The organism is Azospirillum sp. TSO5, assembly GCF_003116065.1.
Classification (GTDB): Bacteria; Pseudomonadota; Alphaproteobacteria; order Azospirillales; family Azospirillaceae; genus Azospirillum.
The window spans coordinates 1-43174 of the sequence record NZ_LGQY01000036.1 but is presented as its reverse complement, the minus strand read 5'-3'; the positions used below and the strand labels follow the sequence as shown (position 1 = coordinate 43174).

At 67.7% G+C, this 43174-nt stretch carries 42 protein-coding genes, 1 tRNA gene and 1 riboswitch; of the genes, 23 read left to right on the top strand and 20 right to left on the bottom strand.

The genetic code is table 11. The features are described from left to right. The 8 genes from meaB to hisN all read right to left on the bottom strand — a co-directional run. Positions 1-705: methylmalonyl Co-A mutase-associated GTPase MeaB (gene meaB / locus TSO5_RS11305; protein WP_109151683.1), on the bottom strand; the 705-nt coding region annotated here is incomplete at its 3' end. 80 nt (positions 706-785) lie between these two features. After that, positions 786-2426, bottom strand: coding sequence for an ABC transporter ATP-binding protein (locus TSO5_RS11300; RefSeq protein ID WP_109151678.1), 1641 nt, complete (start codon positions 2424-2426; stop codon positions 786-788). A 25-nt stretch (positions 2427-2451) separates the two neighbouring features. Beyond that, positions 2452-3537 (bottom strand): ABC transporter permease, encoded by a 1086-nt coding sequence (locus tag TSO5_RS11295; RefSeq protein ID WP_109151677.1) that lies wholly within the window; start codon positions 3535-3537, stop codon positions 2452-2454. Then, positions 3537-4646 carry a microcin C ABC transporter permease YejB gene (locus tag TSO5_RS11290; RefSeq protein ID WP_109151676.1) on the bottom strand — a complete coding sequence of 370 codons (1110 nt, stop codon included), beginning with the start codon at positions 4644-4646 and terminating at the stop codon, positions 3537-3539. The genes TSO5_RS11295 and TSO5_RS11290 overlap by 1 nt, the downstream gene beginning before the upstream one ends. 74 nt (positions 4647-4720) lie before the next feature. Continuing rightward, positions 4721-6571, bottom strand: a complete 1851-nt coding sequence (locus TSO5_RS11285; RefSeq protein WP_109151675.1) for an extracellular solute-binding protein — start codon at positions 6569-6571, stop codon at positions 4721-4723. A 74-nt stretch (positions 6572-6645) separates the two neighbouring features. Next, entirely contained in the window at positions 6646-8496 is a 1851-nt protein-coding gene (locus tag TSO5_RS11280; protein ID WP_109151674.1) for an extracellular solute-binding protein, read from the bottom strand. 81 nt (positions 8497-8577) lie between these two features. After that, complete coding sequence (locus TSO5_RS11275) at positions 8578-9093, bottom strand: hypothetical protein (protein ID WP_247870703.1); 516 nt, start codon at positions 9091-9093, stop codon at positions 8578-8580. A gap of 10 nt (positions 9094-9103) precedes the next feature. After that, positions 9104-9886 (bottom strand): histidinol-phosphatase, encoded by a 783-nt coding sequence (gene hisN, locus TSO5_RS11270; RefSeq protein ID WP_109151673.1) that lies wholly within the window; start codon positions 9884-9886, stop codon positions 9104-9106. A 202-nt stretch (positions 9887-10088) separates the two neighbouring features. Between hisN and nudC the strand changes: the two genes are divergently transcribed. Continuing rightward, positions 10089-10997, top strand: coding sequence for an NAD(+) diphosphatase (gene nudC, locus TSO5_RS11265; protein WP_109151672.1), 909 nt, complete (start codon positions 10089-10091; stop codon positions 10995-10997). A 157-nt stretch (positions 10998-11154) separates the two neighbouring features. On the opposite strand, the gene TSO5_RS11260 is transcribed toward nudC, so the two are convergent. The 4 genes from TSO5_RS11260 to TSO5_RS11245 all read right to left on the bottom strand — a co-directional run bounded on the left by TSO5_RS11260 (position 11155) and on the right by TSO5_RS11245 (position 14023). After that, positions 11155-11712, bottom strand: coding sequence for a DUF29 domain-containing protein (locus TSO5_RS11260; protein ID WP_247870702.1), 558 nt, complete (start codon positions 11710-11712; stop codon positions 11155-11157). Between the two features lie 76 nt (positions 11713-11788). Then, positions 11789-12097 carry a hypothetical protein gene (locus TSO5_RS11255; protein ID WP_109151671.1) on the bottom strand — a complete coding sequence of 103 codons (309 nt, stop codon included), beginning with the start codon at positions 12095-12097 and terminating at the stop codon, positions 11789-11791. A gap of 240 nt (positions 12098-12337) precedes the next feature. Continuing rightward, on the bottom strand, positions 12338-13204 hold the full coding sequence (locus TSO5_RS11250) for a prephenate dehydratase (RefSeq protein ID WP_109151670.1): 867 nt from the start codon (positions 13202-13204) through the stop codon (positions 12338-12340). A 45-nt stretch (positions 13205-13249) separates the two neighbouring features. After that, positions 13250-14023, bottom strand: a complete 774-nt coding sequence (locus TSO5_RS11245) for a 3-deoxy-manno-octulosonate cytidylyltransferase (RefSeq protein WP_109151669.1) — start codon at positions 14021-14023, stop codon at positions 13250-13252. A gap of 311 nt (positions 14024-14334) precedes the next feature. On the opposite strand from TSO5_RS11245, the gene TSO5_RS11240 reads away from it, so the two are divergent. Beyond that, complete coding sequence (locus tag TSO5_RS11240; protein WP_109151668.1) at positions 14335-14874, top strand: cytochrome c family protein; 540 nt, start codon at positions 14335-14337, stop codon at positions 14872-14874. Positions 14875-15002: 128 nt separating this feature from the next. Here TSO5_RS11240 and TSO5_RS11235 read toward each other — a convergent pair whose 3' ends face one another. Further along, complete coding sequence (locus TSO5_RS11235; RefSeq protein ID WP_109151680.1) at positions 15003-15869, bottom strand: DUF4743 domain-containing protein; 867 nt, start codon at positions 15867-15869, stop codon at positions 15003-15005. A 175-nt stretch (positions 15870-16044) separates the two neighbouring features. Between TSO5_RS11235 and TSO5_RS11230 the strand changes: the two genes are divergently transcribed. The 5 genes from TSO5_RS11230 to TSO5_RS11210 all read left to right on the top strand — a co-directional run bounded on the left by TSO5_RS11230 (position 16045) and on the right by TSO5_RS11210 (position 23353). After that, a complete protein-coding gene (locus TSO5_RS11230) occupies positions 16045-16488 on the top strand; it encodes a response regulator (RefSeq protein ID WP_247870701.1) in 444 nt (147 codons plus the stop codon). Positions 16489-17423: 935 nt separating this feature from the next. Further along, the gene (locus TSO5_RS11225; RefSeq protein ID WP_109151666.1) at positions 17424-19370 is read left to right on the top strand and encodes a PrkA family serine protein kinase; all 1947 of its coding nucleotides are present in this window, start codon (positions 17424-17426) and stop codon (positions 19368-19370) included. A gap of 133 nt (positions 19371-19503) precedes the next feature. Continuing rightward, the gene (locus TSO5_RS11220; protein WP_109151665.1) at positions 19504-20796 is read left to right on the top strand and encodes a YeaH/YhbH family protein; all 1293 of its coding nucleotides are present in this window, start codon (positions 19504-19506) and stop codon (positions 20794-20796) included. A 63-nt stretch (positions 20797-20859) separates the two neighbouring features. Beyond that, positions 20860-22413 carry a SpoVR family protein gene (locus TSO5_RS11215; RefSeq protein ID WP_109151664.1) on the top strand — a complete coding sequence of 518 codons (1554 nt, stop codon included), beginning with the start codon at positions 20860-20862 and terminating at the stop codon, positions 22411-22413. 52 nt (positions 22414-22465) lie between these two features. Continuing rightward, a complete protein-coding gene (locus tag TSO5_RS11210) occupies positions 22466-23353 on the top strand; it encodes an FkbM family methyltransferase (RefSeq protein ID WP_247870700.1) in 888 nt (295 codons plus the stop codon). 32 nt (positions 23354-23385) lie between these two features. Here TSO5_RS11210 and TSO5_RS11205 read toward each other — a convergent pair whose 3' ends face one another. Further along, complete coding sequence (locus tag TSO5_RS11205; protein ID WP_109151662.1) at positions 23386-24237, bottom strand: PilZ domain-containing protein; 852 nt, start codon at positions 24235-24237, stop codon at positions 23386-23388. 187 nt (positions 24238-24424) lie between these two features. Between TSO5_RS11205 and TSO5_RS11200 the strand changes: the two genes are divergently transcribed. From TSO5_RS11200 to TSO5_RS11180, 5 genes are all read left to right on the top strand, one after another. Beyond that, complete coding sequence (locus tag TSO5_RS11200) at positions 24425-25516, top strand: serine hydrolase domain-containing protein (RefSeq protein ID WP_109151661.1); 1092 nt, start codon at positions 24425-24427, stop codon at positions 25514-25516. A 156-nt stretch (positions 25517-25672) separates the two neighbouring features. Continuing rightward, positions 25673-27418, top strand: coding sequence for a long-chain fatty acid--CoA ligase (locus tag TSO5_RS11195; RefSeq protein ID WP_109151660.1), 1746 nt, complete (start codon positions 25673-25675; stop codon positions 27416-27418). Next, positions 27415-27705 (top strand): acylphosphatase, encoded by a 291-nt coding sequence (locus TSO5_RS11190; RefSeq protein ID WP_109151659.1) that lies wholly within the window; start codon positions 27415-27417, stop codon positions 27703-27705. The genes TSO5_RS11195 and TSO5_RS11190 overlap by 4 nt, the downstream gene beginning before the upstream one ends. Positions 27706-27778: 73 nt before the next feature. Continuing rightward, positions 27779-28654, top strand: coding sequence for a hypothetical protein (locus TSO5_RS11185; protein WP_109151658.1), 876 nt, complete (start codon positions 27779-27781; stop codon positions 28652-28654). Further along, positions 28641-29153, top strand: a complete 513-nt coding sequence (locus TSO5_RS11180) for a hypothetical protein (RefSeq protein ID WP_109151657.1) — start codon at positions 28641-28643, stop codon at positions 29151-29153. Before TSO5_RS11185 ends, TSO5_RS11180 begins: the two co-directional genes overlap by 14 nt. Here TSO5_RS11180 and lipB read toward each other — a convergent pair. Then, a complete protein-coding gene (gene lipB / locus TSO5_RS11175; RefSeq protein ID WP_109151656.1) occupies positions 29150-29881 on the bottom strand; it encodes a lipoyl(octanoyl) transferase LipB in 732 nt (243 codons plus the stop codon). The genes TSO5_RS11180 and lipB overlap by 4 nt on opposite strands. A gap of 175 nt (positions 29882-30056) precedes the next feature. Here lipB and TSO5_RS11170 point away from each other — a divergent pair. Continuing rightward, a tRNA-Leu gene (locus TSO5_RS11170) sits at positions 30057-30141 on the top strand. A gap of 106 nt (positions 30142-30247) precedes the next feature. On the opposite strand, the gene TSO5_RS11165 is transcribed toward TSO5_RS11170, so the two are convergent. Then, positions 30248-30961: a phosphatase PAP2 family protein gene (locus TSO5_RS11165; protein ID WP_158282401.1), complete on the bottom strand. Its 714-nt coding sequence runs from the start codon at positions 30959-30961 to the stop codon at positions 30248-30250. 159 nt (positions 30962-31120) lie between these two features. Continuing rightward, entirely contained in the window at positions 31121-31423 is a 303-nt protein-coding gene (locus tag TSO5_RS11160; protein ID WP_109151654.1) for an STAS domain-containing protein, read from the bottom strand. 382 nt (positions 31424-31805) lie between these two features. On the opposite strand from TSO5_RS11160, the gene mgtE reads away from it, so the two are divergent. From mgtE to TSO5_RS11125, 6 genes are all read left to right on the top strand, one after another. Further along, entirely contained in the window at positions 31806-33254 is a 1449-nt protein-coding gene (mgtE, locus tag TSO5_RS11155) for a magnesium transporter (protein WP_109151653.1), read from the top strand. Between the two features lie 86 nt (positions 33255-33340). After that, positions 33341-33440, top strand: a riboswitch (TPP riboswitch). Then, complete coding sequence (gene thiO / locus TSO5_RS11150) at positions 33432-34613, top strand: glycine oxidase ThiO (protein ID WP_109151679.1); 1182 nt, start codon at positions 33432-33434, stop codon at positions 34611-34613. (Overlaps the previous riboswitch by 9 nt.) Next, entirely contained in the window at positions 34610-34819 is a 210-nt protein-coding gene (gene thiS / locus TSO5_RS11145) for a sulfur carrier protein ThiS (protein ID WP_109151652.1), read from the top strand. Before thiO ends, thiS begins: the two co-directional genes overlap by 4 nt. Positions 34820-35026: 207 nt before the next feature. Next, the gene (locus tag TSO5_RS11135; RefSeq protein ID WP_109151650.1) at positions 35027-35827 is read left to right on the top strand and encodes a thiazole synthase; all 801 of its coding nucleotides are present in this window, start codon (positions 35027-35029) and stop codon (positions 35825-35827) included. A 93-nt stretch (positions 35828-35920) separates the two neighbouring features. Further along, positions 35921-36364, top strand: coding sequence for a PaaI family thioesterase (locus TSO5_RS11130; protein WP_109151649.1), 444 nt, complete (start codon positions 35921-35923; stop codon positions 36362-36364). A 29-nt stretch (positions 36365-36393) separates the two neighbouring features. Further along, the gene (locus tag TSO5_RS11125; protein WP_247870699.1) at positions 36394-36858 is read left to right on the top strand and encodes a hypothetical protein; all 465 of its coding nucleotides are present in this window, start codon (positions 36394-36396) and stop codon (positions 36856-36858) included. A 73-nt stretch (positions 36859-36931) separates the two neighbouring features. Here TSO5_RS11125 and TSO5_RS11120 read toward each other — a convergent pair whose 3' ends face one another. From TSO5_RS11120 to TSO5_RS11115, 3 genes are all read right to left on the bottom strand, one after another. After that, the gene (locus tag TSO5_RS11120) at positions 36932-39094 is read right to left on the bottom strand and encodes a hypothetical protein (protein WP_109151647.1); all 2163 of its coding nucleotides are present in this window, start codon (positions 39092-39094) and stop codon (positions 36932-36934) included. A 103-nt stretch (positions 39095-39197) separates the two neighbouring features. Further along, a complete protein-coding gene (locus TSO5_RS32185) occupies positions 39198-39419 on the bottom strand; it encodes a hypothetical protein (RefSeq protein ID WP_146203725.1) in 222 nt (73 codons plus the stop codon). A gap of 23 nt (positions 39420-39442) precedes the next feature. Next, entirely contained in the window at positions 39443-39628 is a 186-nt protein-coding gene (locus tag TSO5_RS11115) for a hypothetical protein (protein WP_109151646.1), read from the bottom strand. Positions 39629-39878: 250 nt separating this feature from the next. Here TSO5_RS11115 and TSO5_RS11110 point away from each other — a divergent pair, with 250 nt between their 5' ends. The 4 genes from TSO5_RS11110 (at position 39879) to TSO5_RS11095 (ending at position 43047) form a co-directional block, all read left to right on the top strand. Further along, positions 39879-40592, top strand: coding sequence for a response regulator transcription factor (locus TSO5_RS11110; RefSeq protein ID WP_085087905.1), 714 nt, complete (start codon positions 39879-39881; stop codon positions 40590-40592). 119 nt (positions 40593-40711) lie between these two features. Further along, positions 40712-41326, top strand: coding sequence for a 2-hydroxychromene-2-carboxylate isomerase (locus TSO5_RS11105; RefSeq protein ID WP_109151645.1), 615 nt, complete (start codon positions 40712-40714; stop codon positions 41324-41326). Between the two features lie 135 nt (positions 41327-41461). Next, positions 41462-42502 (top strand): potassium channel family protein, encoded by a 1041-nt coding sequence (locus TSO5_RS11100; protein WP_109151644.1) that lies wholly within the window; start codon positions 41462-41464, stop codon positions 42500-42502. 116 nt (positions 42503-42618) lie between these two features. Further along, complete coding sequence (locus TSO5_RS11095; RefSeq protein WP_109151643.1) at positions 42619-43047, top strand: DUF1489 domain-containing protein; 429 nt, start codon at positions 42619-42621, stop codon at positions 43045-43047. Positions 43048-43174 lie beyond the last annotated feature (127 nt).

Here is a 43174-nt window from a genome sequence, read left to right as displayed (position 1 = left end):
CCCCGCCCCCCGCCAGTCGCCATGGCGCAGCAGGGCCAGCGCGTGGCGATAGTCGGCGACGGTGTGGCGGGCGGTGGCGGCGAGGTCACCGTCGGCTTTGTTGACGACCACGAGGTCGGCCAGCTCGACGATGCCCTTCTTGATGCCCTGCAGCTCGTCGCCGCCGGCCGGCAGCAGCAGCAGCATGAACAGGTCGACCATGTCGGCGACCGCGGTCTCCGACTGGCCGACGCCGACCGTCTCCACCACGATGACATCGAAGCCGGCGGCCTCGCAGATCAGCATCGCCTCCCGGGTGCGCCGCGCCACGCCGCCCAGCGTCGTCCCGGCCGGGGAGGGGCGGATGAAGGCGTTGGCCTCGCGCGACAGATCCACCATGCGGGTCTTGTCGCCCAGGATCGACCCGCCGGTGCGCTGCGACGACGGATCGACCGCCAGCACCGCGACCTTGTGTCCCAGCCCGATGACATGAAGCCCGAACGCCTCGATGAAGGTCGACTTGCCCACTCCCGGCACGCCGGAGATGCCGAGTCGCACCGAGTTGCCGGTATAGGGCAGCAGCGCCGCCAGCAGCGCGTCGGCGGTGGCGCGATGGTCGGCGCGCGTCGATTCGATCAGCGTGATCGCCCGCGCCAGCGCCCGCCGGTCCCCCGACCGGACAGCTTCGGCGAGGCGGGCGGCGTCTTGCAGGGCGGTGTCGGTCATGGCGGCGATCATGATGGCGGCGTCGGTCTGTGCGAGGGGAGCGGTACCCTACCCGCGGAGCGGTTCGGGATAAAGCCCACTCACGTCCTTACCGCCAGCGACTCCACAGCTTCCAGGTTCAGCGCGGCGGCGAGCAGGGCGCGGGTGTACTCCTCGCGCGGGTCTTCGAAGATGCGCTGGGTCGGGCCCTGCTCGACCACCTTGCCGTCTTTCATCACCATGACGTGGCTGGACAGCGCCCGCACCACCCGCAGGTCGTGGCTGATGAACAGGTAGGCAAGGTTGTGGCGGGCCTGGATGTCGCGCAGCAGGTCGACGATCTGCGCCTGCACCGACATGTCCAACGCCGAGGTCGGCTCGTCCAGCACGACGAATTTCGGCTTCAGCACCAGGGCGCGGGCGATGGCGATGCGCTGGCGCTGGCCGCCGGAGAACTCGTGCGGGTAGCGGTTGCGCGCCTCCGGCGGCAAGCCGACCTCCTCCAGCGCGCGGGCGACCATTGCCTCGCGCTCCTTGCTGTCGCCGATGCCGTGGATGCCCAGCCCCTCGCCGATGATCTGGCCAACCGACAGGCGGGGGGACAGGCTGCCATAGGGGTCCTGGAAGACGATCTGCATCTCGCGGCGCAGGCCGCGCAGGCGCTTCGGCTGCCAGCCCTGGATGTCGGTGCCGTCGAAGCGGATCGCGCCCTCGCTGGCGTGCAGGCGCAGCAGGGCGAGGCCCAGCGTCGTCTTGCCCGATCCCGATTCGCCGACGACGCCGACGGTATGGCCCCGGCGGACCGCGACGTCGACGCCGTCCACTGCCTTGATATGGCCGACGGTGCGGCGCAGCAGCCCCTTCTTGATCGGGAAATAGACTTTCAGCCGGTCGGCGGCCATCACCTCCGCCGCGTCGTCGGGCGGGTTCAGCGGGTTGCCGCGCGGCTCGGCCGACAGCAGCCTCTGCGTGTAGGGGTGGCGCGGGCGGATGAACAGGTCGTCGACCTTGGCCTGCTCGACGATCTCGCCCTGGTTCATCACGCAAACGCGGTCCGCCATCTTGCGCACCACGCCCAGGTCGTGGGTGATCAGCAGCAGCGCCATGCCGAAGCGGCTCTGGAGATCCTTCAGCAGCGCCAGGATCTGCGCCTGGATGGTGACGTCCAGCGCCGTGGTCGGCTCGTCGGCGATCAGCAGGTCGGGCTCGTTGGCCAGCGCCATGGCGATCATCACGCGCTGGCGCTGGCCGCCCGACAGCTCGTGCGGGTAGGCGTTCAGCCGCTTTTCCGGGTCGGGCAGGCCGACGAGGCGCAGCAGCTCCAGCGTGCGGGCGCGGGCGGCGCTGGTCGACAGGCGCTTGTGCAGGAACAGGGTCTCGTTGATCTGCCGCTCGATGCTGTGCAGCGGGTTCAGCGAGGTCATCGGCTCCTGAAAGATCATGGCGATGCGGTTGCCGCGCACCTGCCGCAGGGTGCGCTCGTCGGCGCCCAGCAGTTCGGTGTCGCGGAAGCGGATCGAGCCGGCGGGGTGGTGCGCCATCGGATAGGGCAGCAGCTGCAGGATCGACAGAGCCGTGACCGACTTGCCGGAGCCCGATTCGCCGACGAGCGCCAGCGTCTCGCCCTTCTGGATGTCGAAGGACACGCCCTTCACGGCCTGCGTCGCGCCGGCGCCCGACCGGAAATCGACACGCAGGCCCCGCACGGACAGCAGGTCGGGGTTGGGGGGCATGATGGTCATGTCGGGCTCTTCACAGTCGTCATCATCACTCCGCCGCCTCCTTGCGCGCAGCCGTCGCCGCGCTGGCCTCGCCCGGCATCGCGGTGGACATCTGGGCGATGGTCTTGCGCGGGTCGAAGGCGTCGCGCACCGCCTCGCCGATGAAGATCAGCAGGCTCAGCATGATCGCCAGCACGAAGAAGGCGGTCAGGCCCAGCCAGGGCGCCTGGAGGTTGGCCTTGCCCTGGGCCAGCAGCTCGCCCAGCGACGGCGAGCCGGGCGGCAGGCCGAATCCCAGGAAGTCCAGCGCGGTCAGGGTGGTGATGGAGCCGTTCAGGATGAAGGGCATGAAGGTCAGCGTCGCCACCATCGCGTTGGGCAGCACATGGCGCACCATGATGGTGACGTCGCCCGCCCCCAGCGCCTTGGCGGCGCGCACGTAATCCAGGTTGCGCGCCCGCAGGAACTCCGCCCGCACCACATGGACAAGCGCGGTCCAGGAGAACAGCAGCAGAAGGCCCAGCAGCCACCAGAAGGTCGGCGTCACCACGCTGGCCAGGATGATCAGCAGGAACAGGGTGGGCAGCCCCTGCCAGATCTCGATGAAGCGCTGGAACAGCAGGTCGGTCAGGCCGCCGAAATAGCCCTGGACCGCGCCGGCCGCGACGCCGATGACCGAGGAGAAGGCGGTCAGCACCAGACCGAACAGCACCGAGATGCGGAAGCCGTAGATCAGTCGCGCCACCACATCGCGCCCCTGGTCGTCGGTGCCCAGCCAGTTGTCGGCGGACGGCGGCGCCGGGGCGGGGACCGGCAGGTTGTAGTTGATGGTGCGGTAGCTGTAGGGGATCAGCGGCCAGACCATCCAGCCCTTGGAATTGATCAGGTCGCGGACATAGGGGTCGCGGTAATCGGTCTCCGTCTCGAACTCGCCGCCGAAGGTGGTCTCGGGGTAGGCGTTGAAGACGGGCCAGTAGTAGTGATTCTCGTATTCGATCAGCAGCGGCTTGTCATTGGCGATGAACTCCGCCCCCAGCGAGACGAGGAACAGAACCAGGAAGATCCAGAAGGACCAGAAGCCGCGGCGGTTCGCCTTGAAATTGGCCAGCCGGCGCCGGGTCAGCGGAGTCATCACACCCTCCGCGATTCGAAGTCGATGCGGGGATCGACCATCACATAGGTGATGTCGCCGACCAGATTCATGATCAGCCCCAGCAGCGTGAAGAAGTACAGCGTGCCGAACATCACCGGATAGTCGCGGTTGATCGCGGCCTCGAAGCCCAGCAACCCCAGCCCGTCGAGCGAGAAGATCACCTCGATCAGCATGGCGCCGGTGAACAGGATGCCGATGAAGGCGCCGGGGAAGCCGGCGATGACGATCAGCATGGCATTGCGGAAGACATGGCCGTACAGCACGCGGTTTTCCGTCAGGCCCTTGGCGCGGGCGGTGATGACGTACTGCTTGCCGATCTCCTCCATGAAGGAGTTCTTGGTCAGCATGGTCAGGCCGGCGAAGCCGCCGATCACCATCGACAGCACCGGCAGCGCCATGTGCCAGAAATAGTCGAGTATCTGCTTGTACCAGGGCAGGTCGCCCCAATTGTCCGACACCAGCCCGCGCAAGGGGAACCAGTCGAGATAACGCCCGCCGGCGAACAGCACGATCAGCAGCACGGCGAACAGGAAGCTGGGAATCGCATAGCCGACGATGACGACGCCGGAGGTCCAGACATCGAAGGGCTGTCCGTCGCGCACCGCCTTGGCGATGCCGAGCGGGATGGAGACCAGATAGACGATCAGCGTCGTCCAGATGCCGAGCGAGATCGACACCGGCATCTTCTCGATCACCAGATCGACGACGCGGCGGTCGCGGAAGTAGCTGGTGCCGAAATCGAAGCGGATATAGTTCGACATCATGTGGATGAAGCGTTCGTGCAGCGGCTTGTCGAAGCCGAACTCCTTCTCCAGCTGCTTGATGAAGGCGGGATCCAGGCCCTGGGCGCCGCGGTACTTGCTGCCGCTGTCGCCGCCGGTCTGGTTCTGGCGCTGGGCGGTGTTGGCGTCGCCGCCGGCCGAACCGCCGATGCGCGAGGTCGCCTCGACCGCCGTGCCCTGGACACGGGCGATCATCTGCTCGATCGGGCCGCCGGGGGCGATCTGCACGATCAGGAAATTGATCACCATGATCCCGAACAGGGTGGGGATGATCAGCAACAGGCGGCGGATGATGTATGCCAGCATCGCGGGTGTCCCGACCCTCCCCAATCCTCAAGGAAACGACAGCTTAGACCAGAGCAGTGTACGTGTCAGGCGGCTCAGGGTTCCGTGCGGCGCGGGCTGTTGGCCAGCTTGGCGTTCTTTTCCGGATCGACCCACCACGTGTCCTGGAAGCCGAGGCCGTATTTGGGGGCAACCGCCGGATGGGAGAAACGGTTCCAGTAGGCGACACGGTACACCGTGTCGTGCCAGTGCGGGATGACGTACCAGTTCCACAGCAGCACGCGGTCCAGCGCCCGGGTGGCGGCGATCAGAGACTCGCGGTCGGGGGCGGCGATCAGCGTCTCCACCAGCTTGTCGACCACCGGGTTCTTGATGCCGATGGCGTTGCGGCTGCCCGGCTGGTCGGCGCGCGAGGATTCCCAGTAGTCACGCTGTTCGTTGCCGGGCGACAACGACTGCGCGAACCGCTCGATGATCATATCGTAATCGAAATTATCGGTGCGGTTCTGGTACTGCGCGCTGTCGACCACGCGGATTTGCGCCTCGATGCCGGCGCGCTCCAGATTGCGGACGAAGGGCTGGACGATGCGTTCCATGTCGGCCTGGACCAGCAGGATCTCGAAACGGAAGGGCTGGCCCTGGGCGTTGACCAGCTTGCCGTTCTTCAGCTCCCAGCCGGCTTCCTTCAGCAGGCCGAGCGCGGTGCGCAGGTTGCCGCGGATGTTGCCGCTGGCATCGGTCTTCGGCGGCTCGTAGGGCTTGGTGAACACCTCCTCCGGGATCTGGCCGCGGAAGGGCTCCAGCAGCTTCAACTCGGCGGGGGAGGGCAGGCCGGTGGATGCCAGTTCGGTGTTGGCGAAATAGCTTTTGGTGCGCTGATAGAGGCCGTAGGACAGGTTGGCCCGCGTCCATTCATAGTCGAACAGGTAATTCAGCGCCTCGCGCACCCGCCGATCCTCGAAGATCGGCCGGCGGATGTTGAACACGAAGGCCTGCATACCCTGCGGGTCCTGGTGCTTGATCTCCTCCTTGACGATCTGGCCGTTCTGCACCGCCGGGACATTGTAGCCGGTGGTCCAGTTCTTCGACGAGTTCTCCAGCCGGAAATCATAGGCGCCGGCCTTGAACGCCTCGAATGCCACGTCGAGATCGCGGTAATAGTCGTAGCGGATGCGGTCGAAATTGTAGCGGCCACGGTTGATCGGCAGATCCTTCGCCCACCAGTCCTTCACCCGCTCATAGGTGATGGAGCGGCCGGCCTGCACGTCCACCACCTTGTAGGGACCGCTGCCGACCAGCGGCTCCAGCGTCGTGGTGGCGAAATCGCGATTGGCGAAGGCGTGTTTGGGCAGCACCGGCAACTGGCCCATGATGACCGGCAGCTCCGGATTGTTGCCATCCCGGAACGAGAATTTGACCGTACGTTCGCCGGTCTTCTCCGCCTTCGTTACGTCGGCGTAGTAGGTGCGGTAGAGCGGATGGCCCTTTTCGCGGAGCGTGTCGAAGCTCCAGATCACGTCGTCCACGGTGACCGGCTTGCCGTCCTGGAAGCGGGCCTCCGGTCGCAGGGTGAAGGCGACCCAGGTGTGGTCCGGTGCGACCTCGATGCTTTCGGCGAGCAGGCCGTATTCGGTGATCGCCTCGTCGCCGTTGCTGGTGGTCAGGGTCTGGAACACCAGCCCGGAGCCGGCGGCGGCCTGTCCGCGCAGGATGAAGGGGTTGAGGTTGTCGAAGCCGCCGAAGGCCATCAGCTTGACCTCGCCGCCCTTCGGCGCGTCGGGATTGACGTAGTCGAGATGCTGGAAGTCCGGCCCGTATTTCGGCTTGCCATGCAGAGCGATGGCGTGGCTGCCCTTGTCCTGTGCCGCGACGGGTGCCGCAAGCAGCAGAGCCCCCGTCATCGCGGCCATCACGCCGGTGCCCAGCCACCGCATCCGACCCATCATACCCGATCCCCTCCCTCGCTTGTTTTCTCAAAAACCGTTCAGATGGATGGAGTTAGCCCGGCAATGGGGCGTCATCAAGGCTGTGCCGCCTTACTGGCCGCGTCGACCCACCAGGTCGCCGGGAAATTGGTGCTGCGATAGTCCTGGTCGTATTTCGGCCAGACCGCGGGATGGGCCAGCCATGCCTTGTGGGCGATCCAGCTTTCCGGGTTGTACCATTGCGGCACCATGTAGAAGCCCCACAGCAGAACGCGGTCGAGCGCGCGGGTCGCCGCCTGGACGCTGTCCAGATCCTTGGCGGCCAGCGTCTTTTCGATCAGCGCGTCGGCCACCGGGTCGTGGATGCCGGAATAATTGGCCGAGCCCTTGGTGTCGGCGGCGGCGGAGCCGAAATAGCCGCGCAGCTCGGTGCCCGGCGGGGTGAAGAAGCTTAGATTGACGATGATCGCGTCGAAATCGAACTCGTCCAGCCGCGCCTGATACTGGGCGGTGTCGACCAAACGCAGGCTGGCGTCGATGCCGACGCGGCGCAGCGTCTCGACATAGGGCTGGATGACGCGGGTCAGCGCCCCGGTGCCGTCGAGGAACTCGATCGCCATAACCTCGCCGGTCTTCACGTTGGTCAGCTTGCCGTTGCGGACCTCCCAGCCGGCCGCCTTGAACAGGCGGGTCGCCTCGCGCACCTGGGCGCGGTTGTTGCCGCTGCCGTCGCTGGTCGGAAGGGTGAAGGGCTGGGTCAGCACCCGCTCCGACAGCTGCGCCTTGTAGGGGTCAAGCAGCGCCAGTTCCGCCGGGCCGGGCGGTCCCTTGGCCCCGAAGTCGGAGTTGGGGAAATTGCTGAGCGTGCGCTTGTACTGGCCGTACAGGATGTTCTTCTGGATCCAGTCGAAGTCGAACAGCAGGGTCAGCGCCTCGCGTACCTGCGGATCGGCGAACTTGGCGCGCCGGGTGTTCAGGCGGAAGCCCTGGGCGCCGAGCGGCAATTCGCTCGGGACTTCAAGCGTCTTCACCCGGCCGTCCTTGACGGCGGGGAAGTCGTAGCCGGTGGTCCAGCGCTGCGCCCGGTATTCGCCGCGGAAGTCGTAGGCGCCGGCCTTGAACGCCTCGAACATCACGTCGTCGTCGCGGTAGAAGTCGTCCTTCACCGTGTCGAAATTGTAGAAGCCGCGGGCGGTCGGCAGATCCTTCGCCCACCAGTCGGCAACCCGCTCATAGGTGATGGAGCGGCCGGGGTCGACGGTCTTGATCCGGTAGGGACCGCTGCCCAGCACCGGCTCCAGCGTCGTCTTGGAGATGTCGCGGCCGTTGGCGGTCCACCAATGCTTGGGCTGCGGCGCGAAGGTAACGGCGAAGTCGATGATCGGCTTGATCTCCCCCGTGCCGGTCAGGGTGATCTTGAAGCGGCGGTCGTCCAGCGCCTCCACCTTGGCGATGTGGTCGAGGAAGGACTTGATGAAGGGCGCGCCGTGGGCCTGGATCGCATCCCAGGTGAAGACCGCGTCGGCGCTGGTGATCGGCGTGCCGTCGTGCCAATGGGCGCCCTGGCGCAGCGTGAAGATCGCCCAGCCATAGTCGTCCGGCACCTCGACGCTTTCCGCCAGATGGGCATAGGCGGCGTCCAGCTCCCAGCCCGACCCGACCATCAGCGTGTCGGAGATCAGCCCCAGCGTGCGCGGCCGCACCCCGCGCAGGATCAGCGTGTTCAGGCTGTCGTAGGTGCCCGGCTGCGATTCGGCCAGCCCGATCGACCCACCCTTGGGCGCGTCGGGATTGACGTGGGGGAAATGGGTGAAGCCGGGCTTGAACTGCGGCTCCCCGAACTGCTTCAGCGCGGTGACGGTCCTGGTCGCGGCCTGGGCCGGAGTGAGGACGACCGGCGCGGCGAGGGTCAGGATCGTGGCGGCAACGGCGAGAAGGCGGCGCATCGGCGGTCCTGTTTGGGGGAGCGGACGTCTTGGTTAGATTGCCACGCCTGCGCCCCGGTCAAGCGCAATTCCGGTTCAGGTTCAGCGGCTTTGCGAGCGTCGCCAGTGGTCGGCCATGCGGTCCATCAACTGGCGATAGCGGCGGTCGTCCCGCATCAGCCGGCGCACCGACTTCCCGTTGCGCGGGTCGGCCATCATCCAAGCTTCCGCCGCCGCCTGATGCTCCGGATGGATGGACAACAGGTAGATGGCCGCCTGTTCCGGGGACGCAATGGCCGTTTCCTTCAGCCCTTCCAGGATGGCGCCGACATAGAGCGGCAGGACCTTGCGGAAATCCTCCGGCCCGCCTTCCGCGTCGGCGGGGGTACCGGAAGAGGCATCATCGGCCATCAGCGCGCTGCGCTCGGCCGCCGGCAGGGCGAAGAAGGCGTCCAGCCCCAGCAGCAGGTCGCAGACGGTCTTCTTGCGCACCATCCAGTTCGACCCGCCCGATACCCGCGCGGCCAAGCCTTCCAGAAAGGGCCGCAGCTTTTCAGGGGACGTTTCGAAGACGGAACGGGCGGGCGGCTCAATGGCTGTCATAGTCGGGGCGGTCATCTCGGTGTCCTCAGCCGGCCAGCGCCTTCATGGCATCCTGGTGGGTCTGCGGGTCGCCGGCGGCGATCACCCGGCCGCTGGAGTTGGCGTCGAGCGGCTTGCCCTCCCAATCCGTCATCAGCCCGCCGGCCCCGGTCACCACCGGCACCAGCGCCGCGAAGTCGTACAGCTTCAACCCCGACTCGACGACGAGGTCGTAATAGCCGGACGCCAGCAGGCCGTAGGTGTAGCAATCGCCGCCATAGGCCGCCGTCTTCACCTTGGCGGCGACGCGGCGGTAGGCCTCGTAATCGCTGCCGGGGAACAGGTCGGGGGAGGTGGTGCCGAACATCGCGGCAGGCAGCCCGCCGGGGCAGGGGCGGACGCGCACCGGCTGGCCGTTGTGGGTGGTCGGCCGGCCCTCCACGCCGATCCAGCGGTCGCCGACGATGGGCTGGTCGATGATGCCCAGAACCGGGCGGCCATGGTGCAGCAGGGCGATCAGCGTGCCGAAGATCGGCCGGCCGGTGATGAAGGACTTGGTGCCGTCGATGGGGTCGATCACCCACACCCATTCGGCGTCCAGGTTCTTGGTGCCGTGTTCCTCGCCATAGATGCCGTCGTCGGGGCGCTGGCTTTCGATGATGGTGCGGATGACATGCTCCGCCTCGCGGTCGGCGATGGTGACCGGCGAGGCGTCGGCCTTGTCGTCGATGGTGACGGGGGTGCGGAAATAGCGGCGGACGACGCTGCCGCTGGAGTCGGCCAACCGCTGGGCGAGCGCCACCATCGGGGCGGGGCAGGGTTCGGTCATGGTCGCTCCTTCAATTCTGTCAAACTGGGAATTCTGTCAGACTGGTTGCCGCATCCTACCGGTGCCCGCCCGCCCCGGAAACCCGAAAGCGCCCTGTCCAGGCTTCAGGCTTCGTGTTGAGGGCGGTTCGTACCGCCGCAGGACAGCTAGGCCACCGGGAGGGCTTTTCGCCCGGCACGGCTTGTGGCAGCCTCGACCGGCCATGATGAACCGACCCAACATCTACGCCGCCGCGCCGGTCGACCGCGCCTCCCTCCGCCGCAAGGACGAGGAGTGGCTGACGGAGGCCTGGCTCGCTCCCGCGTCCCGTGTCCTGCCGGTCTGGCAGACCAAGAGCTTCGTCGCCGGACCCCAGGATGCGCCGCGCGCCGTCCTGCTGCCGGCGGAAGGGCTGGATGCGGTGCCGATCTTCCTCGGGCTGATGGAGGATGGCACCCCGCTCTTCACCGTCGACCTGTCGATGGTGGAGGAGCCGGACGGGCTGCCGGCCTTGCGGGGCCACGGCCGGTTCGAGGATCTGCGCGCCACCGGGCCGCTGATGCCGGAAGGGGAGGCGGCGCTGTGCGCCTATGCCCGCGGCATGGTGTGGTGGAACGCCCGCCACCGCTTCTGCGGGGTCTGCGGCTCCCCGGCCGCGTCGGCGGAGGGCGGACATGTGCGCCTCTGCACCAACCCCGACTGCGCCACCCACCATTTCCCGCGCACCGACCCGGCCGTCATCATGCTGGTCCATGACGGCGGCGACCGGATCGTGCTGGGCCGCCAGAGCCGTTTCCCGCCGGGCATGCATTCGGTGCTGGCCGGCTTCCTGGAGCCGGGCGAAAGCCTGGAGGACACCGTCGCCCGCGAGGTGTTCGAGGAGGTCGGGCTGACGGTGACCGACATCCAATACCGGTCGTCGCAGCCCTGGCCCTTCCCGTCCTCGCTGATGCTGGGCTTCATGGCGCGGGCCACCAGCTTCGACATCGACACCGGCAATGACGAGTTGGAAAGCGCCCGCTGGTTCGACCGCGATTTCCTGCGCACCCACACCCCGGACGAGACCTTCCGCCTCGCCCGGCCCGACTCGATCGCCCACCGCCTGATCCGGGAATGGATGGCGGAGGGGTGAGGGAGTAGCCTCTTTCCTTGGCCGTCATCCCCGCGCAGGCGGGGATCCAGGAAGCTCCGCAGCTAAGCGGCTGAAACAGCTGGATTCCCGCCTGCGCGGGAATGACGGCTGAGAGAGGCGCGTGGCAGGATCCGATGAGAAGCGGCTGAAACAGCAGTCAGTCGAGATCCGGATGCGGACCGGGGCCGGGCCAGAAGCGGCCGTCCAGCGCCTGCCCGCCGTAGGGATTGGTTGGCGGGAAGGTGCTGGCGGGGAGGCCGGTCTCCAGCGCCGCCTTCTGGACGGCCCTCTTGTAGATCTTGGCATCCTCCAGCAATTCGGCGAGCAGCGGACGCAGGCTCGGACTTTCCTCCACCACGTCTTCGATGCGATGGCGCTGCTCGCCAATGGTTCCGAGCCAACTGCCCGTGCGCATATCCGGCTGGAACTGGTATTTGAGGAGATGAGTGAGCAGCGCTTCAAGCCGGCTGCGCAGTTCCTGCCGCTTGGCCTTTCCCATATCCTCCAGCTCTTCGGCTAGGTTGGCGCGATCCAGCGCAGTAAGAGTGCCCGAACGAAGCAGCGCTGCCTGGCGTTCGATCCAGGCCACGAAGTCTTCGTCGTAAAGCCCGGCGTCCGGTATGTCCGTGGCCAGCTTGGCTGGCGGAACCTGACGCTCCGGACGCGGTTTGGACATGCCTCGGATCATGCGCATGGTCGGCCTGACGTACAGCAAGAATTGCGGGGTCCGCAAAGCGTAACACAGCGCGTCAGGCCGGTCATGCAGCGCATGGGTGGAAGCCAGAGCCCCCTCAATGCCGCCGTTGCGGCCCCACCGCGCGCACCGGGGAATGGCGGCGGTCGAAGGGGTTGGGGTGGCGGGTGCAGGTGTCGTTGTAGAGCGTCATCAGCGAGGCCGCTTCGGTCGGATGGCGGCGGTGGGTGCTGCACAGGTTGTCCCACACCATCTGGCGGACGGCGGCGTCGCCCCAGGGTTCAACCAGAAGCGAGGCACCCTTTTCCAGGGCGGTCATGAAGGGGAGATGTTCGTGGGCAGCGATCTGCGCCACCTCCTCCGCCTCCAGATTCGCCAACCCCAGGCAATCGTCCATCGTGAGCATGGCAACCTCCATCCGTGGCGCCATGGCCGTCGGCGGGGTTTCACCCGTCAGCCGCCGTGGTGTCTTGTTGTATTCGTAGGCTTATGAGTCCGGTCCTTTGCCGGTCTTTATTGTATAACAACTTCCGCTAATCATGCCCAGCACCTGCCGAACGTGGCCATGGCTAAGTCGCGTCACTGCGGCGGAATGACGCGCGACTTGCGGCAACTGCGAAAAGACTTGCGGCGTTGCGGGAGAGACTCAGTCCTCGCCGACGCGCTGGCTCTCCTGATAGCGGAAGGGGTTGGCCGGATAGACGCCGAGGATCTTCACCTCGCGGGCGAAGAAATCCAGTTCCTCCAGGGCGAGGCGCAGCAGGCGTTCGTCCGGATGGCCCTCCACGTCGGCGTAGAACTGCGTCTGGGTGAAGTGGCCGCCGACCATGTAGCTTTCCAGCTTGGTCATGTTGACGCCGTTGGTGGCGAAGCCGCCCAGCGCCTTGTACAGAGCGGCCGGCACGCTGCGGACGCGGAAGACGAAGGTGGTGATCGTCTTGCAGGAGCCCAGCGCCGGCAGCTTCGGCTCGCGCGCCAGGATCAGGAAGCGGGTGGTGTTGTGGGTGGCGTCCTCGATCCCGCTCTTCAGGATGTCGAGGCCGTAGATCTCCGCCGCCAGCGAGGAGGCGATGGCGGCATGGCGCGGGTCGTTCATCGCCGCGATCTCTTTCGCCGCCCCCGCCGTGTCGGCATGGTTGATCGCCTGCAGGCCCAGCTCGCGGATGGCGGTCTGGCACTGGGACAGCGCCTGGATGTGGCTGCGCACGGTCTGGATGCTGTCCAGCGTGGCGCCTTTCGGTGCCAGCAGCTGGTGGTTCACCCGCTGGAAATGCTCGCCGATGATGTGCAGGCCGCCTTCGGGCAGCAGGTAATGGTTGTCTGCGACGCGGCCGGCGATGGAGTTCTCCACCGGAATCATCGCCAGCGAGGCGCGGCCCTCGCGCACCGCCGAGAAGGCGTCCTCGAAGGTGGCGCAGGGCATCGTCGTCATGGTCGGCCGCGCGTTGCGGCAGGCCAGATCGGAATAGGCGCCGGGGAAGCCCTGGAAGGCGATGATGTTGGAGTTGGGCATGGACGAAGTTCCCCCGGCGGATCTTGAAGGCGGGTCAATAGGGATTCAGCCGCCTTTGCGGGCGGACAGCAGGGCGCAGGCGCGCTCCAGGTCGGCGGGAGTATCGACACCCAGCGGAACCGCGTCAACGACCGCCGCGTCGATGCGCATGCCATTGGACAGGGCGCGCAGTTGCTCCAGCCGCTCGCGCTGCTCCAGCACCGAGGGCGGCAGCGACACGAAACGCTCCAGTGCCGCCCGGCGGTAGGCGTAGAGGCCGATGTGGTGATAGAGCGGACCGTCGCCAGTCGGCGCGGTGGCGCGGGTGAAATAAAGCGCACGGCCCTGGCGGGCGCCGGGGGGCAGCTCCAGCACCGCCTTGACCACGTTGGGGTCGCTGATCTCCTCCTCCCGCGTGATCTCGACGACCAGCGTGGCGATGTCGACCTCCGGGTCGGCCAGCGGAGCGAAGGCGGCGCGGACGCTTTCCGGCTCGATGGTCGGCAGGTCGCCCTGCACATTGACCACCGCGTCGTGCCGCCCCTCCGGATCGATCAGCTGCAGCGCCTCGAAGATGCGGTCAGAGCCCGAGGGATGGTCGGGGCGCGTCAGCACGGCGGTGCCGCCGGCGGCCTCGACGGCGCGGGCGATCTCCGGCTCGGCGCAGGCGACCACCACCGGGCCGATGGCGGCCTCCATGGCGCGGCGCAGCACATGGACGATCATCGGCGCGCCCAGGATGTCCGCCAGCGGCTTGCCGGGCAGCCGGGTGGAGGCCATGCGCGCCGGGATCACCACGATCGGGTTGACGGGACGGGTGGGGCTGGAGGCGGTCGGCATGGCGCAAAAGCTCCGGTGGAAAGGGGATCAGGTCCGCCAGAGCGGGCCAGACGGCATTGGCGCGGGTGAAACATGGACGCCGGTGCGGCGTCAAGTGCCGGTATGACCCGAATGGATGAGGTTTTGCAGTGCAGCGTAATGCGCAAGGAAATTAAGTGGTTGGTGACTGCGACAAATTTGTATGCGACCTTTTTTCGCGGTCCGCTGGGCTATGACAAGCTTCGGACCGCGGGCTATGGTAGCCGCGGCGCGTTCAGCCGCGGGCGGGAGAAACGCCGAGTGTACTGAAATAGGGAAAAAAGGGGCTCTCAATGAGCATGGAGTGGAACAAGGTTTTCGGCGCCGTGCTGCTGGCCGGGCTGATCGCGATGCTGGCCGGATTCGCGTCCAAGGTGCTGGTTCATTCGAAGCCGCTCGAGAAGAGCGTCTATGTCATCGCGACGCCCGAGGGGGCAAGCGCGCCCGCCGACAAGGGTGCCGCTCCCACCGGTCCGGCGCCGATCGCGCCGCTGCTCGCCGCCGCCAGCCCGGAAGCCGGCCAGAAGGTCGCCAAGGCCTGCGCCGCCTGCCACAGCTTCGACAAGGGCGGTTCGGCCAAGGTCGGCCCGAACCTGTACGGCGTCCTCGGCGGTCCGAAGGGCCACATGCAGGGCTTCAGCTATTCCGATGCCCTGGTCAAGACCGGCGGCACCTGGACCTATGACGAGCTGAACAAGTTCCTCTACGACCCGAAGGCTTATGCCCCGGGCACCAAGATGACCTTCGCCGGTCTGAAGAAGGACGACGACCGCGCCGCCGTCATCGCCTACCTGCGCTCGCTGGCCGACAGCCCGCAGCCGCTGCCGCAGTAAGGCCCAGGGCAAGGAACGCCCAGGGTAAGCAAGGCTCTGGTAAAGGCACCGGGCGCGCCCGCGGCCGGAAAGAAAAAAGGCCCCGCTCTCGCAAGAGGGCGGGGCCTTTTGTTTGACCGGAGTCGGGCCTACCGGCGCAGGCTGCAGGCGATCTCCAGATAGTCGGGGTCGTTCTCCGGGGTCAGCCAGCCGTGGCGGACCAGGAAGTCGATCACCACGAGGTTGACGTTGAACTTCCAGTCGCCGGAGCCCCGCACCGAGTCGGCCACCTTGTCCAGCGGCCAGAGTTCGAAGGCCTCCACCTCGCCGTCGGTGTTGACCGGGGTGACGCCGGGCGGAAGCTCCAGGTCGTAGACGAACAGGCGGTCGCGCTTCAGCCCGGCGGGCGTCTCCATGGTGTAGCTGATGGCGCCGACCGGCACGGCGCGCCGCGCGGTCTCGGCGTCGAGCCCGGCCTCCTCCGCCGCCTCCTTCTCCAGATTTTCGGCCAGCGTCAGGCCGATCGGCTGGCCGCCGGCGATCAGGTTGTCGAACTGGCCCGGCGCCACCTCGCGGTCGCGGGCGCGGCGGCCGACCCACAGCAGCAGGCCGCCGGCCCCATTACCGCCGGCCTCATCGCGGACGAAGCCGTTGATGTGCAGGCCATAGGCCTCGATGCCGAAGGCGCCGACCGCGGCGCGGTCCAGCCGGGCCAACGGCTCCGCCCCCCAGCGTGGCAGGATGGGGTAATATTCCCCGCGCAGCGCCTTGACCGTGCCCTGCTCCACCAGATAGGCGGCGGCATGGTCGAGCAGGGTGGAGCGCGCTTCGAAGTCCCGGATCTCGGGCGCGATGGTCAGCCGGTCGGCGGTGACGACGAAGCCGGGATCGACGCCGGGCAGCGCGTCGGCCAGGGCATGGCGCACCCAGCCCACGGTGTGGCCGTCCAGCTCGAAGGGGCGGAAGCCGGACAGGTCGTGCGCGTTGCACGCGCGGATGTGATCGAGGAAGCTCATGCGTCCCATCTAAGCGGGGCCGGAGGACCGGCGCAACCGCTCATCCAGGGCACTCCGCACCCTCATATTTTGGACATCTTGCGCGGCCCTGGTTGCCATCGTACACAGGTTCAGACACGAAATGATCCCCGGCGCCAGTCCGCCGAGGGGTGGCTCAAGCGAAAGGGCGGGCGTGGTGGCTGACCGGTCGGCTGAAGACACTGGGGCAGGCGGGACGGAGACGCCGTTCGGCGCCTTGTCGGTCCTGGTTGTCGAGGACGAGTCCTTCACCCGCATGGTGTTGGCGAAGATGCTGGGCACGCTGGGCGTCAAGGCGGTCCATCAGGCCGCCGACGGCGAGTCGGGCCTTGCCGCCGTTGCCGCCCATTCTCCCGATCTGGTGCTGTGCGACGTGGAAATGCAGCCGATGGACGGCTTCGGCTTCGTCCGCGCGTTGCGCGCCGGCGGCGAGCCTTACCGGCATGCCCTGCCGGTGGTGCTGATGAGCGGCCGTGTCGACAGCGACCGTGAGGCCCAGGCGCGTGACGGCGGCGCCGACGCGGTGCTGGCCAAGCCGGTCACCCCCGCCAGCCTGCGCGGGGTGCTGGCCATGGGGCTGGGGACCAGCCTTCCGGCCTGAGCGGGCCTTGCCCGAACGTCGCGTTTACCGCCTGTGATTGTCGCTCCCGACGGCGGCGGCCGGCAGGGTGCGGACCCCTCCTTAAAATTTCCCACCCCGTGGCAAGCTTGCCAAGCCGTTGAAACAATTCGGTAATCGAGCGGTAATCCCCCACCGCGCCGCATGGGTGCCCCATCCTCACCCAATTTCCGCCTTGTTGATGGGGATGATTGGGACGCAACATGATCTCAAAGAGGTATTGGGCGAGGTATTGGGGCGAGGTGTTACGGAGCACCGGCCATACGATACGGCCAGCCGCAATGTCGCTTGCGAGATTTTGTTAAGGTTTGGAGTCCAGCATCGACGGTAAATCCCTGCGCCGTGCTTGGTCGAGGCGGCGCGCTTGCTTGAGGAGGCCGATGGCGTGATCAAGAGGGCCCGATCGAACCGCAATGGATCGACCAGCACTGGGCAACTCTCCCCGACCGGACGGGCAACGACGACTGCCGCCGGATACACGCCGTCTCTCTGCCAAGCCGTCACACTCCAATCGCCGAACCTTCCGCCGCACGCGCGGCAAACACGCGCGCTGGTTGAGCAGGTGCGCTCGCCGCACCCACACTGGCCGTGGGACCTAGGTCCTATGGCTGAGGCCGGCTCCACAGCGGGCTTTCCGGCTATGGAGCCTGAGTGCCTGGAAAGCTCTAGGTGGAGCATTACATTCAAAAATGACTCGTTCGGGGGTTGCCGCGTCGCAGGACGGACGGCTCCCGGCCTTCACAGGACCGTTCCTTACACCAGACCGCTGGCTTCTACCGCTGAGCGGGGAGGCTGTGGACCCCTTGAGGTCCGCGTCTTCCCTGGAGTGCCCCATGGATCGCGGCATGCGCCGCGGCCTGCCGCCGCAGCCACCGGCGGCGCCCCGGCGCATCGGACCAGATAAGACGGAGCGACGAATGTTCCCGGCCGACGAACTGTTCACGCGCTACACGCAGAATTACGAGACCCGCCGCGAGACCGAGATGTCCCTGATGGACTATCTCCAGCTGTGCCGCGACGACCCCATGTCCTACGCCTCGGCCTCCGAACGCATCCTGGCCGCCATCGGCGAACCGGAGGTGGTCGACACGGCCCGCGACCCGCGGTTGGGCCGCATCTTCATGAACCGGACCATCAAGGTCTATCCCGCCTTCTCCGAGTTCTACGGCATGGAAGAGACGATCGAGCGGATCGTCGGATTCTTCCGGCACGCCGCACAGGGCCTGGAGGAGCGCAAGCAGATCCTCTACCTGCTGGGCCCGGTCGGCGGCGGCAAGTCGTCGCTGGCGGAGCGGCTGAAATCGCTGGTGGAGAAATGCCCGATCTACGTCCTGAAGGCCGGCAAGGAGATCAGCCCGACCTTCGAAAGCCCGCTCGGCCTGTTCAACCCGGACGAGATCGGCGACGAGCTTGAGGAGCGCTTCGGCATCCCGAAGCGCCGCCTGACCGGACTGATGAGCCCGTGGGCGGTCAAGCGCCTCGACGAATTCGGCGGCGACATCAACCGCTTCAAGGTGGTGAAGCTGCATCCCAGCAAGCTGCGCCAGATCGGCGTGACCAAGACCGAACCGGGCGACGAGAACAACCAGGACATCTCGTCGCTGGTCGGCAAGGTCGACATCCGCAAGCTGGAGATCTACAGCCAGAACGATCCCGACGCCTACAGCTTCTCCGGCGGCCTGAACCGGGCGACCCAGGGCATGCTGGAATTCGTCGAGATGTTCAAGGCTCCGATCAAGATGCTGCACCCCCTGCTGACCGCGACGCAGGAGGGCAACTATGTCGGGTCGGAGAACATCGGCGCCATCCCCTTCCAGGGCGTGATCCTGGCCCACTCCAACGAGGCGGAGTGGCAGACCTTCAAGAACAACAAGAACAACGAAGCCTTCATCGACCGCATCTGCGTCATCAAGGTCCCCTACTGCCTGCGGGTGGCGGAGGAGCAGAAGATCTACGAGAAGCTGGTCCGCAGCTCCGATCTGGCGACCGCACCCTGCGCCCCGGCGACGCTGGAGATGCTGGCCCGCTTCTCGGTGCTGTCGCGCCTGCGCGAGCATCCGAACAGCAGCTTCTACAGCAAGATGCGGGTCTATGACGGCGAAAGCGTCAAGGAAACCGATCCCAAAGCCAAGTCGATGCAGGAGTACAAGGATCAGGCCGGCGTCGACGAGGGCATGGGCGGCATCTCCACCCGCTTCGCCTTCAAGGTCCTGGCCTCGACCTTCAACTACGACTCGACGGAGATTTCGGCCGATCCGGTGCATCTGATGTATGTGCTGGAACAGGCAATCCGGCGCGAACAGTTCCCGGAGGAGACGGAGAAGAAGTACGTCGAGTTCATCAAGGCCGAACTCGCCCCGCGCTATGCCGAGTTCATCGGCAACGAGATCCAGAAGGCCTATCTGGAATCCTACTCCGATTATGGACAGAACCTGTTCGACCGCTACGTGGACTATGCCGACGCCTGGATCGAGGATCAGGACTTCAAGGATCCCGACACCGGCCAGCTGATGAACCGCGAGCTGCTGAACCAGGAGCTGACCAAGATCGAGAAGCCGGCGGGCATCGCCAACCCGAAGGACTTCCGCAACGAGGTGGTGAAGTTCGCCCTGCGCGCCCGGGCGGCGAATGCCGGACGCAACCCGTCCTGGACCTCCTACGAGAAGATCCGCGAGGTGATCGAGAAGCGGATGTTCAGCCAGGTCGAGGATTTGCTGCCGGTCATCAGCTTCGGCTCGAAGAAGGACGGCGAGACCGAGAAGAAGCATACCGAGTTCGTCTCGCGCATGATGACCCGCGGCTACACCGAGCGGCAGGTCCGCCGGCTGGTCGAGTGGTACATGCGGGTCAAGCAGGCGGGCTGAGTTCAGTAGACTGCTGGGTGCATAATTGCCGCGGGGCGGGGTGTTGCAACGCCCCGCGGCGACCCCACTGTCATAGAATGCTGTCAGAGTTCGAAGGCCGCGTGACGAAACGGGTGGGAGGGCCAGCCCCTTGATGAACATCATCGACCGTCGCCTGAACCCGCAAGGCAAGAGCCTGGCCAACCGCCAGCGCTTCCTGCGCCGTGCCAAGGAACAGGTGGTCAAGGCGGTCCGCGACGCCTCCGGCAAGCGGGGCATCCAGGATATCGAGAACGGCGAGAAGGTGACGATCGCCGCCGGCGGCGTGCGCGAACCGTCCTTCCACCGCGCCAGCCAGGGCGGTGTGCGCGACTATGTCGTGCCCGGCAACAAGGAATATGTGGAAGGCGACACCATCCAGCGCCCGGACGGCGGCGGTGGCGGCCGCGGCAGCGAGGGCAGCGCCGACGGGGAGGGCGAGGACGAGTTCCGCTTCGTCCTGTCGCGCGACGAGTTCCTCGACATCTTCCTGGAGGATCTGGAGCTTCCCGATCTGGTGAAGCAGAAGGTCAAGCAGTCGGAATCGCACACGCTGACCCGGGCCGGCTATTCGGTGTCGGGATCGCCCGCCAACCTGAACCTTGTCCGCACCATGCGGAACAGCCTGTCGCGCCGCATCGCGCTGAAACGCCCCAAGCGCGATGAAATCCGCGAGCTGGAGGAGTTGCTGCGCGAGGCCGAGGAGGCCGGTGAGGATGCCGACCAGATCCAGGCGCTGCGCGAACAGCTGGAACACATCGTCCTGCGCTCCAAGCGCATTCCCTTCATCGACCCGATCGACGTCCGCTACAACCGGTTCGAATCGGTGCCGAAGCCGATCGCCCAGGCGGTGATGTTCTGCCTGATGGACGTGTCCGGTTCGATGACCGAACACATGAAGGATCTGGCCAAGCGCTTCTTCATGCTGCTGTACCTGTTCCTGCGGCGGCGGTACCGGTCGGTCGACATCGTCTTCATCCGCCACACCCACGAGGCCAAGGAGGTCGACGAGGAAACCTTCTTCTACTCCACCGAGACCGGCGGCACCGTGGTGTCGACCGCGCTGGAGGAGATGCAGAAGGTCGTGCAGGAGCGCTATCCGCACAATGAATGGAACATCTACGCCGCCCAGGCGTCGGACGGCGACAACATGTCGTCGGACAACGCCAAGTCGGCGACCCTGCTGCGCGATGTCATCCTGCCGATGTGCCAGTATTTCGCCTACATCGAGGTGGCGGCGGAGCACAACATGGGCCTGTCGGCGCTGGGCCGCGAGACGGAGCTGTGGCGCACCTACAAGCAGGTGCAGAGCCCGGAACGCCCGCTGGCGATGCGCCGCGTCCGCTCCCGCCGGGAGATCTTCCCGGTCTTCCGCGAGCTGTTCGCCCGCGAGAAGGCGGGAGCGTAAGGGGATAAAGGGAAATCACCGCCCCCATCCCATAGCCGGGGGGGCGGTAGGGGGAGATCGAGAATGACCGCTGTGATCACCAGACCCGACGCGCTGCTGTATGACGGCGTCGAGTGGGATTACGACAAGATCAAGCGCGTCTACGACGCCGTCGAGCACATCGCGCTGAAGGAAATGGGCCTCGACGTCTATCCCAACCAGATCGAGGTCATCACCGCCGAGCAGATGCTCGACGCCTATTCGTCCATCGGCATGCCGCTGATGTACAAGCACTGGTCCTTCGGCAAGCATTTCGCCCGCGACGAGATGATGTACCGCAAGGGCTATCGCGGCTTGGCCTACGAGATCGTCATCAACTCTAGCCCCTGCATCAGCTACATCATGGAAGAGAACACCATGACGATGCAGACGCTGGTGATCGCCCACGCCGCCTTCGGTCACAATCACTTCTTCAAGAACAACCAGCTGTTCCAGCAATGGACCGACGCCCAGGGCATCCTGGACTATCTGGAATTCGCCAAGACCTACATCACCCATTGCGAGGAACGCTACGGCCATGCCGCGGTGGAGCGGGTGCTGGACGCCGCCCATGCGCTGATGAGCCAGGGCGTGCACAAGTATCCGAAGAAGCGCTCCGACCTGCGGACCGAACAGCGGCGCGAGCGCGAGCGGCAGGAATATCAGGACCAGACCTTCAACGATCTGTGGCGCACGGTGCCCAAAACCGCTGCCGGCCCGCGCCCGGCCAAGTCGGTGTCGGAGCGCAAGAAGCTGCTGGGACTGCCTGAGGAGAACATCCTCTATTTCCTGGAGAAGAAGGCGCCGCGGCTGGAGCATTGGCAGCGCGAGATCCTGCGCATCGTCCGCCACATCTCCCAGTATTTCTATCCGCAGAAACAGACCAAGGTGATGAACGAGGGCTGCGCCACCTACGTCCATTACCAGATCATGAGCCGCCTGCACGAGACCGGCCAGATCAGCGAAGGCGCCTTCCTGGAGTTCCTGCATTCCCACACCTCGGTGGTGTTCCAGCCGGAGTTCGACGACAAGCGCTTCTCCGGCCTGAACCCCTACGCGATCGGCTTCGCGATGATGCAGGACATCGCCCGCATCGCCGAGAAACCGACCGACGAGGACCGCCAGTGGTTCCCCGACCTCGCCGGCCAGGGCGACGGCATGGCGGCGGTGCGCGAGGCCTGGGCCAATTTCCGCGATGAGAGCTTCGTCCTGCAATATCTCAGCCCGCATCTGATGCGGAAACTGAAGCTGTTCAGCGTGCGCGACGACGCGGAGGACCCCTATCTGCTGGTCGATCACATCCACAACGAGCGCGGCTATCGCGACATCCGCAAGAAGCTGGCCCGCCAGTACGACCTCGGCTATCTGGAGCCGGACATCCAGATCGTCGACGTCGATCTTGCCGGCGACCGCAAGCTGATCCTGCAGCACCGCGTCACCAACGGTGTGCTGCTGGACGAGAGCGACGCCAAGGCGGTGCTGCGCCACATCGCCAACCTGTGGGGCTACGAGGTCCAACTGATCGAGGTGTCGGCGATCTCCGAAGCGATCCTGAAGGAACATGCCGTGACGGCGCCCAGCGGGATCGGCGTGATGTGACGTATAGGACCGGCTCCGCTACACTCCCCCCATGGCAATGCAGGGGGGAGCGATGGCGGAGGATCTGTTGGGCGGAGCGGGGCCGGTCGGACTGGTCAGGGCGAGGCACGGCCTGATGATGTACCGGCGCACCGACAGCGTCGTCGGCCGGTCGCTGGACTATTACGGCGAGTATTTCGAGCAGGAGGTCGCGCTGTTCCGCCAGTGCGTCCGGGCCGGCGACCGGGTGATCGACGTCGGCGCCAACATCGGCGCCCACACGGTGGCGCTGGCCCGTCTGGTCGGCCCCACCGGCTGGGTTCTGGCGTTGGAACCGATCGACGCCAACCATCGGCTGCTGTGCGGCAATCTGGCGCTGAACGGGCTGGACTGGGCGGACGGCATGCTGGCCGCCGCCGGAGCCGCCGATGGGGTGCTGCATCTTGCCGGCGTGGCGATGGATGCGGAGGGCAATTACGGCGCGCTGTCGCTTGACGCCTTGGCCGGCGACCGGCCGGTGCCGGTTCATCGGTTGGATGGTCTGGCTCCTGACGGAGCGGGCCGTATCCGTCTGATCAAGATCGATGTCGAGGGGATGGAGGCCGAGGTTCTGGAGGGCGCGCGCGGCCTGATCGCCCGCGACCGTCCGGTCCTCTATGTGGAGAATGACCGGCCGGACAAGTCGGCGGCCCTGATCCGCCTGCTGGGGGAGCTGGGCTATGCCTGCTATTGGTATCTGCCCGCCTTCCACAATCCCGCCAACTTCGCCGGCCGGTCCGAGCCGATCTTCGGCCATGGGCTGGTCGACAACGGCACGGAGATCCACGGGCTTGGCATGGGGATCAACCTGTTCTGCCTGCCGGCCGAGGCGGGCGCGCGCATCAATGGACTGCTGCCCGTCGCCGGTCCGGACGAACATCCGCTGCGTCGCGGCCATAACGGGCGCTTCATTGCTGGCTGAGGGGCGGTGGTTGAGGGCGCGGTGCAGCGCGGTCAGCGCTCCGGTTCGGGTTTGATGCCGGTCTCCTTCATGGCGTGTATCAGGTCCAGCATCACGGTGCTGATGTCGGGGAAGGACAGGGCCACCGCGCGGCGGTCGGGGTCGAGGCGCACCACATGGGCGATCTGCCGGCCGCCGACGCGATGGCTGGTCTTATCGGGACCGATGGTCTCCGGTATCTCCGGGCAATACAGCTCCAGCCGCAGCTTGCCGCCGACGGCATGGGCGAATTCCTCCGGCGGCAGATCGACCAGCAGGCCGCGGGTCGACCAGTTGATCGTCGTGCAGCGCCGCCCCTCCGCCTCCACTGCCAGGACCGGGTCCATGTAGCGGATGGCGCGGCGGCGCTCGATGCCGTTGGGCGGCTTGGCGCCGACATCGTGCTGGTCCAGCTTGTGCTTGGCCGCCTGCTTGGTGCGGTCGTCCACCCCGTCCTTGCTGGTCATCAGCGTCGCCTGCACGCGCCGTTCGACGCCGTGGCGGAACTCGTCGTCGGCGCCGAAACGCAGGGCCTTGGCGAAATGGTCCTTGGCCTGGGTCAGCAGCGCGTTGCGTCCCTTCTCGTCGCCGCGATGGCCGCAGCGTTCGGCCTGGATCAGCAGCGAATCGACGCTGCGCTGATAGGCGCCGCGCTGGACGGCGCGGGTCAGCTCGCGGAACTCGGCGGCGCGCAGGCTGGGGAATTCCCGGGTCTTCAGCAGCCCGGCCATTGCTTCCGCCAGCGAATCGACACGGGCGGGGTCGCCGGTCTCCGCCTCCCGGCGCAGGGTCCGTATCGCTTCCTCCGCCTTGCGAAGCAGCTGGTCTTCCAGTTTCCGGCGCTGGTCGGCGTCCATCACGGGCATGGCGCGGCCCTCCACGGGGGCGGTTTCATAAGGATACAGCAGGTCGGCGGCGGGTGACAGCCGACAGTTGTGGTTAACGGCCCACCTGCGGGGCGCCCCAGTAGGAGCGGACCCGATTTTCCTTTGCCTTGTGGGTGCCTTCTTATCTGTGGTGACAAACAGGACGGGTAGCGGGAGTGGGCGAGTGATGGACAAGAACAAGAATAATTTGGCGGGTGCGGATACCGAACCGGACTTGCTGGCCGCTGCCCTGACCGATCTGCTGGGGGAGGAGAGCGCGAGCCCCGCCCCGGCCGGGACTGCCGTCGTCGCCTTTCTCCGCGGCCGGGGGGCCGATGCGGAGCCGATCCGTACGCTGGTGCTGCGGCGGAAGCCCGTGAGCGGAGCGGCGGCGGCCGATCCGGCCGACCGGCGCGCCCTGGTCTACAGCCTGACCAAGACGATCCTCGCCGCTGCCGTGCTGCGGCTGGCCGCGCGCGGCGTGGTCGATCTCGATGGGCCGGCGGAGCGCTGGCTGCCGGAACTGGCCGGGCGGCCGGTGTCGGTCAGCGTGGCGCAGATCCTGACCCACCGCGCCGGACTGCCCGATTATGGCGGCCGGGCCGATTACCATGCCGCCGTCGCCGCCGGCACGGAGCCCTGGGGCGGTGACGAGTTCCTCGCCCGTTGCGGGGTGGAGGGGGTGCCGGTCGGCAGCTTCGCCTATTCCAACATCGGCTATCTGCTGATCGGCCGGCTGCTGGAGCGGGCGGGCGGCGCCCCGCTGGCGGAGCTGCTGGCGCGCGAGGTCTTCGGCCCGCTCGGCCTGTCCAGCGCGTCGCTTCTGCGCGACCGCTCCGACCTCGCCGGGCTGTTCTTCGGTCCGAGCCCGAGCTTCGGCGGGGCTCCGGTGGAGGAGGTCTATCATCCCGGCTGGGTGTCGCATGGGGTGGTGGCGATGACGGCGGCGGATGCCTGCCGCTTTGTCCATGGCCTGACCGAGGACTATCTGCCGGACGCGCTGCTGCGGCGGATGCGGGATGGGCTGCCGGTTGGCGGGCCGATGGGCGGGCGGCCCTGGGTCGAGCCGTCCTATGGGCTCGGCATGATGGTGGAGCTGGACCCGGTGGCCGGACCCTATTGGGGCCACACCGGCGGCGGGCCGGGGGTCACGCCGGCCGCCTTCCATGCGCCGGGGCCGGTTCCGGTCTCCGTCGCCGTCTTTTTGGATGGCGAGGACGGAAACCTTGCCGAATGGATGGCGGTGGAGGTGCTGCACCGGCTGCGCGGCGTGCGATAGGGCGGCAGGCAACACAGCTCCTGCTTGTTCAGGATGGCGGCGATCCCATCTCCTCTCCAGGGGATAATCCCCCGCTTCCCGGCGTAGACTCGGGGCGGCGGCGGTGCCGGGCGAAACCGGCCACCGGGACCAGGAACTCAGGGGAGGAACCGCGCGATGGGAGATGCCGCCCGCAAGCTGCCCGATTATCCATGGCTGGCCTCTTACCCGCCGACGGTGGATTGGGCGATGCCCATCCCGGCCCGGCCGCTGACCGAGCTGTTGGAGGGCGCCGTCGCCCGCCATGGCGACAAGCCCTGCCTGAACTTCCTGGGCAAGAGCACCAGCTATCGCGAACTGGGGCGGCTGGTCGACCGCGCCGCCCGCGGCTTCCAGGCGATCGGGGTGGGGAAGGGCACGCGGGTCGGGCTGTTCCTGCCCAACACGCCCTATTACGTGATCGCCTTCTTTGCCATCCTGAAGGCCGGCGGCACGGTGGTGAACTTCAACCCGCTCTATGCCGAGCGCGAACTGATCCACCAGATCGGCGACAGCGACATCGACCTGATGGTCACGCTGGACCTCAAGCTGCTCTACGGCAAGATGGCGCGGATGCTGGAGGAGACTGGGCTGAAGCGGCTGGTGATCTGCCGCATGGCCGACATCCTGCCCTTTCCGAAGAACTGGCTGTTCCCCATCGCCAAGCGGGCGGAGATCGCGGCGATCCCGCGCGACGACCGCCACATCCCTTTCGCCCAGTTGATCGCCAACGACGGCCGGCCGACGCCGGTCGCCATCGACGCGCAGGAGGATGTCGCGGTGCTGCAATACACCGGCGGCACCACCGGCGTGCCGAAGGGCGCGATGCTGACCCACGCCAACCTCTACGCCAACACCATCCAGTGCGCGACATGGTACGCGGCGAAGGAGCGCAAGCCGGGCGAAGGACGTGACGATGGGCAGGAGCGCATGCTGGGCGTGCTGCCGCTGTTCCATGTCTTCGCCATGACCGCGGTGATGAATTTCGGCCTGCATCTGGGGGCGGAGATCGTCCTGCTGCCGCGCTTCGAGCTGGAGCAGGTGATGCGCACCCTTCAGACGGAGCGGATCACCCTGTTCCCCGCCGTGCCGACCATCTACACCGCGATCAACCACCATAAACACTTGGAGAAGTTCGATCTTTCCTCGATCCGCTTCTGCATGTCGGGTGGGGCGCCGCTGCCGCTGGAGGTGAAGGAGGCGTTCGAGCGCACGACCGGCTGTACGCTGGTGGAGGGCTATGGCCTGTCGGAATGCTCGCCCGTCGCCACCGTCAATCCGGCGGTGCTGCATTCGGACAAGAAGGGCTCCATCGGCCTGCCGCTGCCCGGCACCATCGTCGAGATCGTCAGCCTGGAGGAACCGCGCCGCGTCCTTCCGCCGGGCGAGAAGGGCGAAGTCTGCATCCGCGGGCCGCAGGTGATGAAGGGCTATTGGCGCCGCCCGGCCGAGACGGCGCAGACGCTGATCGACGGCCGGCTGCACACCGGCGATGTCGGGGTGATGGACGAGGACGGCTACACCACCATCGTCGACCGCATCAAGGACATGATCCTGTGCAGCGGCTTCAACGTCTATCCCCGCAATGTGGAGGAGGCGATCTACCTGCACCCGGCGGTCGCCGAATGCGTGGTGGCCGGTTTGCCGGACGAGTATCGCGGCCAGACGGTGAAGGCCTATGTCCGGCTGGACGATGGACAGAGCCTGACCGCCGAGGAGCTGCACGCCTTCCTGAAGGACAAGCTGTCGCCCATCGAGATGCCGAAAGTCGTGGAATTCCGCCAGGAGCTGCCCAAGACCATGATCGGAAAGCTATCCCGCAAGGCCCTGCTGGACGAGGAACAGGGCAAACGGAGCACCGCCGCGAAGGGTGGCGCGGCATGAGCGCTGTCGGCCGGAAGGCGGTGCGCGTCCGCATCCAGGGCAAGGTGCAGGGGGTGTGGTATCGCGGCTGGACCGTCGATCAGGCAGACAGGCTCGGCCTGACCGGCTGGGTGCGCAACCGCAGTGACGGCACGGTGGAGGCTCTGTTCGCCGGCCCCGCCGATGCCGTCGACCGCATGCTGGACGCCTGCCGCCGCGGCCCGCCGTCGGCCATCGTCCGCGACGTGGTGTCCGAACCGGAGCAGGACCCCGGAATGGTGGGGTTCGAGCAGCGGCCGACGGTCTAGGTCCCGCATTAGCGTTCCGCTAACCATGACGGCGCCATGCTGGCCCCTCAGTGGTTTTGGGGATGGTAGCCGGATGACCGCCAGGAAACCGGATGTGGCCGGCATGAAGGCCATGCTCACTGGAGTCTTCGCCAAAGCGGCGGAGGCGAAGGGCAAGGCTGTCCGCGCGACCGTGTCTGCGCCGCCGCCAAAGGCTCCTGCCGCGCCGGGACGCGGCGACCCGGCCGTTCGCCTCAGCCTGGGGCCGGAGGCGGTGCAGGATGCGCCGGCGCGGCCGTCCGAACCGCAGGCTGCCGACCTTGCCGACTGGCTGGGGCCGGCGATCCAGGCGCTGGCGCGTGATCTGGGGCGGCTGCTGGCCGCCTTCGGCATGGATGGGAGCGATGCCGCCACCGCTGAAACCGCGCTCGTCGCCCGCTTTGGCGAGGCGGAGCGCCGGGCCGCCGTCTTGGCGCTGGACGGACCGGCCGGCGAGCTGCGGCCTCTGGGCGAGGACGCCGGGCGGGATGTGGCGGTGGATCTGCGGGGGGTCGGCCTTGCCCTGGCAGATGGGCATGTGGATGTCAGGCTGGCCGATGCGGCTCTGGTTGTGGCGCGGGTGCCGGCCGAGGAGAAGGGCGAGGGGCTGGCCGCCATGCTCGGCGCCCTCCGCTCCGCCATCCGTCCCGGCAAGGGGCTGACGGTCGAGACCGATCGGGTCGCCATCGACGATCTCGGCCGCGTCATGGCGGCGCTGAGCGGGGCGATGTCCGGGCCGCCGCAGGGGCTGGAAGGCACGGTGACGTTGCAGCCGCTGGGTGCGCCGGAGGAAGGCGGAGCGCTGAACCTGTCGCTGTCACTCTCCGGACGGCTGGGGGAGGTGGCCACTGCCGCGCCATCCATTCAAATGCCGGCCAAGGAGAAACCGGTCGGCGAGGTCAAGGAGCGTGGGTTCGATGTCCGGATTTGATGCGCCCGTCAAGGCAGCCCTCTGGCTGTGCGGGCTGACGCTGCTGGGGGCCGCCCCGGCGCTGGCCGGTGCGCTGGAGCGGACGGAGCAGGGCCACATGGCGCCGCCGCAGCCGGGGGCCAGCCTGCCGATCGCGCCGCCGATAGTGCAATACGCGCTGCCGTCGCAATGGATGACGATCCGCTCCAAGGAGGACTGGCGCAAGGCCGGCAAGTTCGAGAAGGAACTGAGCAAGGACTGCGCTGCCCTGCGCTTCAACGAGATCGAGCCGATGCGCTTCCGCGCCTATTACAAGGGCGAGGTGCTGGGCGTCGCCTTCGGCCATGGGCTGAACCTGCACGATCCCGGCAAGAAGGCCGACCGCAAGAAGATCTACCTGTTCCGCAATGGCGATTCGACCGGCTGCACCGTGCAGTCGATGGATAACCAAGACCCGCGCGTGAACCCCGCCGGCACCCAGGCGGGCACCCCGGCCGCCGGCGGGTTCAAGAAGTACTAGGCGTCCCCGTCGCCGTCCTCCTCGCCCCGCATCGGGCCGCCGAACACCTCCGGCCATGCCGCGATCAGGGCGGAATCGACGTCCTCCATCGTCACCAGCTGGCCGAGAGCGACGATGGAGGTGACGCCATGCTCGGCGATGCCGCAGGGGACGATGCCGCCGAAATGGGACAGGTCCGGCTCCACGTTCAGGGCGATGCCGTGGAAGCTGACCCAGCGGCGCACGCGGACGCCGATGGCGGCGATCTTGTCCTCCTGGCCCTTCAGCCCGCCATAGGGCTGCTTGTCGACCCAGATGCCGACGCGGCCCTCCCGCCGCTCGCCCCTGATGTTGAAGGCGGCGAGCGTGCGGATGATCCATTCCTCCAGATCGCGGACGAAGCCGCGGATGTCGGCACCGCGCTTCTTCAGGTCCAGCATGACGTAGGCCACGCGCTGTCCCGGCCCATGATAGGTGTACTGGCCGCCGCGCCCGCTGCGGTAGACCGGGAAGCGGTCGGCCTCCAGCAGATCCTCGTCGCGCGCGCTGGTGCCGGCGGTGTAGAGCGGCGGATGCTCCAGCAGCCAGACCAGTTCCGGCGCGGTGCCGGCGCGGATCGCCTCGACGCGCGCCTCCATCTCGGCGATGGCGTCGGGGTAGGGCACCGGCTGGTCGGAGATGCGCCACTCGATCTGCTGCGGGACGGACGTATCGGGCTGACTGGCGGACAGGCTGGTCGGGGAGGTCATTCGATCTGGTCTCTGATGGCGTCGGCGGGCGGTGTGGGCGGAGCGGCCGGAAGGCCGTCCCGAATTTTTCTTCGCAGACGATGATTGTAACGCTTGATCGGCCATCGGGAAGCTGATATCTACCCGCTCCACCCGATGAGGCGCGCGAGCGAGCGTCGGGGACTACCAGCCTGATGCGGTCGTGGCGGAATTGGTAGACGCGCAGCGTTGAGGTCGCTGTGGGGCAACCCGTGGAAGTTCGAGTCTTCTCGACCGCACCACTCTCCCATGCAGATGGGACCATCCCGGGGATACGGGAACACCGAAAGGCCCGCTGGTCGCAAGACCGAGCGGGCTTTTTCGTATCCGGGCTTCGGTATCCGGGGCTTACCCCGCCAGCGCGTGCAGCAGCTTGGACGCACCCCCGGCGGCGCGGCGGACATCTTCGAACAGCACCATCATCTCGTAGATCACCAGGAAGGCGGCGCCGTAGAACCAGGGGCGCCAGCGTTCCTCCACCCAGGCGACCAGCCGGTGGATGCCGCCCATCGGCAGCAGCCGGGCGACGGCGAAGGCGCTGAGCATGCCGATCAGGGCGCCGCCGGTGACGTCGCCCGGATAATGCAGGCCCAGATAGACCCGCGGCAGCGCGATCACCAGCGCCGCCCACAGGCAGGCCAGCAACCCCCACGGGCGCGAGGCGCGGAGGAAGGTGGCAGCCAGCGCGAAGCCAAGCGCGGCGTTGTCGCTGGGGAAGGAACTCCAGTTCTTCAGGGCGTCGCGGCTCTGGCCGATCGGCGGGACGAAGGAGAGGCCGGCCTCGTGCAGCGGGCGCGGCCGGGCCGGCATCACCGCCTGGATCAGGATGGACGCCGCCACCGCCAGCACCACCGCGGCGATGGCGTCCACCACCAGCCGGCGCCCGGCCTCCGTCTCCTCGCGGCGGAACCACAGCCACCACAGGGCGGCGCTGAACAGCCCCAGCTTGATCAGATAGATGTTGGCGATCCCGCGCACCGCCATGTCCAACGCCGCGCTGTGCCCCGCGAACTGGTTCAGCCACAGCAGCAGCGACTGGTCGAGACGATGCAGGTACTCCACAGGCGCTCCAAAGGTGGGGGGGGGTACGGGAGCGGCCAGTGTTGCGTTTTTATGACATGGTGGGTCAACGGCGCATCGGAAGGCGCCGTCCGGGACCGGGACGAGCGGTTCGGGGTGCCACCCTCCCCGATTTCGGGCCGTGCGGGGGGCGTGGCCGGGTCAGCGGAACTCGATGTAGCGGTCCAGCGTGGCGCGGCGCAGCGCGCGGATGACGTGCGGGGCGGCGCCGCTGGCGACGATGTGGCCGCCAGCCTCGCGGCAGCGGTTCGCCAGGATGAACATCATCCCGATGGCGGCGGAATCGATGAAGGTGACGAAGCGCAGGTCGATCGGGACCACCGGGCTGGCCGCGAAGTCCCAGTCGCGCAACATGTCGTGGAAGCGGGTGCCGTCCTCGTAGGTGCAGCGGCCGGACAGCAGGATGCCGTCGCGACCGCCGACGGTGGTGAAGGCATACTCCATCGGTGCTTTCGGTCCCCATCCTCATCCCGCGCCGCCGCGGACGCAGCGCGAGACGCATGGGAACATGAAGGGTCGCGGCGGTGCAAGGATATGGTGGCAATTGCGGCCGATGCCGCCGTTGCCCGCCGGTTTCCGCCGAACCGGGCTGGACAAACCGGGGCGGCGCCTCTATGTCGGGGGCGCTTCCGCCGTCACCGGTCCCGTCCCTTGGCAGACGGCTCCCGGCACCGGCCGGAAGGCTTCCACAACCCGCAAACCCCGAACGCCGGCCCCAAGCGCCATCGGTCCCGTCCGATGTCGCGGAGCCGTCCCGCCGTTACCATGCCGCCGGCCACCCGGCTCAGGCATGCGGGGGATGCATCGTCGAAGGGAGGGTGCCGGCATGCACACCGATCCCCACACGCCGGATCTGCGGCCGGATCTTCGGCCGGACGGGGCCGCCCACGCCCACGGCCGCCCCCATGCCGGTCCCGAGGCGGATGACGAACGTCCCTACGGCGTCGAGCCGGAGTTCGTGGAAGAGATCGTCGGCCTGCTGCGCGCCCGTGAACGCGAGGCCGTGCTGGCGCGGCTGGACGGGCTGCATGCCGCCGACATCGCCGACCTGATCGAACAGGCGGAGCCGGCCGAACGCGCCGACCTGATCGACCTGCTTCCCGCCGCGCTGGACGGCGAGGTGCTGTCCTACCTGAACCCCGATCTGCGCGAAGCGCTGATCGAACGGTTCGAGCCGCAGGAACTGGCCGCCGCCGTCGCCGACCTCGACACCGACGACGCGGTGGAACTGATCGAGGATCTGGACGCCGAGACGCGCGCGCAGATCCTGGCGAACCTGCCCGATGCCGAACGCGCCCTGGTGCAGGAGAACCTGACCTACGACGAGGACAGCGCCGGCCGCATGATGCAGCGCGAGCTGGTCGCGGTTCCGGAATTCTGGACGGTCGGCAAGACCATCGACTTCGTCCGTGCGGCGACCGATACGTTGCCGGAGGATTTCTACGACATCTTCATCGTCGATCCGATGCACCGGGTGGTGGGGGCGGTGCCGCTGTCGCGGCTGCTGCGCCAGCGCCGGGCCGTGCGCATCGCCGATCTGGTGACCGGCGAGGTCGACTTCATCCCCGCCACGATGGAGCGGGCGGAGGTGGCGAACCTGTTCCGCCAATATGCGCTGGTCTCCGCGCCGGTGGTCGATGCCGCCGGCCGGCTGATCGGCGTCATCACCGTCGACGACGTCGTCCGCATCATCGACGAGGAGGCGGAGGACGACCTGCGCAAGCTGAGCGGGTCGGGTGACACCGGCGTGTTCAGCGGCATCGCCGACATCGCCCGCAGCCGCGTCGGCTGGCTGACCATCAACCTCGCCACCGCCTTTTTGGCCTCCGGCGTCATCTCGCTGTTCGAGGGCACCATCGAGCAGATCGTGGCGTTGGCGGTGCTGATGCCAATCGTCGCCTCGATGGGCGGCAATGCCGGCACGCAGACGCTGACCGTCGTCGTCCGCGCGCTGGCGACGCACGACCTGTCGTCGGCCAACGCGCTGCGCGTGGTGGGCAAGGAACTGCTGGTCGGGTTGATCAACGGCGGCATCTTCGCGGTGATGGTCGGTGCGATCGCGCTGGTCTGGTACGGCCCGCTGATCGGCATCGTCATCGGGCTCGCCATGATCATCAATCTGGTGGTGGCGGGCCTGAGCGGCGCACTGATCCCGCTGGGGTTGGAGAAGCTGGGCGTCGATCCGGCGGTATCGAGTGCCGTGTTCCTGACGACGGTGACGGACGTCGTCGGCTTCCTGGCCTTCCTGGGGCTGGCATCGGTGTTTTTGTTGTAAGGGGTGCTTGATATGGGGGCGGCGGCCTCGCCGGCGGGAAGAACCGATTCCGCTTGTGGGGCCAGCGAAACATTGGCATAAGGCAAGCCATAGGCCTGGGGTGCCGTGCGGTGGTCGCGCGGCTGAGAACACACCCATCGAACCTGTCTGGGTAATTCCAGCGAAGGGAGCCGCCGCATGATCCATGCGCCAGAACCGCATCCATTTTCTTATTTTGAGTCCGGCATCCGTCCGTCCGTCGCCATCATCGGTGCCGGCTGCATCGGCCTTGCCATCGCCTGGAGGCTGGCGTCGGCCGGCTGCCGCGTCGACCTGTTCGAGCGGGGAGAGGCTGGGCGCGGCGCCACCCACGCCGCCGGCGGCATGCTGGCCGCCTGTGTCGAGACCGAGCCGGGCGAGGACGGGCTGTTGCCGCTGACCCGCGCCTCGCAGGCGCTGTGGCCGGATTTCGCTCGCGATCTCGAAGCCGCGAGCGGCATCGCCGTCGATCTGCGCAGCGAAGGCACCATGGTCATCGCGCTCACTGCCGACGATGCCGCCAAGGTCCGTTTTCTGCACGGATTCCAGCGCGACCTTGGCCTCCCGGTGGAATGGCTGAGCGGGGCCGAGGTGCGGCGGTGCGAGCCTTTCCTGCAGCCGGGCGTCGCCGGTGCGCTGTTCTGTGCCGGTGACCATCAGGTCGACAACCGCAAGGTTGCAGCATCCCTGCGCCGCGCCGCCGAGGCCGCCGGCGCCCGCCTGCATGAGCGCTGCGGCGAGGTGGCGCTGGCGGTGGAAGGCGAGCGCGCCGTGGGCGTGCGGGTTGCCGAAACGCTGCACCGGGCCGACCGGGTGGTGTTGGCCGCCGGGGCCTGGTCGGCCGGGGTGCCGGGACTGCCGCCCGCCGCCAGGCCGCCGGTGCGGCCGGTGAAGGGGCAGATGATCTGCCTGCGGATGGACGCGCGTCTGCCGCTGCTGCGCCATGTGGTGTGGACGCCCGGCACCTACCTGATCCCGCGGCTGGACGGCCGGCTGCTGATCGGCGCCACGACGGAGGAGCGCGGCTTCGACGACCGCCTGACCGCCGGCGGGCAGTTCGCCCTGCTGGAGGGGGCATGGCGTGCGCTGCCCGGCATCGCCGAACTGCCGATCGAGGAGTCCTGGGCCGGCTTCCGTCCCGGCAGCCGCGACGATGCGCCGATCCTGGGCGACAGCGGCATTCCCGGCCTGATCCACGCCACCGGCCACCACCGCAACGGCATCCTGCTGACCCCGGTGACCGCCGACGGCATCGCCCGGCTGGTTCTGACCGGCGAGACCGACCCGCTGCTGCGCCCCTTCGCCGCCGACCGCTTCGTCGCCGCCGGAGCCGCCGCATGAGCGCCGTCCTCCGCATCAACGGCCGCGAAGAGCCGTTGTCCGCCGCGTCCCTGGCCGAACTTCTGGCCGGCCGCGGCATCGCCGAGGGTGCGCAGGGCGTCGCCGTCGCCCTGAACGGCGCCGTCGTCCCCCGCCGCCGCTGGCTTGAGACCCCGCTCCAGCCCGGCGACAGCCTGGAAATCGTCCGCCCGATCCAAGGCGGTTGACCTTAATTTCCCTCTCCCGCCCCGCGACACGGGAAGAATCCCCTCTCCCCCCCCCGGGGAGAGGGTTAGGGTGAGGGGGGAGCATGGCGAGGATTCTCGGAAAATCCGGCATGTGCACCCCCCTCACCCCGACCCTCTCCCGGGGGGGAGAGGGGGATTTCCCCGGATAGTTCGCTTCGGGAGATGGCCTTTCAAAAGGCACTCCCCATGCTCCAAACCGACACCCTCACCATCGCCGGGCGCAGCCTCGGCTCGCGCCTCTTCCTCGGCACCGCCGGCTATCCCAACCAGCAGGTGATGCTCGACGCGCTGGCGGCCAGCGGCAGCGAGCTGGTCACGCTGGCGATCCGGCGCATCAGCCTGGACGGCTATTCGGAAAGCCTCGTCGACGTGCTGGCTCGCGCCACCGCCGGGCGCCCCACCGGCCCGGTCGGGCTGCTGCCCAACACCGCCGGCTGCATGACCGCCAAGGAAGCCGTGCTGACCGCCCAGTTGTCGCGCGAGGCGCTGGATACGCCCTGGATCAAGCTGGAGGTCATCGGCGACCGCGAACTGCTCTATCCCGATGTCGAGGAACTGCTGCGCGCGACGGAGGAACTGGTCAATGACGGCTTCGTTGTGCTGCCCTACTGCAACGACGACCCCGTGACCTGCCGCAAGCTGGCCGACCTCGGCGCGGCGGCGGTGATGCCGCTGGGCGCCTTCATCGGCTCGGGCATGGGCATCCGCAACCCGCACGCCATCGAGACGATCTGTGCCCGCAGCCCCGTGCCGGTGGTGCTGGACGCCGGCATCGGCACCGCGTCCGACGCGGCGCTGGCGATGGAACTGGGCTGCGCCGCCGTGCTGCTGAACACGGCGGTGTCGAAGGCGCGCGACCCGGTGCGGATGGCGGCGGCGATGCGCGACGCGGTCAGCGCCGGCCGCGCCGCCCATCTGGCCGGCCGCATGCCGATGCGGGCCCAGGCCGAACCGTCCAGCCCGCAGATGGGCCTGATCGGCAGCTGAGATCGGCGGCTGACCTATAGGGTTCCGGGCTTGATCCGGCGGGGCGGCTGACGCAGGCTGTCCCGCAACGACCCCTTGCCGGAGTGCTTCGCCTTGGCCGACACCTTCGTTCCCCGCGACCCCGACTGGAAGGCGCGCTGTCTCGCCTCCTTCGAACAGCAGCCGATCTGCCGGACTCTTGGCATCGAGCTGACGGCGGTCGAGCCGGGATTCTGCGAGATGCGGCTGCCGTTCCGCGCCGAGCTGACGCAGCAGCACGGCTTCTTCCACGCCGGCATGGTCAGCACGCTGGCCGACAATGCCGGCGGCTATGCCGCCTACAGCCTGATGCCGGCGGGCGCCGAAGTTCTGGCGGTGGAGTTCAAGATCAACCTGATGGCGCCCGCCAAGGGCGATGTGATGATCGCCCGCGCCCGCGTCATAAAGCCGGGTCGCACCCTGACCATCACCCAGGTCGAGGTGTCGATGCTGGACGGCGGCGCGGAAAAGGATTGCGCCCTGATGCAGCAGACCGCCATCTGCCTGATGCCGAAGTGACGGTTCAACCGGTTCGAAAGGGTTCTTTCATGCTGTCTGCACGTCTGTTGTCGGTCCCTGTCGCCCTTCTGCTGGCCGGCGGCTTCGCCGTATTGGCTGCCGCCCCGGCGGAAGCCAAGGACCCGCCGGCTTGCGCCGCTATCTCCTTCCGCGCGCTGCCCAGCGGTGCGCCTGATGGCGAACAGGATGCCGGCCTCTACAAGTCCCGCTTCGGCAAGATCGAGGTGAAGGCCGACGTCAAGGGCGGGCAGGCCACCACCTATTATATGGTGCTGAATGGCAAGAAGGTGGACGGCCCGGCCAACCCGCCGAAGATGTCCGACGCTTGCCTGAAGTCCAAGCACGTCAAGCTGCCCTTCGCCAAGCAGCCCCAGGGCACCTGCACCGGCAGCCGCTTCCGCGTCGTCGTCGACCGCTCCAGCGGCAAGCCGGTCGCGGCCTTCTTCGGCCTGCAGGGGGAGGATTGGGCCTATTGCAGCGCGACGACTCTGTAGGCGCTAGACCCCACCTAACCTCCCCCGCTGGGCGGGGGAGGGTTGGGGTGGGGGCATCCGAAGCCGACACCCCTCAGATCGCCAAAGCCTTCACCCGCTCCCGCAGCGTCTGCCGCGCCGCTTCCGCCTCGTTGCGGGCGGTGGTCAGGTCGCGCGCCAGCGCGTCCAGCCGGTTCTCCGCCTCCGCCATCTTCGCCAGCGTCCGCTTGTGCAGGTCGCTGCCCGGCGGCAGGGCCTTCAGGTTCTCGCGCAGGCGGTCCTGGTCGGCGATGCGCTCCGCCCGCTCGCGCTCCAACTCGGCGATGCGACGCTCCTTTTCGGCGACGGCGGCCCGCAGGCCGGCCAGCGTGGTCAGCGCCTGACGCACCTCCGTCGGCAATTCGGGGGCGGAGGCACGGGCGGCGATCTGGTCGGCGGTCAGATCGGTCAGGACGATCCGCTCCTGCCGCGGCCGTTCCAGCGTGGCGGTCAGCGTCACCGTCTTGCCGGCCGGCACCGCCAGCGGCAGGCGGTAGGCGGTGGCGGTCGCCTCCGGCTTAGCATGCGCCGGCTCGGCCAGCTCCCAGCCGGGACGGCGCGGATGCTCGATCACGACATCGCGGTCGGCGTCCGGGGCGCCGGCAACGGTGTAGGTCATGCTCTGCCGGTCGGTCACCGACAGGGTCAGCACACCGTCGGCGATGGTGGCGCGGGACAGCCGGCGGCTCGGCTTCTCCTCCCGATCGACGGTGACCGCCTGATCGACGGCGAAGGACAGCAGCCGGCTCTCGCCCGCCGGCAGGGTCGCCATGCGGGCATCGCCGACATAAGCGCTGTTCGCCGCGCCCCGGTCATAGAAGGTCAGCAGCCCCGGCGGCAGGGCGGTGTCGCCGTCGTTGCGCAGCCGCAGGGACGCCAGCGGATGGCGGGCGTCGGCGGCGGGCTGGTAGAGCGCCACCCGCTCCACCGGCAGGGTGCTCGCGGCAATCGGCATCATCAGCGTCCCGCCATTCGGCACGCTGACCGGCTGCGGGTAATGGAACAGCACCTGCGCGCCCTCCGCCGCACCGGCCTCGGCGCCGCGCACCGCGGCCATCGCCGGCGTTCCCGCGGCGCTGCCATAGGGGGCGACCTTCGCCAGAGCGTCACCCATCGGCGCCGGAGCCGGCGCGCCGGGCATCGGCGGCGGAGCGGCCATGGCGGCGGCGGGCGGCGCCCCGGCGCGCGAGGCTTCCGACTGCGACCGCATCGCCGGGCGGGCGTCGTTCAGCGTCACCGCTCCCTCGTCGGCACTGGGCAGCACGCGGCCGAGCACCTCCACCGGCACCTCCGGCCGCTCGACGAAATAGGGGGTGTAGAGCGCCTGACGCAGGGTCACCGGGTTGCCCGACACCACCGTCAGGTCGACTCCGCGCCAATCCTCGCCGCTGAGATTTTCCAGCACCGCCCAGCCCTGCAGCGCACCGCTGCCCTTATCCGCCTGCCCGTTTTGCCCTGGCCCAGTGCCGAGGCTGAGTCGATAGGTCGCCTTCCACAGCGGCATCTCCGCGACAAAGCCGACCCGGACGCGCCGCTCGCCGGCCGCCTGTCCGGCCCCCTGTCCGCCTTCTTGGCCCTGCGGTGCCCGGCTGTGGACGGTCAGCCGCCGCCGCTCGCGCCGGGCGTTCTCCGCCACCGCCGACAGCGCCCGGTCGATCTGCGACTGCACCGCCGGATCGGTGAAGCGCAGCGCGTCGGCCTCCTCCAGCACTAACTGGCGCAGGCCCTCGCCAGTCATCAGCGTTACGCGGTGGCGCGTGGTGGTGGCGCCGTCGTTCCCCGGCAGCCGCACCGTCTCCTCCGTCACCGACATCAGCCGGCCGGTCAACTGGCGGGAGCCACCGGTCGTCACCTCCGCCCCGCGCATCGCGTTCAGCAATGTGGCGGGGGAGGTGAGGTCGTCGGCCGAAAAGGGCAGCTCGCGGAAGGCAGTGTCCAGCGGTTCGGCTCCCGGCAGGGCGATGGTGCCGACGCCGCCTTTGTCGTCATAGACGACGATGCTTTTCAGCACGTCGTCGACCTGATCGCGCCGCACTTCCAGCGACAGGTCGGCATCGCCGCTCACCGTCGCCTCATATTCGAAATAGCCGACGCCGCCGGTGGACAGCAGGACCCGCGTCAGCGCCAGCTGCCCGCCGGCCGGCCCGCCTGTCGCGGCAAACGCCGCCGGGGCCGCCATCAGCAGGGCAGTGGAGGCGAGAAGGATGGCGCGGGTCATGATGGGTCTCTCCGTTTCTGTGACTCCCGGATGCCGACATAGGCGCGAAATCGGGCGGGAATAGGGAGAGCGCAACAGGAGGGCTTCCGAAAGTCCGGATCGGTCAGGGCGCCGCCGCCAGCCAGCGTTCCATCATCGTGCGCCACAGGGGGGCACTATTATGGGCCGCAACCTGTGCGGCACCCGGCACGCACCCGGAATGATGGGCGCACCGCTCAGTCGCCGGACGGCGATGGCCGTCGGCGGGCAGGCGCCTCGCCGTCCTGTTCTGGGGCAGGGTGCGGTGGGACGGCATCGGTGCCGCCTGGGCGTTGCAGCCGGACATGATGATGGTCTTGTCGATGGTTCTCAGCCCAGCCGTCCGACCGAGCGCGCCGAGTCGAGGTGGCGCCTCGCCTCGCCCAGCAGCAGCCGGTGCTGCGCCAGCGTTTCGCGGATCGAGCCATGCTGGCCATAGACCCGCACCTCGTTCAGAAGACGGTCGGCGCGGTCGAGCAGGGCCAGGCGCTCCAGGCAATGATCGATGTTCGACATGGCGGTGCTTCCCCATCACGGCATTGGTCCGGCGCCCAAAGGCGAGGCGTCGTCCCCTGTTCGATGGTCTGGATTTAAACCGCAGCCTGTTTCTGGTTAATGTCCGCGCAACGGTATTTTTATGTCGCCGGTGCAGGACGCGGTTTCAACCAACTCATGTGGTCGGCGAATCGGCCGTGGCTGTTACGGGGTTGTAACGCATTGCGTGCCGCTCGCGCGTGAGATAAGAAGATTTGGGGAGGTAACAGGCATGCACATTCTCGCTGTCGACGACGACGAGCCGATTCGGGAGCTTTTGGCCTCATATCTGGCGGGAGAGGGCTACCGGGTCACGACGGCGCAGGACACCGCATCGGCCCGGCAGGCTCTGGATGGCGACCCTGTCGATCTCGTGGTCTGCGATTTGCGCCTGCCCGACGGCGACGGGCTGGGCCTCGTCCGCCAGATCCGCACCGAATCGCAGATTCCCGTCATCATCCTCTCCTCCAAGGACCAGGACGTCGACCGTATCGTCGGGCTGGAGCTGGGGGCCGACGATTACCTGACCAAGCCGTTCAACCCGCGCGAACTGCTGGCCCGCATCAAGGCGGTCCTGCGCCGCGTTTCCAACGACGCCCGCCCGGCCCGCAGCGCGGACGAGCTGCGCGCCGTCGTGCAGTTCGCCAATTGGGAACTCGACCTCACCGCCCAGCGCCTGCGCGGGCAGGAGGGGCGCGAGGTGGAACTGACCAAGGCGGAGTTCGGCCTGCTGGCGGCCTTCGTCAAGCGGCCACAGCGGGTGCTGACCCGCGACCAGCTGCTCGACCTCACCCGCGTCGACGGGGCGGAGGTGTTCGACCGGTCCATCGACGTGCTGATCCTGCGCCTGCGTCGCAAGATCGAGGCGAACCCGAAGGAGCCCCGCATCATCAAGACCGAACGCGGCGCCGGCTACGTCTTCGACGCCAAGGTGCGCACGGTCTGACGGGATGCCCGGGCCGTTCGGGAATTGCGCCTTCCCCGGGCGCCCCCCGGATGCACTGCTGGACGCTGTCCCGCGCCCGCGTTAGCCTTTCCGGAAAACCTGTCGGAGAGGAAACGCGCGTGCCGGACCCGATCGATTTCTATTTCGACTTCGCCTCGCCCTACGGCTATTTCGCCAGCCTGCGCATCGACGAACTGGCGGCGAAGCATGGCCGCACCGTCACCTGGCGCCCGGTCCTTCTCGGGGCGATCTTCAAGGTGACGGGCATGAAGCCCAACCTGCAGCAGCCCTTGCGCGGCGAATATCTGACCCATGACGTCGGCCGCATCGCCCGGCTGACCGGCGCTCCCTTCACCTTCCCCGATTCGGCTCCGGCCAATGGCGTCGCCGCCTCGCGCGCCTTCTATTGGTTGACCGACGAGCATCCGGAACAGGCGAAGCTGCTGGCCCATGCGCTCTTCCACGCCCATTTCGGGGAGGGGCGGGACATCGGCCCGGCCGACACGGTGGCGGAGATCGCGGCGAAGACCCTGGGCAGTGTCGGCATCGACCGTGCCGCGGTGGCCGCCGCCATCCACGACCCGGCGGTCAAGGATCGGCTGCGCACCGAAACCGATAATGCGGTGGAGCGCGGCGTCTTCGGCTCGCCCTTCGTCATCGTCGACGGCGAACCGTTCTGGGGCTGGGACCGCCTCGACATGGTCGACCGCTGGCTCGCCACCGGCGGCTGGTAGGGCAGAGGGCGGAATCCTCAGGTAGAGCTGCGGAAAATGCTGACTCCCGGGGTGGGCAAACCGCTATAACTGCGAAATAGGACCTTCGTCCGGGCACCGGGTCCGGTGTCTGTTTCCGCTTCGGTTTGCCGCCCCATGGACCAGATCGTTCCCGACCGCCGCCCCCGGACGACCAGCGCGCCCCCGGCGGTTCCTCCCGGCAGTTCCGGCGGCAACGGCCATGGGGGCGCTCACGGCGGACCTCATGGAGCCAGGGGCGCATCCAAATCCTGGCTGGGCGGGGCGTTGCTGACGGCCCTGCTACTCGGCCTGATCGCGCTGTCGATCCGGTCGGTGTCCGGCAATCTGACCTTCGTGCTGCTGGGATCGGTCGGCCTCGTGATCGGCGCCTTCCACTATCTGTTCCCGGGCAGCCAGTTCTTCACGCTGGCGCTGACCAACTTCATCGGCGTCTATGCCTGCATCTTCGTCTTCTTCCTGGAAAGCAACTTCCACAACATCAGTCCGCTGATCCAGAGCGTCGCCTTCGTCCTCCCGCTGGTCGCCTTCCTGGGCGGGGCCTGGTGGCGGGCGGAGGACATCCGGCGGATCGTGATGTCGCGGCGATTGCGGGAGGGGGGACATTTCGACCGCGTCTTCCTGTGGATGGCGCCGGTCTGGGGCATCGGCGCCCTGACCTTCCTGGTGCCCGAACAGGACATGGACACCCAGACGATCGGCGCGATCTTCCTGCTGGCCATGTCGGCCATCTCCGCCATCGTCGCCCTGGTATCGCGCGACATCGCCATTTTCCTGCTCGACGCCGGCCTGCTGTTCGAAGGATTCTTCCAGCAATCGGCACGTCTGGTCCTGCCGGCCTTCGCTTTCCTGACCTTCTATTCGCTCTGCATCATCCTGTTCGGCGCCATCTACACCATCATGGACCGCTTCATGGCGGAGCCGAACTTCGTCATCGAAGGCGTCAGGCGCGACCTGACCTTCTCCGAGGGAATCTATTTCTCCATCGTGACCTTCGCCACCGTCGGCTATGGCGACATTCACCCGGTGTCCGGGCCGGTCCGCCTGGTCTGCGGCATCGAGATCGTCATGGGTGTGCTGCTGCTGCTGTTCGGCTTCAGCGCCATCATCGGCCATGCCCGGCCAACCAACCGGTCAGACCACAACGATCCGCTCTGAGGGCAGATCCGCCCGGCGGTCTCGGCAGACGGACAATCCTGCATAGCGCACTATGTCAGGGGGCGCGCTATGTTGGGCGCGGTTCCGTTCTTCACGTCAGAGATTTCAGCGTCCCCATGCCACTCCATCTCATCAAGCTCGCCGTCGGTGTCCGCGACCTCGACCATCTGGCGGAGTTGCAGGACCGCCGCGCCGTAATGGCCGACGGCCAGACCCGCATCCCCGTCTACACCCGCCGCTTGCCCAAGCGCGGCGACGAACTGTTGGCCGGCGGCTCGATCTATTGGGTCATCAAGGGCAGCGTCCTGGTGCGCCAGCCGATCCTCGCCATCGACACCGCCACCGACGAGGAGGGGGAGAGCTACTGCACCCTGCAGATCGCCGCCGACCGCGTGCAGACGGTGCCGACCCCGCATCGCCCCTTCCAGGGCTGGCGTTATCTGACCGCCGAGGCTGCCCCCCAGGATCTCTCGGCTGCGGGCGGGGCAGGGGACGAGTTGCCGGCCGACATGGCGGCTGAACTGCGGGCGCTCGGCCTGCTCTGATGGAAACATCAGTCGGTTCAGCGAACATAAAAATGCGGGAGGCGACGAAAAAAGCGCTTGCGTGGTTTGGGGGAGGGCGCCTATAACCCGCTCCACCGACGGCGGGGCGCTGAACGACAGCGCGGCG

What these genes read in the sequence shown, in the direction of transcription:
- TSO5_RS11300 (WP_109151678.1), bottom strand. Translation starts at nt 2,426, where the DNA reads ATGACCATCATGCCCCCCAACCCCGACCTGCTGTCCGTGCGGGGCCTG.
- TSO5_RS11295 (WP_109151677.1), bottom strand. Translation starts at nt 3,537, where the DNA reads ATGACTCCGCTGACCCGGCGCCGGCTGGCCAATTTCAAGGCGAACCGC.
- TSO5_RS11290 (WP_109151676.1), bottom strand. Translation starts at nt 4,646, where the DNA reads ATGCTGGCATACATCATCCGCCGCCTGTTGCTGATCATCCCCACCCTG.
- TSO5_RS11285 (WP_109151675.1), bottom strand. Translation starts at nt 6,571, where the DNA reads ATGATGGGTCGGATGCGGTGGCTGGGCACCGGCGTGATGGCCGCGATG.
- TSO5_RS11280 (WP_109151674.1), bottom strand. Translation starts at nt 8,496, where the DNA reads ATGCGCCGCCTTCTCGCCGTTGCCGCCACGATCCTGACCCTCGCCGCG.
- TSO5_RS11275 (WP_247870703.1), bottom strand. Translation starts at nt 9,093, where the DNA reads ATGACCGCCCCGACTATGACAGCCATTGAGCCGCCCGCCCGTTCCGTC.
- hisN (WP_109151673.1), bottom strand. Translation starts at nt 9,886, where the DNA reads ATGACCGAACCCTGCCCCGCCCCGATGGTGGCGCTCGCCCAGCGGTTG.
- nudC (WP_109151672.1), top strand. Translation starts at nt 10,089, where the DNA reads ATGATGAACCGACCCAACATCTACGCCGCCGCGCCGGTCGACCGCGCC.
- TSO5_RS11255 (WP_109151671.1), bottom strand. Translation starts at nt 12,097, where the DNA reads ATGCTCACGATGGACGATTGCCTGGGGTTGGCGAATCTGGAGGCGGAG.
- TSO5_RS11250 (WP_109151670.1), bottom strand. Translation starts at nt 13,204, where the DNA reads ATGCCCAACTCCAACATCATCGCCTTCCAGGGCTTCCCCGGCGCCTAT.
- TSO5_RS11245 (WP_109151669.1), bottom strand. Translation starts at nt 14,023, where the DNA reads ATGCCGACCGCCTCCAGCCCCACCCGTCCCGTCAACCCGATCGTGGTG.
- TSO5_RS11240 (WP_109151668.1), top strand. Translation starts at nt 14,335, where the DNA reads ATGAGCATGGAGTGGAACAAGGTTTTCGGCGCCGTGCTGCTGGCCGGG.
- TSO5_RS11235 (WP_109151680.1), bottom strand. Translation starts at nt 15,869, where the DNA reads ATGAGCTTCCTCGATCACATCCGCGCGTGCAACGCGCACGACCTGTCC.
- TSO5_RS11225 (WP_109151666.1), top strand. Translation starts at nt 17,424, where the DNA reads ATGTTCCCGGCCGACGAACTGTTCACGCGCTACACGCAGAATTACGAG.
- TSO5_RS11220 (WP_109151665.1), top strand. Translation starts at nt 19,504, where the DNA reads ATGAACATCATCGACCGTCGCCTGAACCCGCAAGGCAAGAGCCTGGCC.
- TSO5_RS11215 (WP_109151664.1), top strand. Translation starts at nt 20,860, where the DNA reads ATGACCGCTGTGATCACCAGACCCGACGCGCTGCTGTATGACGGCGTC.
- TSO5_RS11210 (WP_247870700.1), top strand. Translation starts at nt 22,466, where the DNA reads ATGGCGGAGGATCTGTTGGGCGGAGCGGGGCCGGTCGGACTGGTCAGG.
- TSO5_RS11205 (WP_109151662.1), bottom strand. Translation starts at nt 24,237, where the DNA reads ATGCCCGTGATGGACGCCGACCAGCGCCGGAAACTGGAAGACCAGCTG.
- TSO5_RS11200 (WP_109151661.1), top strand. Translation starts at nt 24,425, where the DNA reads ATGGACAAGAACAAGAATAATTTGGCGGGTGCGGATACCGAACCGGAC.
- TSO5_RS11195 (WP_109151660.1), top strand. Translation starts at nt 25,673, where the DNA reads ATGGGAGATGCCGCCCGCAAGCTGCCCGATTATCCATGGCTGGCCTCT.
- TSO5_RS11190 (WP_109151659.1), top strand. Translation starts at nt 27,415, where the DNA reads ATGAGCGCTGTCGGCCGGAAGGCGGTGCGCGTCCGCATCCAGGGCAAG.
- TSO5_RS11185 (WP_109151658.1), top strand. Translation starts at nt 27,779, where the DNA reads ATGACCGCCAGGAAACCGGATGTGGCCGGCATGAAGGCCATGCTCACT.
- TSO5_RS11180 (WP_109151657.1), top strand. Translation starts at nt 28,641, where the DNA reads ATGTCCGGATTTGATGCGCCCGTCAAGGCAGCCCTCTGGCTGTGCGGG.
- lipB (WP_109151656.1), bottom strand. Translation starts at nt 29,881, where the DNA reads ATGACCTCCCCGACCAGCCTGTCCGCCAGTCAGCCCGATACGTCCGTC.
- TSO5_RS11160 (WP_109151654.1), bottom strand. Translation starts at nt 31,423, where the DNA reads ATGGAGTATGCCTTCACCACCGTCGGCGGTCGCGACGGCATCCTGCTG.
- mgtE (WP_109151653.1), top strand. Translation starts at nt 31,806, where the DNA reads ATGCACACCGATCCCCACACGCCGGATCTGCGGCCGGATCTTCGGCCG.
- thiO (WP_109151679.1), top strand. Translation starts at nt 33,432, where the DNA reads ATGATCCATGCGCCAGAACCGCATCCATTTTCTTATTTTGAGTCCGGC.
- thiS (WP_109151652.1), top strand. Translation starts at nt 34,610, where the DNA reads ATGAGCGCCGTCCTCCGCATCAACGGCCGCGAAGAGCCGTTGTCCGCC.
- TSO5_RS11135 (WP_109151650.1), top strand. Translation starts at nt 35,027, where the DNA reads ATGCTCCAAACCGACACCCTCACCATCGCCGGGCGCAGCCTCGGCTCG.
- TSO5_RS11125 (WP_247870699.1), top strand. Translation starts at nt 36,394, where the DNA reads ATGCTGTCTGCACGTCTGTTGTCGGTCCCTGTCGCCCTTCTGCTGGCC.
- TSO5_RS11120 (WP_109151647.1), bottom strand. Translation starts at nt 39,094, where the DNA reads ATGACCCGCGCCATCCTTCTCGCCTCCACTGCCCTGCTGATGGCGGCC.
- TSO5_RS32185 (WP_146203725.1), bottom strand. Translation starts at nt 39,419, where the DNA reads ATGTCCGGCTGCAACGCCCAGGCGGCACCGATGCCGTCCCACCGCACC.
- TSO5_RS11115 (WP_109151646.1), bottom strand. Translation starts at nt 39,628, where the DNA reads ATGTCGAACATCGATCATTGCCTGGAGCGCCTGGCCCTGCTCGACCGC.
- TSO5_RS11110 (WP_085087905.1), top strand. Translation starts at nt 39,879, where the DNA reads ATGCACATTCTCGCTGTCGACGACGACGAGCCGATTCGGGAGCTTTTG.
- TSO5_RS11100 (WP_109151644.1), top strand. Translation starts at nt 41,462, where the DNA reads ATGGACCAGATCGTTCCCGACCGCCGCCCCCGGACGACCAGCGCGCCC.
- TSO5_RS11095 (WP_109151643.1), top strand. Translation starts at nt 42,619, where the DNA reads ATGCCACTCCATCTCATCAAGCTCGCCGTCGGTGTCCGCGACCTCGAC.